This is a genomic window from Psychrobacter pacificensis (assembly GCF_018336615.1).
Taxonomy (GTDB): Bacteria; Pseudomonadota; Gammaproteobacteria; order Pseudomonadales; family Moraxellaceae; genus Psychrobacter; species Psychrobacter pacificensis.
In genome coordinates this window covers 1,557,129-1,614,799 of the sequence record NZ_CP048752.1, presented here as the reverse complement: position 1 = coordinate 1,614,799, position 57,671 = coordinate 1,557,129, and the positions used below count along the sequence as shown (strand labels likewise).

The window sequence follows — 57,671 nt, the reverse complement described above, 5'->3', positions numbered from 1 at the left end:
ATTAATGACTCGCTACCAGCGCCAACGCTAAAGATGCAAGAGGGCGAGACTGTCACCATCCGTGTCCATAATCAGATGAATGAGTCGACCTCTATTCACTGGCATGGTCTGCTCGTACCTTTTGAGATGGATGGCGTACCAGGCATCAGCTTCGATGGTATTCCCGCGAACAGTACCTTTACTTATAAATTCAAACTTAAACAATCAGGCACCTATTGGTATCACTCACACAGTGGCTTTCAAGAACAAACTGGTATGCGTGGTGCTATTGTCATTGAGCCAAAAGGCCGTGAGCGTCACCCAGTCGCAGAAGACCATGTTATCTTATTAAGTGATTGGACACACCGTGACCCACATAATTTACTCAAGCTATTAAAACAACGTGCAGATTTTGACAATTATCATTTACCAGATTTTAAGAAGCTATTGTCTGATATTGCAGCTACAGACCTAGAAGCGGCTTATGATAAGCGCAAAATGTGGAATCAGATGCGCATGATGCCCACAGATTTTACCGATCTATCTGGTGAAAAGACCTTTACGTACCTGATGAATGGTAAGACGACAGCCGCCAATTGGACGCAGTTAGTGAAAGCAGGACAGCCTGTTAAACTGCGCTTTATCAATGCCTCAGCACAAACCATCTTTGATGTGCGCATACCTGGTCTCAAAATGACTGTAGTGGCAACCGATGGTATTGATGTCGCACCCGTTGCAATTGATGATTTCCGCATTGGCGTGGCTGAGACCTATGATGTCATCGTCACGCCTACTCAAGATGCACATACGATATTTGCCCAAAATATCGATCGTTCAGGCTATGTCGCGACCACGCTTGCGACCAAGAAAGGCGCTCGTCCTGCGATACCTGCGATGGACAAGGTTGAATGGCTGACCATGGCTGATATGATGGGTGCGATGGGTGACAAAGGCTACAAAGCAAAGCATGCCAAGACCGAATATGACTTTAAATCTGATATGCGTGTCGACAGTCCACGTATGAACCTTGATGACCCAGGTATCAACCTGCGTAATATTGACAGAGAGGTTTTGAATTACAGTCAGCTGCGCTCTGTCGATGAGGCAATATTTGCGGAGCAGCGCAAGCCTACCCGAGAGATCGAGCTACATTTAACGGGTAACATGGAGCGTTATATCTGGGCATTAGATGGGGTTATGTTTAAAGATGCAACGCCTGTAAATATTAAGCCTAATGAGCGTGTACGCATTACTTTAGTGAATGATACGATGATGAATCATCCTATGCATTTGCATGGAATGTGGAGTGACTTACGAACGCCATCCGGAGACTTTCAGGTACGTAAACACACGATTGTGGTTCAACCAGCGCAAAAGATTAGCTTTGATGTGACGGGTGAAGTTGGACGATGGGCTTGGCATTGCCATCTGCTTTATCACATGGAAGCCGGCATGTTCAGAGAAGTTGCCGTTGTTTAATAAACCTTCGAATATGAGCCTTATTATGAGAATATATAAAGTAGGTCTACCGTTTATTGGCATGTCGTCTTTGATGTTATTAATGTCACCGTTAGCAAATGCTGCTGAGATGCCGAGCATGGATCACAGCGGTATGGACATGTCTGATATGGATCACAGCGGTATGGACATGTCTGATATGGATCACAGCGGTATGGACATGTCTGATATGGATCACAGCGGTATGGATATGTCTGGTATGGATCACAGCGGTATGGACATGTCTGGCATGGATCACAGCAGTATGGATATGTCTGGCATGGATCATAGCAGTATGAACATGTCTGGCATGCAGGGTGGTGAACCACCAGCCGATGCTCGTAGTCCAGACTATTCAAATGGGGTTCCCTACGGGCAGTATGGTAAGCCAATGATGATGGGCAGCATGCCGTTATGGGGAGTGTCAGTAGACGACTTGGGCTATCAGTTTGATGACGATCAAATCAACTTCGAAGCGACGGGTTAGTACGGTACGGATAGTAATCGTATAAGGCTACGTACCGAAGGTAGTGCTCAGACCAAAGATGATAAAGAAATCGATAGCTTGAGCTCGCTCGCTTATTGGAAACCACTGAGTATCTTTTGGAACGGTGAGGCCGGTGTCGCTTACGATACTGAAAACGACAAATCTGCAGTGATGGCAGGTATTGTCGGTACCGCGCCATATTTTATCGAAACGGACGCTAGGGCGTACTTATATACCGATGGTCAGATTCGTCTTGATTTGGGCGCAGAATACGAGTGGCGTTTGGATCAGCATTGGGTAGTTATACCGGAGGTGGGGTTGACTGCCTTTAGTAAAGATGACCATGATAATGACATTACCAAGGGCTTTAATGAGATGGAAACTGAGGTCAGGCTTACTTATGAGACATTCAGTCGCCAACTCGCGCCTTACATCGGTATGAGTTATGAGACAGCGCTTGGCAAGGCTCGTGGTCAACGACGTCAACATAATGAACCGGTTGATAGCAGTAGTTTGACAACGGGGGTTAAATTCTGGTTTTAATATTATTAAAATAATAGGAGATATACTATGAATGCTTCAGATCAAAACAACATGAATCATCAACAGGGCATGAACCCTTATGTAAAGTTCACTCTGATGATTGTGACGTCTACGATTGTGATGTATATCATGATGTACTTCAATACCTACCAGTGGGATCACATTTACTTTAGTGAAACCAGGGCTTATATGGCGCTCTACATGGGTGCCGGTATGGCAGTCGTCATGTTGGCATTTATGACTAATATGTATAAGAAGACCAAGATTAACTTGATGATTTACGGTCTGAGCGTATTGATGTTTGCTGTCGGCATTTGGGGCGTGAGATCGCAAGCAACGGTTAATCAAGTCGATTGGATGCAGGCCATGATACCGCATCACTCGATTGCTATTCTCACCAGTAGTCGTGCTGATATTGAAGATCCGCGTGTGCAGCAGCTTGCTGACGATATTATAAAAGCACAAAAGCGTGAAATTGATGAAATGAAGCAGTTGATTGATGAGCTGGAATAAAGGGTATTGATATCGCTGTTTGAACCTTTACACATTGTCCTTAAGGAGTCGTTTTTATGAAACATGTGGCCAAGCAAGCGCATATCACAAGTAGTAAATACGACAAAGTGCCAGAAGGTAACAACGGCCTCGTTACCTAAGTTTAATCAGGTCCCAACGATCACCTCACCAGGTGGTGTGACAGTAGCTGTGCCAGTTGAAGTTACTGTTGATGCTAATAATAAAGCCAAAACGAATATACAAAAAAGCCAAGAAGAACTAGGAAAGATTGCTCTTAATCTTTCTAAACAACCGGGTTATGAGTACCTTGCGACACTGGACAAAGATAACGATATCAATTGGGTACAAGTCGATCTGATTCAGAAGAACTGGGACTATACACAAGAGGGTTTGACGTCAGGTGCTGCGGCTTTAATCGCTATTGCTATCACTGTCGCTGCAGGTCCAGCAGGTAGCGGCCTTACCGCATCCATGGTGGCTACTAATGCTGCTGGTATAGCTTTGCAAACGCAAGCCGTTATTATGCTTATTAATAACAAGGGTAATATTAGTAAAACGTTAAAAGATATGGCGAGTAGCGATACCATACGTAATATGGCGACAGCAGCGTTAACAGCAGGCGTAGGCGCTAAATTGGGTCTTGCAGGTAGCCCTGACTATGATTTCTCAAAGAATTTAGCAAACGGTATTGGTAGAGGTCTTACAAATGCCGTTGCTGATGCCGCTTTCAATGGTGTAAGCTTTGAAGAGGCTTTAAAAAATAGTTTGAGTAGTTCACTGGTGGATATATTATCAGCTGAGGCATTTGCTCACGGAACTAAAGATATAGATTCTGACAGGGCTGGTGACTTAGCTCGTAATTTAGCACATAAGTTGGCAGCTGGAGGTGTAGGTTGTTTATCCGCTAAAGCTAAGAATCAAAACTGTGATGCTGGAGCCTTAGGTGCCATCGTTGGTGAAATGGTTGGTGATTATATGGTTGAATTGGGCGCAGAAGGCAACTTGTCTCCTGAACAAATATCAAAAATTACTAACGCTGCTAAATTATCCGCGGGTACTATAGCCATGTTAGCAGGTGTTGATGTAGATATAGCAGCCAATAGTGCCGGAACTGCAGTTGAGAACAATAGTCTTCAAGAACTCGAGATGTGGTTCCCTAATGAAGATATTAGAGACCCTAATTTTTCTAAAAAAGAGCTTGAAGCTATAAAAAGGCTTCCTGACAACATTGCAGCGGTACATGAATATTATAACGATATGACGATCGTTAGCTTTAATGCCGGTATGGTAGGCTATACAGTAGTCATCAACAACAAAAATGGTAACATGTGGGTTACTGGTGTTGAGAAAATAAATAAGAATGGGCAAACTTACTATTCAGTTGTACCAGAAGTCGGTATTAATTTGAATATAAGTGAATTAGCAAAGGCAGTCTCAACATCTAATGGTAAGGTAACTCGACCTGTAGGTGTGTCAGCATCTGTGAACTTTGGCAGTATTTTAGGGGGTGGAATGGAGGCATCTGATATTGACGAAGTGATTAAAGGTAGTTCTGTAGGCGGGATTATATGTCATGGTGCTTGTTTGGGTGGTATATATACCAAATCAAAGGATAAGGTATTTACTTACGGCATAGGTTCCAGTCAAGTTGGGGTGAATGGTGGTAACATGGTCCAAGTATCTGCACAAAAACGGCAGCAAGTGCTAACCTTGTTAGGCATTAAGAAATGAAAAATGTGATCTCTATTGTAAGAACCGTTTTTATTACAGGGGTGATATCGCTTTTTTTACTGATTTGGTGGACGTTTTATATAGACGGGTCTATCGGGTTTGGTGGTGAAACGCCGTCAAGAGAAGACAGGCCATCAATGCAAGAAGTCACCTCATTACTAGATGATGTGACTAAAGGGCTTCCTACTCCAGATCGGAATACTGAGAGATCAAAAGATGTGGTTAGGTCTGCAGTCAAAGTTTATGAAAATCCAACTCAAATAACTGTTCATCAATTAATGCAAAATATCACTGATCAAAAAATTTGGAAAAAAATACTTACAAAAGATTCTAACAAGCAGGAATATTGCTATGATCAATATAACCTTATTATTAATCAAGAAAATAAGGATTATACTGTATTAGGTAAAGGTATAATTAACTATCTATTTGTACGTGTATCTTGGACAGATTCTAGTCAATGTCGTAAAGCCTATCTTAAGCGTTTAAATTCTAGAGCGTCTTAAACCACCCTTAAGTAAGGTTGAAATGGTGACATCTAACCTATAGCTTGTATACCATTACTTACTTAACAGTGCAAAAACATCGTAAGTAACTCTGATCAAATACCAGAGTTACTTCTAACAATTCTCTAAATCAATTATTGATAATAATCGGATAAGAAATAACCTTTGGCTCAGGTGGTGGCGCAGTTCGTACCACCTCTGTCACGGGCTTCTCTATTGCTTTGTCTTTGATCCAAAAGTCAACATAGCTATCTTTACTAAACCAAGCAGTACCAATATCAGTAGCGAAATCTAGCTGATAGTTAGTGTTTGCTTCAGCATCAAAGGTAATTTTAGTCGGTAGAGTATAGTGTCCTGCCATACGATAAGTGACGGTTAATGTATGCTCACCCGTAGTAATCGGGTAGACATTATCCCAAGTATCGCTGTAAGTCTCTTTTTTATCTTTAGGGACGCGTTTACCATCAATCTCCATAATAAAGGCGATACGATCACCAACGAGTCTGGTATGTCGTGGTTCCATTTTACCCATGATAGTTGCAGTTGCGTCTGATACTGGCGGCTGATAAATTAGCTCAGCTGGTAGCTCTTTTACGTTTTTCATACTTATACAAGCAGTCAAAAACGGTAACGCACACACCAACACAGTCCACTTCATCACTTATCCTCAATAGAATTAATTCAATTAATAGCAATTGTCTTTTATCACTGTTTAAAAACATTCATTGGTAAAAATTGACGTTTATAGTTTACCTTTTTATCTTTCAATCAGTAATATTTTTGTTAAAAATTATCGTAATAGTTAGGACATAATAAACTTTTATGCGCATCTTTACCGCTGTCTCAATATATCCTTACGCCTCAGCTGATCTGCAAACTTCTAATACATCCATGGGCTTGATATCAGTTATAGGCATGATGCCAAGGTATGCATTTAGCCGTTTCAGCTGCCTATAGTTATTTTTGATATAGTCGGTTCACTATAAAATCGATACAATAAGATTAAACGCTATTTTTCGCAGCCTCTGGAGACGTAGTCACAGCAAGCAAGAAAAATAGCGTTTAATCAAATGAATTTATTATCCTGTATCGTTTTTATTTAGACTTAACTATAGTATAGGGGGCTATATGAGTCTTGCGGCTCATATACTCTTCAGCAACCATAGCGAATGTATTTTTAGACTTAAGCAATTGCTTGAACTCTTCATCTCTTTTGATATCGCGTGGATCATCACCGTTAGCAAGATGATACTTAATATCGGTCCGCATCTGTCTGGCAGCTGCTAAAGTGATCTCTGGGTATTGACCTAGTGTTACTGTGACACGTTTTCTTGTGATAGGTGTCGTATAGTCAATGCGCCATGCTTTTGTGCCGGCCTTACTGATATGTAAATAAAGACCACCGCCATCGGTTAAGGTATAGGGTTTATCCAAAGGCTTGGCCTTATCGACTTGAGTATTGGTAAGGGGGTTGACAGTTTTTTACCGTTTTTACAGTAAGCAAGGGGTAATTATGGGTATATAAGGTAAGTTTTGGACAATAAAAAACCCCTAAAAGCCTTGATGGAGGGGCGTTAAGGGGTATTTCAGTATATTCATGTGGTGCGCCCACAGGGACTCGAACCCCGATCGATCGCTTAGGAGGCAACTGCTCTATCCTGTTGAGCTATAGGCGCATTATGGGGTGACATTGTAGGAAAAAGCAGTCATAAAAGCAATCAACAAAAGACAAATAGAGGCAATTTGTCATTTATCTCCATTGCTAAGAGCATCAGCGACATCTACTGGATTATCGCCTGATTCTTTTTTTGCCCGTGATGTTGGTTGAAACAAGTCGTTTACGCTATTCTTATAACCATTAATATTATAATAATCGTATTTCTCTAAAATACCTTGGCCCGTACTTGAGAGTAAGAAGTTGCGAAAACTAACGGCAACCGTACGGTCTGTCAAAATAACGCCTTCGAGTTCTTGCTTGTCTTTCAAGGCATAATTAAAGGAGGTTAGTGTACGTGCCTCTTTATTATCGTTCTCGGTAGCTGCCTGTTCACTATTAGCATTTTCACTATCAGTATTTTCGCTATCGGTTTCATCCTCTGTAATAACTGTATTGGCGTTTGCCTTACTCTGGTTATCTTGGTGTTGAGACGCTGTCAGCTTTGCTTGTAGTTGCGCGAGACGTTCTGCCGATAGCCTATCATTTGCGATAATGATGTCTGTATTAAAAGCGGCGTCGCTGTCGTTGTTAGCATTGATATCATTATCTAATAAGGTTAAAAGTGTGTTTGGTGCCACATAGCTTGCTAACACTTGAATATGAGGATAACGAGATTCAAAACTGACAATGATATCGTCCAATGGCACTTGCAGGCTTTTTGCTGCACGGACATACAGGATGCTATCAGGCACAGTTTTGGCAGTCTTATCGCCTTTGGCAGCTTTAGGTTCATTCTCACTTGCCATGATAGGTAGCGGATCTATACTTTTACGATTGTGGGTCCACAACCACGCAATCAGAGCGATAAAAATTGCTAGCAGCAATAAAATTAGCCCAGCCAGTAGCAGCTTGTAGTCTTTCATATATTACCGCTCTTTTATTAATGGATTCAGTTCAAAATTTACATAAGACACTATAGGTGATATATGGCTTGCGTCAAAGCTTTTGATCGAATACTTCATTGGTTAACTCAGTCAGCATCTCTGCAAACACATCTGTATTCACAAAAGAAGACATAGACGCTGGGGTTTTATTCTCAGTACGGTTATGACCGGGCGAGGCAGGCTGGCTATCAATCGCTTTTGCATAGGCTGTCGCTTGATGTGCAGCCAATGGCGACTGACCGATCATAAGCTTGTCTTTTAGCCATTTAAACCCATGCGCCTCCCACCACGCTTCAAAACGTGATAAGGTGCTACCACGCACTGCAATAGGCAAATCTAATGTACGTAATTTTTGTGCCAATACAGGATCGCTGATGGCTTGGTGAATGCTCAGATAAAGGGAGCTACTATCGTCAGTATAAGGACGTCTGTTTTGCCATGATTTATCATCGATTTTCATACGCGGTAATTGCCATAGCTCACCACGATAGTAAACAACGTATAGACGTTGTTTCGGATGAACAAAGACGGCATCAATAGGACGCAAAGGCATAATGTTAAATCATCTCGTGATAATGGATATTAGGTCTAGATAAGGTATAGAAAATAACTTAAAAGAGCGGCAATGTATATTTTATTATCATAATTATAAGCAGTGCCACAAAGCGACATTAGATGTCGCAAGATAGTATAATACTGATATCTATACTGGTAAACATCGAATATCAGTGGCACACTGACAGAGCATATACGTGGCTTATAAAAGCGTATTGTACATCATATAATGCTAGCAGAAATGCACTACAGTGACGACTGCCAAAGATGTATTGATGAGTATCAATTCGGGCTTCACTGCTACTTTCTGTGGCACTTTTATTACAAGCGTAGTGATTGACAGGTTAGCTGTAACCAACAGTAGCTCTCAGCGCTTACGCTTATTCTAATCAGATTATTGTCTATGTTTACTATCATTCAGTCACATCGTACCGAAAATCTCGTTGACCAACTACTGGTGCAATATCAGTCAAAGAGTCAGAACATTTTTGAACCTTTTATTGTTATTGTACCGTCAATGGTATTGGGCGACTGGTTGGATAAAACCATTGCTAGCCGTGCTGGCATCAGTACATTGGTGCGTACCAAATTTTGGGGTCAGTATCAGTGGACACTTATGCAGGATGTGTTGACTCGCCATAATGCCTATTTGTTAGAGGTTAATCCTGAAGCAGCAACCTTGAATGTACCTGAAGTTGCTGTGCTGTCGCCAACGGTGATGCAGTGGCGCCTGTTCGGCTACCTAACTTACTATCAAGCGTTGATTGTCAACGATGACACGCATCCTGTGAACCCATTGTTGGCATCTTTGATTGACGAGCCGCAAGAAGGGGTCAAGCAAGATAAGGCGCAACAAGACGCGCGCATTTGGCAACTGGCAAGTGACTTGGCAAGGGTGTTTAACCGTTACTTGACTCACCGTGAGGATTGGCTGGCGCTATGGTCGGACAATAAGCCACTTGATGTAGATAAGCTGATCGCAGATAAAGATGCGTTGTCCCTACGTTTTGATCAGTATGCACGCGGTACGCCTGAGTGGCTAGTGGCACACTATGTAGAGCTTGAGATTGCACAGCGTTTTTTGTGGTCGCATTTGTTTGCGGATGTACATCAGCACCGCATGGCCATTGAGAATACCTTTTGGTCAGCCTTAGAAGATGATAAAGCAAATGAACGTGAGCAGTTGCCCAAAGTATTGCGTATTTTTACTATTCAGCAATTGCCACAGACTGAGCTTGATTTTTTGCAGCGCTTGTCGAAATATATGGACATCACGTTACTACACTACAATCCCTCAAAGTTATTTTGGGCAGATATTGTTGATAAAGCGTGGCTACAGCGTCAGCAGATTATTAATCCCCAAAGCGTGTTTTTACGTGATTACGGGCACAGTTTACTGTCGCGTTTAGGCAAACAGTCTCGTGATACTTTTGCTATGTTGGCCAATTTGTCAGGTAATGAGCAATACCAAGAGGCGCTGGTGGAGTGGCAAGATAACTTTAGTGATAGGTTTGATGATGAAACTGGTAGCGTCATCGATGGCAGTGCCAGTAATAGTGATAACGACGATAGGTTGCAAGCAGCAGAAAACGGCCCAAGTTTATTGCGCCGTTTGCAAAACGATGTGTTGATGCTTGACGAGCAATCAACCCAACAAGCGACAGCCGCAAAAGTCTCAGAGGCCGTCAGCAACCAAATAGCATTGGATTTTGAGCAAGAAACGTCATGGTACGACGATGAGGTACTAGAGAATAAGCGCTTTGAAAAAGACCGTTTTTGGGCTATCTCTTCTCAAGATAATAGCCTAAGCATTCATTCTTGTCATAATTTACAGCGCCAACTTGAAGTACTGCGCATTATGATTGGACGCTGGCTCAATGAGCCCATCAAAGCTGGTGAGAAAAAGCGCCATATATCAGACATTGTGGTGTTGCTACCTGATGTTGAGCGTCATCATGCGCTAATTAGCTCTATTTTCGTCAATGGCAGGGGACAAGATGGCCTGACCTTGCCTGCGAAGGTGACTGGTGTTGTCGATGCTGATATTCGCCAGTTATGGGAAGCGATTATTGGGTTTTATAAGCTGCTTGGCAGTCATAGCGCTCGTTTTGAAGCGGCTGAGGTTTTAGATTGGCTGATGCTGCCACCCTTATTTGAGAGTTTTGGGTTGACCCATGAGCAAATGAGCCGTGGTTGTGATTTGTTGGTGGAAGCTGGTTTTATCCGCGGGTTTGATGAGCTGCATCTAAAGCAGACCCTAGACGTCAATGACTATGATTATCGCTTTAGCTTCGCACAAGCGTTAGACAGACTGACTTTGGGTTTAATTATGCCAGAGGCGGGTCTGAGTGATTGTTTATACCCTTTGCATGAAGATGAATGGCCAAGTACAGCTGTACCTGAGATGAGCTTACCACTCGCGCAAGTGAGTCTAAATGATGCCATGATTGTAGAAGCGCTTTGTCGTATCTATGCTGGTTTGGTGGCAAGGCGTGATGACCATACACAAAAAATGAAAGCGGAAGATTGGCTCGATCAGATTGAGACCCAAGTGATTCATCGATACTTTGGCGATGTTGATCAAACACGTACGATGCGCGCTATCTATAATGCGATGAATGGCTTTAAATCGAGCTTACGTGCCAATCGTCATTATAGACAATACTCTAGTGGTGATAGCAATAGAGTAGAGGTGGAGCAAAGGCTGGCAGGGGTCGAGCAATTACCGCTCAAGCTGAGCTTTATGCTAGACAGTATCGAAGCTGAGCTTGAGAGCCAGCAAGTCAGTGCTGAGCCAACTGGCGTGATCACTTTTGGTCGATTTGGTGCACTACGCAACGTACCATTTGAGTTGGTAGTGATGCTCAACATGGATCTCTCTGAGTTTCCTGGGCGTGACCGTGACAACCGATATGACTTGATGAAAGCGACCAATTCACGGCGCGGCGATCGAGTCAGTGAGGATGATGATAACGGGGCATTTTTGGATGCGCTACTATGTGCGCGTAGTGCGTGTTGGATATTCTACAATGGACAAAGCTTGACCGACACTCATGAGCATCTACCAGCGAACCCAGTAAGTGAATTATTACAGTTCTTACAAGGTGAGGTACAGTGGCAGGTCAACTCGCTTGATACTTTGCCTGAAAGTATTGATCCAACGACAGAGAGTCTTAAGCGTTATTTACCAAAGCTCATCAAAGAGTGGCTGGTCACTGAGCATCCAGCACTACCTTTTCACAAAAGCTTGTTTGAAGCGGATATTGAAGGGATTTCTGAGAAAAAAACTGATACGTCTAATGATGTTAGCGATAGCAACCCTGATACTGCAGCAGCCGATGAGCTAGATAGGTTGCTAAATAAAGCCATGCGCAAAACCAAACTGGCTCAGAAAAAACAATTCCCTCCGGCGCCGCTGTGGCAAGCGGTGTTTGAGACACTACAGAAAAGAAGATCTAGCGAGCATCCACAACTGATTGGCTTGCCCACAAAAACACAGTACGAAGCCATTGCTCAAATGCTGGGTCATCGCTTGGGTGGACTGGGGAACATAAATCATCAAATCGTGTCTACATTAGCCAATATGCTGGGACTCGATACTTCTACTGCTGCTAATGATATGAGCGATAGGACTCAGGCGCTCACCCGAATGGTGCGTGATACCGTATTTAATATTGGCGAGATAGATATTGAGGGTATGCTGGTGTATCAAGTGCGCCATCCTGCCAAAGCGTTTTTACGGTCTCAAAAAGTGCATGTGGTACAAGGTGAGGAAGCGATGGCGCATCAGGAACCGTTGTTTTTGGATCACCTGACAACTTATCAGATTAAAGATCATTTGATTAAAAGGCTGGCCGCCGATAAGCGTACTGACAATAAGGTCCAGCAAGATAGCTCAACGTTGATGTATCAAAAAATTATACCAGCAGGGGTAGCACGCCAAACCACGTTGCCCAATCAACAACAACAATTACAGCAGCAGTGCCTAGAGTTTGAAGAGCAGTTGATCGCTAATGGTTTTGGTGAGCGTGTCGTACCTAATATAAGTAGAACAGATATAAGTAGAACAGAGGATATGACAGCTTTGCATTTACTGACACCCACCGCAGAGCACCCCTTTCAGATAGAGCTGGCAGCTATACTTAATCGTGTAAATAGCGACGCAAACAGTCAAATAGACACAGACGCATGGCTTACATTACTGCCAAAATCTATCAAAATAAAAGGCCTAGTGCCGCTGTTAACGCCAAGGCTATCAGTATCATCAGATAACGATGATAAAAACGCTCATATTCAGGCAGGCATGACCTATGCCGAGCAATCACCTAAGCAATGGTTAAATATACTGCCTAATTCTGCCAGTCCAAAACATCTCCTTAAGTTTTGGTTGTCCCATCTATACTGGCAAGTAGCCAGATGCACCACGGCTGAGCAAGTGGCAGCAAATGATGGCGTGAGTATTTGGCGTTTTAATAAATCGAGCTCAAAAGTAGATGCCTACAAAAATGTCATCGCATTTAAACTAAGCCCAATCGTCTATGAGGATGCGGTACTGGAGCTAATAAAGTGGGCGATTTTTGGCAATCTATCGGGTCAAACACCCATCACATTACTGCCTGAATATGCGCTTAATTATTTGGCTAAGTGCTCAAAATCGCAAGCAGATGATAATGAAAATAGCAATTATTGGCCAAAACGAGCAGATTTTAAAGATTGGTTAAGGTCTGATGATCATTTAGATACGGTATACGACACTTGCTCGCAGCATGCTATTTGGCAATATGTACTGCGTGATCAAGATGCCTTTAGAGCCTTATCAGCAGCGTTGACCACCTTGGCGCAACCACTGTATAGGCCGATGTTTACCGCATTAGATGGGTTAGACAATTAGCTATAGCAGTTGTTTTTAGTTTTCTTTTTATCCTCTAGATTTTATAGATAATAATTAAAAGTATGCGCTTATATGACAGATTTTACTGACACAACCGACATTATTGAACCTACTGTACAACCAAATTTATCTGACGATCATCCAGATGTTTCGGGTGACTTAGGGGCTATAGTTGAGGAAAAAGAAGAAATAGCACCGGCGGTTGCGGTTGCATTAACGGGTCGACACCTTATCGAAGCCTCAGCGGGTACAGGTAAAACGTGGACGCTGACTGGTATTGTGCTGCGCCTACTGATTGAGGCACGGCGTGCGCCAGAGCAAATCATTGCCACCACCTTTACTCGAGCCGCCGCTGCCGAGATGCGTCAGCGTATCCATGATCGTTTGGTAGAGTTTTATCAGCTATTACAATGGGTCAATAACCTGAGTGCAGATACCAAGAACAAAGATAACTTATATCCCAATATATTGCAGGTACTGCCTGATAGGGGCGATAACAAGAATAACAAGGATAAGCCAACAAGCAACGACTCAAGTATCGAATCAAATGCTAAAACAGAGGCTGATGAGTTTAATCAAGATATTGACCATGACCATAAACATGCTCAGCAGGTGGCTCGAGAAAAGCGCGCGCAAGTCAAAAAAGCGCGTGAAGATTGGTTAAAAGAGCAAGCCAAACATGCACGCTTAAACGCTATTATGGACGATCCCATTAACCTACATTTAGTCGGTTATCTATTAGATCATGTGTATAGCTATCCGATGGCGGAGGCGATCCGGCGTACTGCATTAGTGTTAACCACGTTGGATAAGCTGTTTGTCGGGACGCTCGATAGCTTGGCGCAAAAGTGGCTGACCGAGTACAGTAGTGAAACCGGTCATCAGCAAGGCATGGCGATTATAGAAGACAGTAGTATCGAGCAGGTTACCGATAGTATTATCCATGATGAGCTGCGTCAGTTTCAAAGCCGTTTGTATCATGAGCAGCCCAAACTGTATGCGCTTATGGATCAGCAAGGTAAGCTGACTGCAGTAGGGGATCATAAAAAATTCGTTTCTCGCTCGCTGAACTTTATTTCTGCGCCGATTGATGAGATGAGGGCTATTGAGTTTGATATCCAAAATTATGAAGAATTTTTGAATCAGTTCTGTAATTTTGACTTTAATGACATTCAAACCTATCTTGATAAAGATTTTAGAAAAAAAGAAGGGTTCGATAATCGTAAAAGTGTTGCTAAAAATTTAGGTTTTTATCAAGATTTCAAAGATCTTATTCAAAATAAGCAACTATCCTTTTCTCAAAGCTTATCTAAACCACAATTAAATTTTTTAAAACAACTCAAAGCTACTTACGATGACTCAGAGGAATCTGGATTCTTAGCAGACAAAGAACAAGGAAGAGTGAGGTTTATTAGTACTAAATCCGTTCAGATGATGCTTAAGCTATATAAATATATTCAACAGTTTAATAGTTACATCATTACTATTTTAGCCAACCTTAACCGTCATATCGTGCTTGCGGTACGCAATAGACTGCCAGTGATTTTAGAGGAGCGAGGGGAGACCACCTTTAGTCTGCAGATGGTGCGCTTAAACCAAGCACTAACAGGTCGGCAAGGCGATAAGCTAGCACGTTATATACGTCACCATTACCCCATTGCATTAATTGATGAGTCGCAAGATATCAATGGCGAGCAAGCCATTATGATCGAAAGTATCTATTTGCCAAAGCGTAAACGTAAACAGTCGGATAATGACAAGCAATCCACTACTAAAAAATCCAGCCATGAGTTTTTGCTACTGGTTGGTGACCCAAAGCAGGCGATCTATGGGTTCCGTGGCGGTGACGTGACCAACTATAATTATATGAAAGGGCAGTTTGACAAAAGTACCATTTGGACGCTCAACACCAACCGTCGCTCAAATGCAGGGGTGATTCATGCACTAAACTGCTGGTTTGGTATGCCGACAGCAACGACTGCTGACAACAAGCTGGCACAGTTGGGCAGTGATATTTATTACCAGCATACGAAAGCTAGGAAAGAAAAAGAAGGTGAGGAAGCCAAGAGTAAACTATCTTGGTTTAGGGATTCAGACGCAAAAGATAGTAGCTTGGTGACGGAGGTGCTTTCTGCTCAGCCGGTGAGCCTCTTGCACCTGCCTAATGGTAAAGATGGTGAGCTTGATTATGATGAGTATGAAATCACCGCTCGTCATATTGCTAGCTTGCTCAGCAGTGGTCAGACATTAAAAGATAGGCCGATTCAGCCTAGTGATATCGGTGTGTTGGCACGTACCAAAAAAGATTTAAAGCAGGTTGAAGACGAGCTGGTAAAACTGGGCGTCCCAACCCTGACTACCAGTGATGTCAGTATATTCGAGACGATTATGGCAGAGGATATCGCAGCGCTACTGAGCGCCATGCTATACCCGTATCGTCATGACATGATTAATCGGGTTTTGACCAGCCATCTATATGGCCTAAGTATCAACGATATCAAAGCTATGATGACGGATCATGAGTCAGGCGTGGCTGAGAGTGACGACAGACTTAATGGTATCAACTCAAATAGTAGCGATGTTCAAAATAGAGAACATAAAAAGAGCTATCAAGATTTTATTACGTATCTAAAAGAAGGCGCACAGCGCTGGCAGCATTTTGGTGTTTTGTCGGCGCTACATTACTTACTAGATAAAAGTCCCATACAGTCACAAGGCGTTTGGCAAGCACTGGCCGCTCATCCAGAAGGTGATCGACATATTATGGATTTGCGTCATATCATGGACGTATTGGCACAGTATGGCCTAGGTATGGGTGAGCATGAGCTTTTGGCTTGGTTTAGACAACACATAGAGGCTGCACCCAACAGCGATTGGGCCAAGCAGTATCCGCTACCCACAGAGTCTGGCGTGCAGCTCATGACCATTCATAAATCAAAAGGGCTTGAGTTTCCGATAGTCTATGTACTGGGTATGGGAGATGCCAGTAGGAAATCAGGTAATAATGAGAAGTATGGTCTATATTTATATAACGTCCAGCAAGCGCCTTCAGCGTTAGTGCAGCAATCAGCAGAGGATCAATTTATAGGTAATCAGCGCCGCTTCTCACCATTGCAAGGCTCTGCTACGGTAGAGGACTATTATACTGATATCGAAACAAAAGAAGGCTTTGATGAGCTGCGCCGACTTGGTTATGTGGCATTTACGCGGGCTAGCGAACAACTTTATGTGGTGTTGCGAGATCCTAGTAATAAGACAGGATTTGAGTTGAAGCCAGTATTTTACTGGTTTGACTCTGTAGACGCAAAGTTTGAATTACCTGATAGGCTAAAAGGCACGATAGGTATGCTTAGAGGCCATAATATTAATGAGTTCTATAATAGTCACTATACTAAGACAGTAACGTCAACAGATACCAAACTTACCATAGAGCCCACGGCAGAAGCGATTGAGTATGTTCCTTTTTCTGATGTCATGAAAACGAGTTATTTTTATGGTTGGGCTAAGACCAGCTTTACGGCTTTGGCTCGTCAGCTAGACGAATCAACGCAAGCAATGGCTGTTGTTGATGAGCGTATTGATGATGCGATAGACATTGATATGGCAGACGCTGCAATGTCGTTAGAACCTTATCCTAATAGTAGCCTTGATAGTAATACGTCTCTCGAAAAAATTGATGAGATAAGTCTCAAGTCAGAAGAGGATATTCGCTTTACCTTTGTAAAAGGTGCTAATGCAGGTACGTTTTTACATGAGATATTTGAAAAAATCGATTTCACTAATAAATCCCAGTGGTCTGGGGTGATCGATAGAGCGGTAAGTAGTTATCAATTACCGCTGGTGTATAGCAGTGCTGAACATCAAAGCCGTAGGTCACAGGTAAAGGGGGAAGGAGATCGTGACTCATTTGACTCTGAGTCGATAGATACGACAAAGCATGAGGCCTTGATTGCTTGGATTGAAGAGGTGTTGCGTACTCCGCTGCTAGCGTCCAATCAGCCACTTTATTCTCTCAACGAAGAGCAACGCTTTGCTGAATTAGAGTTCAATATGGGGCTGTCAGAGCGCTTTAAAGCAGAGGATATCAGTCAGTTATTTCAACAGTATCTACCGGATGAGACAGACAAGCATGTCAATCTTGTACCGCAAAATAGAACGCACTTGTATCGTTACTTGCGTGGTGAGATTGATTTGGTTTATGAGTATGCTGGCAAGTACTATGTGGTCGATTATAAGAGTAATTTTTTAGGAAATAGCCTAAGCGATTATAATGAAACTACACTTAAAAAAGCCATGTCCAAAGCAGGGTATTGGCTACAAGCAGCAATTTACCAAGTAGCATTGCATCGATTCCTTTCGATGAGAATTGCTGATTATGTAGGCAATGAGTCTAGGTATTTAGGGGCGGTAGAATATGTCTTTCTAAGAGGGGTATATAGCCCCGACGCTCAAGCAGTCGATACCGTATCACAAGAGGCTATTAAAACGAGCGAATCACCATACAACGGCCGTTATGGACTCGTGACGTGGGATATACCAATCGAATTTATCAAAGGTTTAGATGCGCTATTTGGTGTACCTGATTAGTAGATCATACCTAACGACTATCATTAATCAAAGATTCTAAAAAGATCAAACAGGTCAAAACAGAGACAAATATATCATGAGCAATAATAATAAAAACAGTGCAGCAATGGGCTTACAAGAAAGCTGGGCCAGTAATATCAGTGATTATATTTTGCTACGCCGTGAGCAAACGCGTATAGCGTACGACGCAACGTATGCAAAAGCGAATAATGAGAGCAAACAAGCCGATAAGAAAGAAGACGATTATTTATTTAACGCATTGTTCATGATTTTAGCCACGCATTTAGAAGAGGGCCATACCGTACTGACCATTGAGTCCTCTGAGCATGAAGAGGTATTGCAAGGTGAAATCAATAATGAGTCAGTCACATTATACACTTGGCAGCAACAGTTATTAGAGATGCTAGCAATGCCAATCTTGGCGCTCATAGATACCAAATCAAATACTCAACCAGAAGATCAATCTACCGCCGAAACGTCGATATTTACATTGCTAAGCACATTATTTGATAAGCGGGATCAGCTATGGATACAGTTGGCGCTGAGTAATCATGAAAAGGAGATGCTAACCAAGCGTTTTGATACAATTGCCAAGGTATTTCAGCTACTAAAAAATACAGACTTTACTTTTTTCATGAATCTAGTTAATAAGCATGCTTTGTTTGCTGAGGTTAAGGCGAACACTAATAGTAACAATGAAGAAAATAGCCTAAGCAATAATAACCAACCTATCATTTACGACATAACTAATAGCCAAAATTCAACAAACTCTATTACTTTTTGGCTACATCGCGCATGGCAAGCCGAATTTAATTTGGCAAAAAATATTAACAATATCTTGAATCAAAAAGTAAAGCCTTTACCAATAACAATACCTGAAAGTCTTCACGAAAATCAAATAAAAGCAATTAATGTCGCTAATAACAACGCGTTTAGTATCATTACCGGTGGTCCAGGGACAGGTAAAACATACACCGTTGCTCAGTTAGTTATTGCACTGCAACAAGCGACAGAGAGTGGAGGGGAGGGTTCTGAAAATATTAGATTTAGTACGGATAGTGCGAGTCTCGCACTAGCAGCGCCTACTGGTAAGGCTGCACAGCGTATGCAAGAGTCTTTACAGGCTGCTTTGGATACAGCGGGCATTGATTTGCAGCTGCAAGAAGCCAAAACCATTCACCGTTTGCTAGGTATTGGGCGGACGGGCAGACCTCGTTACAATGCCGATAATCCACTCGGCGAAGATATTATCATTGTTGATGAGGCGTCGATGCTAGGGGTTGAGTTGGCTAATTACTTGGTGAGTGCAGTGAAACCAGGCGCAAGGCTCATACTGTTAGGAGACGCTAATCAGTTGGCAGCAGTCGATGCAGGGGCAGTATTGGCGGATTTATGCCGCATATCATTGCTACAATCCATTCATGCAGAGCTGACTGAGAGTCGCCGATTTGGCGCGGACTCAGGTATTGGCAAGCTGGCTACCCAAATCAATAGAGCAGAGACAAATCTTCAAACTATTTGGCAAATATTAAGGCAAGACGATGCCTTGAGTTTCCAATACGTTAATACGTTGCAAGTAGACTCTATACCAAGCAATCAGATAAAAAATAGCCTAAGCAATAAAAAAAATAACTTAAAGATCTCCCAAAATTATCGAACGTATATAAGAAAAATTAAAAATTTGCTAAGAAATCCAGTAGAAAAATCTATGCCAGAATCAACAAAAAGCACTATTGCATCATTGATGGAAATATTTAGTGAGTTCAGAGTATTAACTGCTGGTCATAATGGTGAGTGGGGCGATCATTACATTAATAATTATCTCACCCAATGGCATCTCACTGAACTAAAGCTCCCACTGGGTCAAAACGCATGGTTCCACGGTCGCCCTATTATGATTTTGCAGAATAACTATGAATTGGGGTTATTTAATGGTGATATTGGTTTTTGCTTACAGTCATCAGATGACAAAAGTCGATTGGAAGTATTTTTTGAAAATAAGACCCAAGGGATTGCGGTCGATCTACTCAACGAGGAGGTAGTTGCTACTGCGTACGCTATGACGATTCATAAGTCGCAGGGATCTGAATTTGATCATGTCGCAATTACGTTTGATGATAGTCATGCAAGATTATTAAGCAAGGAGCTTATTTACACAGCGGTGACTCGTGCCAAAAAACAAGTGACGATATACAGTACAAAACACGCTTTTGAGAAAGCTGTCCAAACACCGACCGAAAGACATACCGGTTTGTCCCTACAGTTTGAGTACTTATGATTATCATTCTGAGCACAAAAAAAGCATCCTATTTGGATGCTTTTTTTGAACTTAGATATTGTTAGTCACTTAGAGGTAAGACTTAAACCTTATCTTCTTTGATAGCATAGATACCTGGCAGGTGACGCAAGTAACCATGGAAGTCCATACCACAGCCATAGACATAACGATCTGCGACATTAATACCGACGAAATCAACATCAAAATCGGCAACTTTGCGGTCATGCTGCTTGTTTAGCAGCACACAAGACTCGAGAGATAATGGTTTTTCTTTATTTAGCTCTTCGACAACAGCCTTTAGAGTAATGCCTTCATCAAAAATATCATCAATCAACAAGACATGCTCGCCTTCGATACTCACATCAGGCTTGAATTTCCAATCAAGATCGTCAGTACCTTCGTTGTCACGATAGCGTGTCGCATGGATATAATGCATACGATGATAGAATGTCAGATGCGTCAATAATTGACCAGCTGGAATTAATCCACCGTTCATAACAACCATCACAATTGGGTTCAAACCAGCGTAGTGTAGGTTAAGCTGAGCGGCCAAGCGCTCATAAGCGGCAGCAACTTCAATGCTGCTGATCAGGCACTCTGAGTTACGTAATGTTTTTTCGATTTCTTGATTGCTGATTTGGGTCATCGGGCGCACCTTTGGTGAAAAATGCCAAGTATTTTAACAAGTTTTGGTAAATTTTCCCAATGTTATATGACCATTTGATCAAAATTTAGCAATTACTCTGGTTTTTCAATGATAAATGGACGGTAATAATTCGCCAAACGATTGAGAGAGTCATTTGGTAGATCAGGTAGTAGCTTGTTAAGCGCCATATTCATTCCTTTATCAATCGCAGATTTGGCAACTGGCACTGATTTGCGTTTGATCATACCTAATTTTAACGTTTCAGCGTAGCGACTGACGAAGTGGGTTAATGTCGCGTCATTCATGGTTTCGAGCGCTGTTTTAAACTTGGCTCTATCTACGTGCTCTGGTGTGATAGCAGCAAAGCCTTCAACGATAGTTCTAACATCTGTTTCTGACAATTTAAAGCCAATACGTTTTACGCCTTCATTATCAATAAAAGTTGCCTGATCTTTTAGAAAGTGAAAGCTTGGCAGCACATCTTCGTTATTTTCTTTACCCAACAATATATTGAGTAGGGTATCTGTGGCACGTTCAATGGTAGCAACAATCTTGCGCATGGCCGCTTGACGCTCAGGGTTTGGAATAATTTCGACCAAACCCACAAGCAAATTGTCCGTTAGATCACGAGCTGTCTGATGAGTGAGCGCGTCTCGGTAAGGGTAATATTCTACTTGCTCATTTGAAGCAACGACTTGTTCGGCCTCGCTGATTAATACTTTTAATTTATCTGAAGGTACGAAACCAAAATAATGTGCCATTATGCTTCCTTTATTTGTTGTTTTTCATGTCTTACTTGCGTTACATTCGTCGTGAAATCGGTTACCATTTAACCGGAATTTGAAACAAAGACTCACCACGCCATATGCTACTTAGTGACGCACCTTAATTGTACAATGTGAAAATTTATTGGCTAATATTTCTCACACATAATTTTTACAATTTATTCGGTGACGGATCGGTTTATATGAATGACTCGCTGCACACTAATTTAGCATATTTTTTATATTTTGATTTAAAAAGCTTGAACTTATAAGACTACCTACTACTTGTCTAGGGAGAGATAAGATGAATAGTACTATTGTACTGATATTCGGCGTTGCTGCTATGCTTTGTGGCTACGTGTTTTACTCAAAATTCATTGCTACTAAAGTTTTAGCATTGGACAACAGTCGCCCCACGCCAGCGCATACGATGAAAGATGGGGTCGATTATGTTCCTACCAATAAATATGTACTATGGGGGCACCATTTTACCTCGGTGGCAGGCGCTGCACCGATTATTGGTCCCGCAATTGCGGTTATTTGGGGCTGGGTACCTGCTATCATTTGGGTGGTGCTCGGTACGATTTTTATGGCTGGTGTACATGATATGTCGGCCATTTGGGCAAGTATGCGCAATAGGGGGCAGTCAATTGGCTCTATTGCGGGTACAGTCATGGGCACACGTGTCCGCAGTTTGATGATGGTTGTGATTTTCTTATTACTATTGATGGTCAACGCGGTGTTTGGTGTTGCTATCGCTAATATGATGATCAAAACGCCGTCTGCCGTACTGCCTGTTTGGGGCGCCTTAGTGGTTGCCTTTATCATCGGTCAGTGTATTTATCGCTACAAGATGAATTTGGTTTGGGTATCTATTCTCGGGGTAAGCGCTTTATATGGGCTGATCTATCTTGGCCCTATGTTCCCGATTGTGTTACCTGAGACCGTGATGGGCTTACCTGATAACGCGGTTTGGATTCTTATTTTATTTGCCTATGCGGCGATTGCTTCGTTGTTGCCCGTATGGATGCTGCTTCAACCTCGTGATTATATTAATGGTTTGCAGCTGTTCGTTGGTTTGATTTTATTGTACGCAGCTATCTTTATCGGCACGCCAAATATTGTCGCGCCAGCAATAAACACAGCACTGCCAGTTGACACGCCATCACTAATGCCGCTGTTGTTTGTGACGATTGCTTGTGGGGCGATATCAGGATTCCACGGATTGGTTGCGACAGGGACGACGTCTAAGCAGATTGATAAAGAAGAAGACGCACGTTTCGTTGGTTATTTTGGTGCGCTAGGTGAAGGTATGCTGGCACTCGGCGCAATTCTAGCAGCAACCGCAGGTTTTGCTACCCTTGGTGATTGGCAAGCGGTCTATCAAAAATTTGGCGACGGTTCTATCGGTGCCTTCATTGATGGTGGTGCGACCATATTAAATGCGGGTGTTGGCATTGACATGGTACTATCACAGACGATGCTTACGGTCATGGCTGCCTTGTTTGCAGGTACCACTATGGATACTGGTGTACGCCTGCAACGCTATATTTTCCAAGAGTTCGGTGAGTTTTATAACCTGCCAGTCCTCAATAAAAGCGTGGTCGCAACATTGCTTGCTGTCGGCAGCTGCTTGCTATTAGCATTCGGCGCGGGCGGTATTGATGGTGCTGGTGGTATGATTATCTGGCCACTATTTGGTACGACTAATCAGCTAATGGCGGCGTTAACACTAATGATCGTAACGGTTATCTTGTTACGTAAAGGCAGAACAGTTTGGTACACTTTAGCGCCATTGTCGTTCTTGCTAGTCATGACGGTATTTGCACTACTTATTCAGCTCAAAACTTTCTTCACTGATGGCAATTGGCTGCTTATCATTATGGATATCATTATCTTGATAGCAACCATCTTAGTAACGTTTGAGAGTCTGTCTGTATTACGCAAAGAATGGTCGATACACAAAGGCAAAAGCGGTGACATTTAAACGCTAAACCATACTAAATATTTATCAACTTAAAAACGCTAGCAGCAATTGCTGGCGTTTTTTGTATCACATAGGCATGATAGGTAATAAGAAATAAGTAGGGTATAAGCGAATTATGGAAAATAAAAACACATCAAATGATATAGAAAACGCCCAACCACCAGAGAGTACTCAACCATGGTGGCAACGATTTGTGGCAGGACTCAATGAGTTTTATCATGCACCTTATCGCCAAACGATGGCACGTGCTGCCCGTGATGAAGAAGATTTCTTTATGCTGCTGATGTTTGCTGAAAGCTTAGGCATTGATAATCCTGCCAGCTTTTATACCTTAGAGTTACAACCGTTATTTTTAGAAAACTTTCACGAGTGGCACACGCGCATGGGTATGGATAGATGCCCATTTGACCATGTTGGCTGCTGCTAATCGTTTATTTATGATTGAAAAATAAAAATAATATAAGAAATGAGATAAAAATATGGCATTACATCCTCTACATACATTAGTAGAACAACTAAAAGCACAACCGATTATATTTATCGGCGGTAAGGGCGGTGTGGGAAAAACCACTACTGCCGCCGCACTTGCCAGTTATTACGCAAGCCAGCAGCAAAAGACGCTGATTGTCTCAACCGATCCAGCACACAGCTTGGGCGACGTGTTGGATACACAGCTTGATAACGCAAAAACAGCAATATCACCTTATTTAGATGCCATTGAGTTAAATCCAGATGTAATCGTTGACGAGCATTTTTCTCAAGTTGAGCGTACGATTAAATCCTATGCCAATCCAGATATGATGCCCAAAATTCGTGAGCATCTGAGGCTATCAAAATCAGCACCCGGCGCCCAAGAAGCAGCGATGCTCGAATCCATGTGCCAGCATTTAGTCGAAGCGGCAGATGCAGGCTATGAGCATATTATCTTTGATACTGCACCGACAGGGCATACGCTACGGTTGCTAGTACTACCAGAAATGATGGGTGCATGGACAGATGGACTGCTTGCTCAGCAACGACGGCAAGCCAAGCTACGCTCAGTAGCGACGCATTTGGACAGTCACAATCAAAAAAGCAGTCAAACGGATAGCGCTCAAAAGAACCATGTGGCCAATCCGTTTGCCGCAAAAAAGCCTGATCGCTGGGAGCAAGCGGTATCCGTGCTAGAAAAGCGCAAGCAGTTGTTTCGCCAAGCAGGACTGCTGCTGCATGATCGTACACAAACGGCAATTGTGTTGGTTATGACGGCTGACGTGTTGCCGTTGGCTGAGACCAAACGGGCTATCGAACAGCTAGAGGACAGCAAGCTCACGCCCGCAGCAATCGTCATCAATCAGTTGATATCAACAACGCAGTCGGATGAGTTTTGGCGCCGGCGTGCTGAGCGTCAGCAGGATTTGCTGCAGGATATTGAAAACAATTTTTCTAAATATCCGCTATATCCAATTTATCTGCAGCAAACAGACGTACGTGGCACAGAGGCATTGAGTACATTGCTAGGCTAGATGCAGCAAACGATAGAACGGTAAATGACTACGACTCACGCTTGTACGATTGCAGCTTACCCGATAGCGACCATGCCATATCTGCGCGCAGCAGCTGCGCCTGTTCAGAATTACCACTGCTAAGCGATGACCATTGCGGTTTGCCGCGAGCCTTTTTTAGCTCACTAGGTAATTTATTCGCAGGCCATACGGTAATCGGGTTGCTATCTTCATTAGTATTGCTGTTGCTATCATTGTGGTAACTACCATCATCTGACGATGTCTCAAGGCTGCTTTTCTCGCCTTTGTATAATAGCTGGGTGGCATCAGTCGCAGCATGACCGCGATGGCGTAGGGCAGTGAGTAAGTCGATCGCTCGCGTTGCTAGCAATGTCAACGTCGCAGGATCGATATATAAGCGTTTTACCCCAGTGATCCTATCGGCAATACTACTGGTGTTAGATAGTAACCCGCCTGCGATACCACCTATCGCTGCACCCAAGCCCAATGTCGTACCTAGCGCTGCTGCATCAATACCCAACCCTAACAGCGCGCCCGCTGCTGCGCCAGAAGTGGTACGGATACCATAGCTCTTGAGTAACTCAGGATCAAATGGGTCTTGCTGATAGGCTTGCAATTCAAGCGGGGTTGCTGCAACGGCATTGTCATAAAACTTATAGAGGTTAAGTAAATTGTGCTGCATTGCACGCTCACTTTGCCTCACCGCTTCTTGCATTTGTTCTAATACAGGCATCGGGTCGTCATCTTCATTGATCTCGCGTACAAAAGAAGCGACATTCAATAAAAAGTCAGCAATAATAATATTGGCCTCATCATACAACTGCGCCCAATCTTCAGTCCGGCGCTGCATCAATTGCTCAAGCATCTCAGAATGAGTGAGCATGGTGGCGAGGTTTTGCCAAAGATGCATCTCATCTTCAAATTCAAAAGCAACGGAATCAAAACGTGTGGAGATATGTAGATTGCGTCTTGCCAGCATGGTTTGCCAATCATCAATATTGGCATTCTGACTGTCGGTAAAGTTAAAGACAGGCATCACCGGAATGGCAGCCCACGATAAAATCGCTAGCTCATCTTTATACTTGCCCAATACTGGCTCACGAGCATCTACCACATAGATGGCCATATCACTTGCCAGCAGCTGACGAATCACTTTTGCTTCTTGGCTATAATCATAGCTGTCTAGAACACCGCTATCTGCACCTTGAGCGATATTTGATGCCAAAAACTGCTGCAAGCGCTCAATACCATCACGGCGACTGGCGGTGTTGTCCTCCAACCAGTCCATGAGTCCTGATGCGTCCTCTAGGCCTGGTGTGTCGTATAGTGCTACCAGCACCTCACCCGTTTGACTGTCTGTCAGACTTGCTTGCTCGACGTGACGCGTGGTCGCCGCTTCGTTTTTGACTTCACCAAAATAGACATCACGCAGTAACGTGCGCAATATGGAGGTCTTACCGGTATTGGTGTGTCCCACGACCGCCAATTTTAGCGCCTCACCACTGGCGGTGGTTTTTTTTGTCACATTTGTGGTGGCTGGCGGTACTGATTCAGTTGATATGGATGGATTATCATGAGTCACTTTCGAATGAGCGGCCGTTTTTGACACTGTCGAATGCGAGGTCTTGGCGTTATTATTTGAGTCGCTGGGGAACGCCTTGTCTGCAAAAAGACCTGTAGGCGTGTGATGCTCGTGATTTTGGTTTTTATTGTCATTATTCATAGTCGCGTCTTATTGTTATTGATGATCAAACTTTAGCCATTTATTGTAAAACAAATCTGGTGGCAGGTTGGTTCTGGATGCGTAGTGTCCATATCGTAAACTGTATTTTATGTATTCATGATACGCTATGAGATTGCTGTAGGTGGTCGCAGCAGTACCTTGATTTTTTTCTTAATGCCCTTGGCACGAAAAAACCGCTGCCACATTCGGTAAAACACCCCAAATATCAGACCAATAATATTATCGTGACTGGTCTCACCAACAGCCCCATATTTGACGGGATTATTGACGGTATCTTCTTCTACATAAGTGCCAAACCAGCGATCAAAAATAATAAGAACGCCGCCATAATTTTGGTCAATATATTCGTCATTAGTACCATGATGGGCGCGGTGGTTGGATGGGGTGTCAAAGATATACTCAACCCATTTTGGAAATTTTCCCACCGTCTCGGTATGGATAAAGAACTGATAAATCAAATCTAACGCATAAAAGAAAAACACCCAGACAGGATGCACACCCAGCAGCATTAATGGGACGAAAAATAACCACCAACCTGTCACCGAGTACAGCAGGCTTTGGCGCATGGCAGTGGATAGGTTCATCTTATCATCTGAATGGTGCACGACATGCGCTGACCAAAACCAATTCATGCGGTGTGAGGCACGGTGAAACCAGTAATAGCTGAACTCAACCGCGACAAATATGGGTATGGCTGTCAGCCATGTCACCTCAATAGTGAACAGTCGGTATTGATATAGCCACAGGCAAATAGGCAGCACAATAATTGCTTGGACAATCAATTCAAACCCGAGATAAGAGCCGCCCAAGCTAAAATTGGTCATCGCACGGCGCCAGCTAAAGCTTTCACTTTTCCCACGCTTAGACTGATAAAACCACTCTGCCAAAAACAATAAGAGAAATGGGCCACCAGCCAGCGGTAACAGCCATTCTTGCCAGTGAGCAGGTAAGATACTTGCCAGCATTGGCTGCCATGACTCTGGTGCAGCGGTTAAGATACTTTGGTTTAACGCCTCTTTGTAATTATCCAATATCTGACCATACTCACCTGATGTTAAGAGGGTGTTGTCTGTTGACATATTTGGCTCCTAGCCACTATAAAACATCCTTGTTACCCAAGAGATAACTATTTTCTATATTACTGATTTATTTTGTCCTTTTTATAAAAATAATTTTTATTAAGTATCGCATTCAAAAACTTTAAGAATCAATATCTACCAAGCCAATTTTTCGCGCAGAGAGCGCTGTTTGCCACTGCTGATAGCGTACAGCTTGCTTATCCACTGGTTCATCCTCATGTGTCAAATCAGCATCACTAAGCAGCTGTACAATAAGACCATCTTTTGCATGAGCGGCGATTTGATCAAGTTTGCGTAGCGTACCGCGGTCAGGCAGCGCTTTGCTATGGATACCTAATAGGACTTGCACAGGGTGCTCGTCTAAGTAGTTTTTTAGCCGTGCCATATCCTCACGATCATCAACGATACCAAAATTCTCAATCTCACTTGATTCTGAAAAATCATGACGGTCATTAGTCAACCCTGACTGCCACCATTTATCCTGATTTGAAGGATATTCAAGCAAGGCGACCAGTTTCTTGCCTGCACTTACCGCCGCTTTGGGCGCGACAGGTGCGGGTGCTTCCGTAAAGTCATCTGCATCAACCACCTGACGCTGCCAAAAATTTATGATCTTTTGATAATACGGTTGCTTGATATCCAAGCGCATTTTTTTGCGGCGGAACATCAAAGCACAAAATACCCACGCTATCGCACGCGGGACAATACCGTACATCAGCAAGCTACCGACTAGCAATCCTGCCCACTGCCGCGCCACAGACAATGGCATCGCTTCTGTGACCAACCTGCTTTGCGCAATCGCTGTACTATCTGGCACATCAAAACCAACCATGCCTGGTAGCCAGCCGAGTATTTGCGTTAAGCTCACCAGCGCCTGATCAGAGAGTAGGGTCGACTCCCAGCTAAAGCTATACTGACGTACGATCAATAAAAATATAATCGCAAGCAGCATGCCAGTCAACGTCGCAAGCCATAACTGATGGCTAAACCGTCCCAAATACCAGCGCATACCGCTATGCTGTAATTGGCGCTCATACAGATCGACGGCCGCCTTGGTCACATCGTCTTTACCGCGTATGAGGTAACTTGGACTAACAAAACTGGCAAACCAACTGGGCGCTTGCTGGTCTCGATTGATGAGTGTCATCACCAGCCAGCCACCAAGCATAATAGTATGAAAACCAAGCAAGCAAACCAAGACATAAAAGAAGTTCACCACATTGGACTGCAATAGCGTGAACAGACCCAAAAATCCCGAGATGCACCACACCACGCTCATAACGATCATGATGCCTTTTATGCGACCATCAATCTTACCTAGTACCCGCGCAAGCGCCCCATTGCTATCGATGCGTGAGGCCCGTCGATGCAGCTTTTGGATAGGTGTGCCATCCTCGCTCTGTAGCTTTTCCGTGATCAGTAACGGGTCAGTGGCAAAGACGTGCTGATCGGTCTCTAAGGCACGTACCAGCTCGGTCAGTTGGTCTTGGGGTGATAGCATAAGGCGCTGATATCCGTATAAGAACGTCAATATAAGTAATGGAAAGCAAAAAATGCGGGTTTAATCGCTAAAAAGTATTGTAGCGTATATAGACTGAGAATAATGTCTATTATTTTTATCATAGCAAACACTCGTAAAATCAGCCAAAATGAAACTATCAAGGTTTGTAAAACAGGACGCTTCTAGATGAATAATAAAACCTATCTTATCATCGGTGGCACAGGCGGTATCGGTCAGGCCATGGTCAAGCAGCTGGTACAAGAGTCAGCTGCCGATCAAACTGACGGCGCATCTGCTAAAAGACATAGTACACAAGTATTCGCCACTTATCATCGCAGTGAGCCGAACTTTGAAGCAGACAATCTACACTGGATACCGATGAATATCAGTGATGAAGACAGTATCCAAAAAGCGGCCGACACCATCAAGCAGACCGTGGGTCATGTCGATTGGGTAATCAACTGCGTGGGATTACTCCATACCAAGACGGCGCAGCCAGAAAAGGCCTTGAGGCAGATTGAAACGGAGTTCTTTTTACAGAACATGCAAATCAATGCACTAGCAAGCTTGCTGATAGCCAAGCATATCAAACCGTTGCTCGCCAAAGCTGAACGCAGCGCTGAGCATCCAGCTATTTTTGCGACCATATCAGCTCGTGTCGGTAGTATCACGGACAATCAGCTAGGCGGCTGGTATAGTTATAGAATGAGCAAGGCGGCGCTCAATATGGGGATGAAAAACTTGAGTATCGAATGGGGCCGATCACTCAAAGAGGTGTGCGTAGTCGTTATGCAACCGGGAACCGTGAATACCCAACTGTCTGCGCCGTTTCAAGGCAATGTCGCTGAAGGACATCTATTCTCGCCAGCGTATAGCGCCGAGTGTTTATTGGAAGTGCTATCAGGGATGAAGGCTGCCCAATCAGGCAGTTTTGTCGATTGGGCAGGAGAGTCGATACCTTGGTAGTCAATACGTCAACAGAATGAGATATTAGTCACTGAGTCATTAGTAAGCCATAAATAAGTCCATAAACTCATTCACTGGCGTTTGCTCCAATTTTTCTTGATCGTTACACAGCTCAATGATTTGCTGACAACGACTGTCGATAAAGCGGGTGGCCAGACTGGCTCGGAACTTTGCCTCAAGTATAGGAATGCCCTCGGCACGGCGGCGTTTATGACCGATAGGATACTCGATGGCGACTTTTTCTGTGCTACTACCATCTTTGAAGAATATTTGAATGGCATTGGCAATAGAGCGCTTACTGGGGTCATGGTAATCTTTTGAATACTGTGCGTCTTCTTCTACCACCATTTTTTCGCGTAGCTCATCGATTGATAAATGCTCTTCATGATAGTCATCCTCGTAGTTCTCCGCCATCAGATCGCCTGTCAATAAGGGAACAGCCACCATATATTGTAAGCAGTGATCCCGATCAGCTGGGTTAGCAAGCGCGCCCTCTTTTGAGATGATGCGAATTGCTGAATCATGCGTGGTTAGAACAATTTTTTCGATCTCATCAATTCGACCTCTCACATGTGGGTGCAAAATAACCGCCGCTTCACAAGCAGTCTGCGCATGAAATTCAGCGGGAAAGCTGATTTTAAATAAGATATTCTCCATCACATAACTGCCAAAGTCACGCTGAAAGGTAAATCGACGCTCGTCTTCGGGCTTTGTGGCGAGATCCTTATTGGTATGGCTAAACAGCACATCATAAAACCCCCATTGCGGTGCGGTTAGTGCGCCAGGGACACCCATCTCGCCGCGCGCGGTAATATCTACCAGACGTACCGCACGGCTGGTTGCATCACCTGCCGCCCATGATTTTCGGCTGCCCGCGTTGGGTGCATGACGATAGGTACGTAGTGCTTGACCATCGACAATGGCTTGTGAGATGGCGGCCATGATGCGCTCGCGTGGCAGCTGATAGAGTTTGGCGACGACCGCAGTTGAGGCTAATTTGACCAAAAACACATGATCAAGACCCACGCGGTTGAATGAGTTTTCGAGTGCCATGACGCCTTGAATTTCATGCGCCATGATCATCGCCTCGAGCACGGCCCTCATGGTCATAGGTGCTTGTCCTTGGCTGATGTTTTTTTGACTGATATAGTCGGCGACCGCCAAGATGCCGCCCAAGTTATCAGACGGATGACCCCATTCAGCAGCGAGCCACGTATCATTATAGTCAAGCCAGCGTACCATACAGCCGATGTCAAAAGCGGCTTTGATGGGATCTAGTCTATAGGAGGTGCCAGGGACGCGAGCGCCATGCGGCGTTATTTGATCAGGGCAATCAGGCCCCAAGTGCTTGGTACACTCAGGGAAGCGCAGTGCCAATAGCCCGCAGCCGATGGTATCCATGAGACAGTGGCGAGCAGTACGCCATGCATCAGTGGGATTTGGTGACTCGTTATCTATGGAATAATTGAGCACATAATCGGCGATTTTTTGGATTTCATCGTCATATTCTGGACGGATATTGCTCTCTACGGTTGCCTCATTTGTATTTGAATGGGCTGTATCTGAATTGGTATTTGACATGGTTGTTTCCTCTTCCTTGAGTGTGCTAACTTGTCGCTTTGTTGACCCATGCTCGTAGTCATCCTTTTAAAGCGGTTATCATTCAAAAGTAGCATACTCAATATGGAACAACCAGACTGAATCGTGTTCAGAAGTAAAACTTTGTAGGCCGTTTAAATCATCAAATAGAGCAGACCTAAAATAAACAGCGCTGCTATAATAAACAGCAGGAAGCTTAAAACTTTGGTCGTGGTTGACGCAGTATCCACACTGTCTTTTCTTACTTTGTTTTTCTTAGCAACGTATAGCACCATCTTCACGTGCTCAATATTATCTTCAAGATAATGCTCACCTTCAGGTACAAAACCCAAAGACTCATAAAAACTAAGCAGGTAGGCCTGTGCCGAGATAATAATCGGACGCTTTTTACCGTATTTTTTGCGGCAATGAGCAATAGCTTGCGTCATTATTTGCCGCGCTAGGCCGTCACCTCTGTGCTCTGATAACACAAGCACTCTACCGATGGCAGGCATGGCAGTGTGGTTGGTCTTGATCGTAGGGTCGGCGACCGATAGATTGGATTTTAGTTTATTAAATTCAGGCGGAACAATGCGGCAATAGCCCACTAATGCTGCGTTTTGATGAGCAATCAAGTGTAAGCAATCAAAATCGACTTCATCCATATCTTGATAAGCACAGTTTTGTTCGACGACGAACACTTGTGAGCGTGCTTTTAGGATATGGTAAAGGTCAACTGAGGTCAGCTCATCAAAGGTTTTGATAGAAAATTCACAATTCATAATGGGCAAGCTTCTGGCAATAGGCGGTAAAATAGGGGCATTATAACGATTTAGGCAGTCATTAACCATTCCTAACCCTTTAGGGTCTGACTGATTTTTTCTAAATTTAAGCTATCAGACATGGCACTAAATATCTCAAAGTATTTGCCGCGTTGGGCATAAAGTACCTCATGGGTACCTGTCTCAACCACTTCGCCATTCTCTATGACTACCAGATCATCGGCGTCGATAATCTGAGCAATATTGTGCGAAACCATGATGACGGTACGATCTTTTTTGATCAGATCAAGGCTTTTTTTGACTTGCTGACTGGCGATAGCATCGAGACTGGCGGTCGGCTCGTCCAAAAACACAATCGGCGGATCTTTTAAAAACATCCGTGCTAGCGCGATACGCTGCTGCTGACCGCCCGATAGCGATTTGGCCGTACTCTCGTAACCGTCTGTCAAGGCGACGATTTGCTCATGTATCGAAGCTTTTTTTGCTGCGTCTATGATGTCATCAGCGCTGGCATTCATATTGCCATAGCGGATATTTTCACTGATCGTGCCCGAAAATATATGATTGCTTTGTAGCACCAGACCAATGTTTTGACGCAGCTCATGAGTATCACAGTCAGCCAAATCATGCCCGTCTAGGCAGATCGAGCCTGCGTCTGGGGCGTAGAATTTGACCAATAGATTGATAATCGTGCTCTTGCCAGCGCCAGAGAGGCCAACCAGCGCCGTGATACGGTTGGGCTTAATAGTGAAGCTGACGTCTTTGAGCGCTTGCGTCCCATTTGGATAAGTAAAGTCGACATGTTTAAGCTCGATATGACCTTTTAGGTTGTCGCTACTGATACCAGCGATGCTCTCGACTTGGCTGTCATCTTCTAAAATATCAAAAAACCCTTCGGCATAGGTCAATGCATTATTTATCTGGTCGTAGATGCGGTGTAATTGACGGATAGGGGCGGCGACATTTTGAAACAGTATGACATGAAACAAAATCATACCAATGGTCATCTCACCTTGTAGGACAAAATAAGCGGTGAGCAAGATAATAACCACCACACCAATCTGCTCGATAAAGGTTTTGATGGCATCATACACAAAACCAATACTGCGAATACGCAGCTGATTATCGGTCATTTCCTTTTGAATGGCTAAGTGCTTTTCTGCTTCTATCGACTCACGGACAAAGGATTTCACCACACTAATTGAGTTGATAAGCGAGATAACCAGTCCGCTTTTGGCTTCGCGAAACCCGCGCATCTGCCGACGAAACCCTTGTAGGCGCTTGGCTTGTTTTTGGCTGATAAAAAAGTAAATGGGAATGATAATAAGACCGACCAAGCCTATCCAAAAATTGGTCGAAAACATAATGATAAGCGCCACGATCGCATTGGCAAACAGCGGTAGCATATCGATAAAGAAGTTTTGTACGAGGCTAGTAAGACTGCTGACGCCATAATCGATACGCGTTTGCAACTTGCCGCTGTCGTTTTCGCTACTGGTATAAAATGCCATCCGATAGGTCAAGATGCGCTCAATGATTTTTTGCGATAAATCACGTGATAGATTGATACGAATCTTTTCGCCGAAGAAGCGTTGCCCAAACGAGATGAATATCGATAATATCTCTTTGGTTAAGAGTACCGCACTGATAATCATCAGCATGCGCACGCCAGCTTCCCAAGGCTCAGCGAGGGTAGCGATTTCGGTCAAGGTATCAACGGCATAACGTAGTACAAAGGCATTAACTTGCGCGGTAAAGGAGCCTAGAGCAGTCAGCGCTAAGGTGGCGGTAATAAGCAAGCGATAAGGCTTAGCAAATACCGCCAGTTTTTTGAGGATATTCCACAGCAGCGCCCGCCGTTCTTTTTTCTCGACTGGCGGTTTTTTGTCTAACTGTGCGCGGCGAGGTTGGGGAGATATTGGCATAAAACCTTATTGCAAATTGAAATAAGCCATGGCTACGCTTAAAACGCATCCGCAGGCACAAAAACTTCACCAACCATGATACGCCTTGCTGAACGACTCATCGACACTTTTTTGGCTTGCCAGCGGCCTTCGACTTGTTCGGTTTTACCGCCGACCAGTAGCGTCCCTGATGGATGACCAAAACGTACCTCTGTCAGCTCGCCACCACCAGCAGCTTTGTTAACAAGCGTGCCTTGCGTGGTTGCGGCAGCGGCAATAGCGACTGCTGCTGTCCCCATCATGGCGTGATGCAATTGCCCCATACTCATGGCACGTACGACCAAATCAATCTCTTCTGCATCGACCGATTTACCACTAGAGGCGGTATAGCTCTGTGCGTTACCAACCCAAGCGAGTTTGGGAATATGCTGGCTGGTTTGCGCCTCGCTCACATCTTTAAATAATCCCATCGCCACGCCGCCTGTGGCACGGATTTTTTCAAGCTTGGTAAGTAGCTCACTATCACTATTAATGTCGCCTTGTAGCTCAGTACCCGTAAAGCCCAAATCTTCTGCGTTTATAAAGATGGCTGGGATACCTGCACTAATGAAGGTGGCTTTGATGCTATCAGCATTTAGACCGCAGCCTGATACATCGAAATCATCGACCAAATTGCCCGTCGGGAACATGTCGCTGGTGGCATCAACCGGATCGATAAACTCAATTTTGACTTCAGCTGCTGGGAAGGTGACACCGTCTAATTCAAAATCACCTGTCTCTTGAACCTGTACTTTGTCATTTGCATCTTTATAGACTGGCACATGGGCAATGATGGTTTTACCAATATTTTCTTGCCAGATACGCACTTCACAAATCCCGCTTTTAGCATTGTCATCGATACTATTAGCAATTTTGTCGGCATCAACTAGACCCATATTAATGGCACAGGCACCGACGGCTGCAGTTAAGTTACCACAGTTACCCGCCCAATCAATCATGGGCTTTGCGATATTAACTTGTCCAAACAGATAGTTCACGTCGTGATCTGGTCTGTCAGAGGCCGATAAAATAACGGCTTTTGATGTGCTAGAGCTGCCATTGCCTAAGCCATCGATCTGCTTACCGTAAGGATCAGGGCTACCGACGACGCGCAGCAAAAACTTATCACGTGACTCGCCAGCAACTTGGCAACGCTCAGGTAAATCAGATAATTTAAAAAACGTACCCTTTGAGGTACCGCCACGCATATAGGTGGCAGGGACGGAGATTTGCGGAGCGAAAGAAGCTTTTGATTGAGAGTTGGTTTGGGTCACTGTATTGAGTCCTTTTTATATTGTTATAAGATTGGGTATGGCGTCATCAGCAAGTAAACACGAACGACTAAGAACGCTCATTAATAATGATAACGACAAGAGATAATCGTCAGATAATTATCATCGACGGCATATACCAATCGATTGGCGTCATCGATGCGTCTTGACCAAAATCCAGATAGGTTTTCTTTTAAAGGTTCAGGTTTACCAATTCCTTCAAACGGATTACGCTTACATTCAGTGATAAGTTTATTAATACGCTTGAGTGTTTTTTTGTCTTGCGTTTGCCAGTACAGGTAGTCTTTCCACGCAGCGTCTGTCCATGCTAATTGCTCACTCATTGTTAGACCCTTTGGATTGATTAAAGCCTTTGAGTTCAAGCACTCTCAATATCGCTATCCGTGTGCTCATTGTTATCGCTGCGACCGTCACTTCTATCACTATTTTCTGCCGTATCAATTAACTCACGCGTGACAGTCTTGCCAGCTTTATATTGGGCAATAGAGTCCGCTAAGTGCGCCGCATTGGCAGGGGATTTTAGCAGATAGACGGTTTCCATCAGGCTATTGTAGTAATCAAGTGACATCACAACGGCATCATCAGCGTCACGGCGGGTTACGATAGTGGCATTGGCATCATCGTTTACCGTATCTAGGACAGATTTTAGATGCTTTCTGGCTTCTGAAAAACTAACGACTCTCATGGTTTACTCCTTTCATAATACGCTTCATTACTTGTACAATATATGGTACATATTACGCCATTGGTTAAGTAAACTCAATATTTAGCTGCTATCTAGTACTTAGGAGTAAGTAACAAACTCAGTGTATAGAACGCAAAAGCAAATAAAAGCCGACGTCATATAAGGTTATACAACATCGGCAACTTTTATTCTTTATTGCTTATCACACTAAAACCTACAGTATAGCCCTAGACGATATCAAGCGTACCTTCGATAAACTCTTTAGCAAAGCGTTGTAGCATACCGCCAGCGTTGTACATTTTTACTTCATCAGCCGTATCTAAGCGGCAGATAATAGGCGTCTCAGTGGTACTACCATCGGTACGATGGATTACTAGAGTCATCAACCCGCCAGCCGAGACTTCACCTGTGACATCAAAGGTTTCCGTGCCATCGATATTTAGCGTATGACGAGTCACGCCTTCCTCGAACTGTAGCGGCAGCGCGCCCATGCCCACTAAGTTTTGACGATGAATACGCTCAAAGTCTTCAGCGACAACGGCTTCCACACCAGCGAGACGGACGCCTTTGGCCGCCCAGTCACGGCTTGAGCCTTGACCATAGCCATCACCTGCGATGATGATCAGCGGCTGCTCACGGTTCATGTAGGTTTCAATCGCCTCCCACATACGCATGACTTGACCTTCTGGCTCAACACGCGCCAGTGAGCCTTGGATAACTTCACCATCTTCATCGCGTACCATCTCGTTCAATAGTTTAGGGTTGGCAAAGGTGGCACGTTGCGCGGTTAAATGGTCGCCGCGATGGGTCGCATATGAGTTATAGTCTTCGGCAGGCAAGCCCATAGTGTCCAAATACTCGCCAGCTGCTGACGTACCAAGAATAGCATTTGATGGTGACATATGATCGGTGGTGATGTTATCACCTAATACGGCAAGCGGACGCATACCTTTTAGTTTGTTCATCGCTGCCATTTGACCTTCCCAATACGGCGGACGGCGAATATACGTGGTCATTTCACGCCAGTCGTACAATGGGCTTAACGCTTTGCCTGTGTCTTTTTTGGCCTCATCAAACATGGGGATATATACGGCATTAAACTGCTCAGGCTTAACAGCAGAAGCAACAATGGCATCCACTTCTTCGTCATCAAACCAGATGTCTTTTAGATAGACATCATTGCCGTCTTGGTCTTTACCCAACGAGTCTTTTTCAATATCAAAACGGATGTTACCAGCGATGGCATAAGCGATAACCAGTGGCGGCGATGCTAAAAATGCTTGCTTGGCATACGGATGGATACGACCGTCAAAGTTACGGTTACCAGATAGCACTGCCGTGGTGAACAAATCATTGTCGATGATTTCTTGCTCGATGTCAGGGTCAAGTGCACCGCTCATACCGTTACACGTCGTACAGGCAAAGCCTACTACATCAAAACCGATTTCCTGTAGCTCTGGCATTAGACCTGCTTCTTCTAAATACATTTTGACCGTTTTTGAGCCGGGTGCGAGTGAGGACTTAACCCACGGTTTACGCAATAGTCCTTTGGCATTCGCGTTACGGGCGACAAGACCTGCAGCTACCATGTTGCGAGGGTTTGAGGTATTGGTACAGCTGGTAATCGCCGCGATAATCACTGCGCCATCTGGCATGAGACCATCTTTTGGTTCAGGGAGTTTTTGATCAGGCGCGTGGGCGATGCCTTTGGCCACCAAATCATCAGTAGATACACGCGCATGGGGACGCGACGGGCCTGCCATGTTACGACCGACTGATGACAAATCAAACTCAAGGACGCGTGCATATTCGGCTTTTTCCATGCCATCAGCCCATAGACCCGTTTGCTTAGCATACTGCTCAACCAGTTTAATCTGTTCCTCAGAACGACCCGTCAGACGCAGATAGTCAATGGTTTGCTCATCGATATAGAACATCGCAGCAGTGGCGCCATATTCAGGCGTCATATTGGAGATAGAGGCGCGGTCACCAACACTTAGCTGGCGTGCACCGTCACCAAAGAATTCAATATAGGTAGAGACCACACCTGCGTCGCGTAAGAACTCCGTCATCGCCAGTACGAGATCCGTACCAGTAATGCCTTTTTGCAGTTTGCCTGTTAATTTGACCCCAACGTAATCAGGCAGGCGCATATAAGAGGGGTTGCCTAGCATGACGCTTTCGGCTTCTAGACCGCCCACACCGATTGAGATCACACCTAGGGCATCGACCATCGGCGTGTGACTATCCGTACCAACCAACGTATCAGCGAATGCGACTTCTTCACCCGCTTTATTGTGTACGACCTGTACGACAGGTGACATTTTCTCTAGGTTGATCTGGTGCATGATGCCGTTACCAGGCGGTACGACGTTGACATTGTCAAAGGCATACTGGCACCAGTTGATGAAGTGAAAGCGGTCATCGTTACGGCGCTCTTCAATCGCACGGTTTTTCTCAAAGGCGTCTTCTTCAAAGCCTGCGTGCTCAACGGCCAATGAATGGTCAACGATCAGCTGAGTGGGCACGATAGGGTTTACCTTAGACGGATCACCGCCTTGCTCAGCGATGGCATCACGCAAGCCTGCTAAATCAACAAAGGCCGTCTGACCCAAGATATCATGACAAACGACGCGGGCAGGGTACCAAGGAAAATCTAAATCTTGCTTACCCTCGATATGCTGCTTTAACGCTGCCGTTAAATCCTCTGGTGGGCAACGGCGCACTAGGTTCTCACACAATACTTTTGAGCAGAACGGTAGCTTGTCATAAGCACCTGCTTCGATGCGCTCGACCGCTTCGCGAGTGTCAAAGTAGTAAAGGTCAGTATCAGGAAGTGGTTTTTTGAACTCATCGTTCATGGGTTGTACGAGGGCGTTGTCCATAAGTCACCTTTGGCTGTTGGCTAATTTTGATAAGTAGTTAAACGTCGATATTAGATAAAAATTCATTCCTTTAGCAAAATCATCGTTCGTTATTGCAGGCTTTGCTAAAGAATCGATATTGAAAGTTAAGATGGCATGATCTATAAAAAAATAGCGTATGACGATCAAACCTAAAAATATCATAGCTAGGCTCAATCGACATACCTGTATCAGCTAGCACTGCCGCTAGCTGATAATAAGTACGTAACAATAGCTACTTAAAAGAAATCAACTTAACGCGCACTCATATCTGGTACAGGACGCAGCTCTTCACCCGTATATTCGGCACTTGGGCGAATGATACGGTTGTTGGCACGTTGCTCAAACACATGAGCGGCCCAGCCAGTCAAGCGTGAACAGACAAATATTGGCGTGAAGAGTTTGGTTGGGATACCCATAAAGTGATAGGCTGATGCATGGAAAAAGTCAGCATTGGCAAACAATTTTTTCTCGCGCCACATCACGTCTTCAACACGCACAGACACAGGGTAGAGCACCTCGTCACCAACATCAGCGGCCAGTTTTTCAGACCATTGTTTGATGACGACGTTACGTGGATCTGATTCGCTATAGATGGCATGACCAAAGCCCATGATTTTGTCTTTACGTGCTAGCATGGCCATCATCTCTGTCTCGGCTTCATCAGCTGAGCTAAAGCCCTCAATCATATCCATCGCCGCTTCATTCGCGCCGCCATGCAATGGACCACGTAGTGAACCGATTGCGCCAGTGATACAAGAATGGATATCAGATAAAGTAGACGCACAGACACGCGCAGTAAAGGTCGAGGCGTTGAACTCGTGCTCTGCATACAAGATAAGCGACACGTTCATGACCTTTTCGTGCAGCTCGTTTGGTTTTTCACCTTTGAGCAGATGCAAAAAATGACCGCCGATGGTCGCATCATCCGTCTCAGTCTCGATACGCACGTTATCATGGCTAAAGCGGTACCAGTAGTTGATGATTGAGGGGAATGCGGCAAGCATACGATCAGTTTTATCGTTTTGCTGAGCGAAATCCGTTTCGCTCTCAAGGTTGCCCAGCATTGAGCAACCAGTACGTAGCACATCCATTGGATGCGCATCGCTTGGAATACGTTCAAGCACGTCTTTTAATGCTTGTGGTAGGCCGCGCAGGCTTTTGAGCTTAGCTTGATAATTCTCAAGCTCGCTTTGCGTAGGTAAATTACCATAGAGCAGTAAATACGCGACTTCTTCAAAAATACATTTATCCGCCAGCTCTGATACGTCATAGCCGCGATAGGTCAGACCAGAGCCCGATTTGCCAACGGTTGATAATGCTGTCTTGCCAGCGACTTGTCCGCGAAGTCCTGCGCCTGAAAGTTCTTTCTGTGCTGCCATGTCTACATTCCTTTTGTGGGTAGCTTTTTATATTGTTAAGTGAAAATACTGCTTATTATGATTATTTATTGTCCGCAAACAGCTTATCTAAGGTTTGCTCAAACTCGTGATAGTTTAAGAAATCATAAAGCTCCATACGTGTCTGCATGGTATCGACGACTTTTTCTTGCGTACCGTCATCGAGCAAGTGCTGATAGACATTCAATGCCGCTTTATTCATGGCGCGGAAAGCGGATAGTGGGTACAGCACCATATCGACGCCCACACCGTACAGCTGGTCAGTGGTATACAGATCGGTTTGACCAAACTCGGTCATATTGGCGAGGACGGGAATGTCGAGTACATCGGTAAATTTACGATACATCTCGATATCGGTCAGCGCTTCTGCAAAGATCATGTCTGCACCTGCTTCGGCAAAGGCAACGGCACGTTCAACAGCAGCGTCTAAGCCCTCGACTGATAACGCATCAGTACGAGCCATCACCACAAAATCAGAATCCGTTTTCGCATCCAATGCCGCCTTTAGGCGATCAACCATTTCTGAGATGCTAACGATTTCTTTGTTAGGACGGTGACCACAGCGCTTTTGCGCGACTTGGTCTTCGATATGGACGGCTGCCACGCCTGCCTTTTCCATTTTTTTGATGGTTTGAGCAATGTTGAACGCACCGCCAAAGCCGGTATCAATATCGACAAGTAGCGGGGTATCGACTGCATCCGTAATACGGCGAGCGTCTTCTAGCACGTTATCAAGGCTGGTCATGCCCAAGTCAGGTAAACCAAATGACGCGTTTGCCACACCGCCACCAGAGAGATACAGCGCTTGGTGACCGACTTGGGTCGCCATCATCGCGGTGTAGGCATTGATCGCGCCTGCAATTTGTAGTGGCTGGTTATTATCATTTTTTTGTTTAAGCGCACTGCGAAAGCGTGCACCTGCTGAGAGTGAGGTCATGTGAGTATCCTTTCATGAGCTTGTATGGATATAAAATAATCTTGTTGTTGTCACTGATTATACCCAATTATCCACGTCTGCAAAGGTTAGCTTGTAGATTATTGTTTATTATGTTTAATTGTTAATTGTAGTTAATTTAATATTATTCATAAAACAAATAGCATTATGTATTTTTCAATACTTCGCTATGATAAGTATTCATATTACCCAAATATTCAAATATTAAGAGGCTTTATAATTTACATTTAGTTACAATTATAATAGGCATATTGCTCTACGAATTGTCCTGTTCCTACCAAAAAGCCCTAACAGCTGAGCTATTAGGGCTTCATTTATCATGAGCTTAAAAAAGACTAAGTTTAAGCAAATAAACCTGCCAAATTGGCTAAGAACAATAAGGCAAATCCTGCCAAGAATATCAAGCCTGCGATAGACAGAGCGTTCATACCTGCGGACAGTTTTTTATGTTTCTTAACCAATGAGTAGTTGAGCCAACCAAAGATAGGCGCAGAGACAAACGCGGATATCATGGCAAACTTAAGCATTGCGCCCAATTGTCCCGTGAAGAACGTAATAATCACCAGCCCGCCACCGATAGCGTATGTCGTCCAAAAAGCGATTTGCTTTTTATTGATTTCGCTTTCGCCTTTTAGCAAACGCCAGCACTCAGCATTGGCACGGCCATAGCCGTCGGCACAAGTAATCGTGGTGCCAAACATACACATGAAGGCGACGAACGCTACCAGCAATCGTGACCATTCACCGATAGTTGCCGTATACATATTGATTAACTGGTTGATATAAGCACCGCCGACCAACTCAATCTCTTGTCCTGAACCATACTGGACAAACACACCAAGTGACAAGAAAAACAAGGCTAGAATCGCTGAAACGGTATAACCGACATTAAAGTCGAGCAAGCCTTGCTTGTGCGTGGTGTGATCGGTTTTGACTTTGGCAGAGGTCCACATAGAAGTAATCGCGGCAAACTCAAGCGGCGCTGGCATCCAGCCCATGAGTGCGACGATGAAACCGAGTGTCGCTAGGTTCCAAGGAGACACAGCAATAAAATCTGCTGCCATAACCGTGGGCTTGCCAGCGGCAATCATGACTGCGGCAACGGTAGCTGCCGTCAAAGCAATCATAATCCATTTAGTCACGCCATCGAGCAATTTATAATGACCGGCTATCAAAAAGAACCAAGAGACGGCTACGATGATCATAGACAGCACCATCGTCGATAACTCAAGAGAGGCGGGTAGCATAAAGCCTAAAATCACCGCTGCAATTAGCGAGACCGCACCCGTACTGATGACCGCTGATAAGATAGAGAGGATAAAGTACACCCAAAGATACACCTTTGAGCGCTTGGCATAACCTGCAATCAAGCTCTCGCCCGTATCGTAAACATAATCGGTTGCAAAGCGAAAAAATGGATATTTAAACACGTTGGCTAAAACAATCATAATCGCCAACTGCCAGCCATATATAGCACCAGCCTGCGTCGATGAAATCAGATGCGAGCCACCGATTGCAGCGGTCGCCATCAAAATACCGGGGCCAAAGATACGCCAACTAAAGCCTTCTTGTTGCTCAGTAACGATATCGTCAGTGGTACTTGGGTTGTTGAGTGGTTGTGTGGACATGAATACCTCGAAATGGTTAAAACGGCAAAACATCACTTACCTGTGTCAGTTTGCCAGTGATCATTAGACAACCGCTTTAGACATGTTTGTACGTGCTTTTTTATAAAACGATTAATCTTGTATCGACTTTAGCACACCAATACGATTCAGGAGAATGATTATTCTAGTTATTAACAGTGATAGTTATTACTATTTGTTTGTATTGCCATTCTTTTTGGTTAACATATTAATCTGATAATATCAAGTATTAGGGCAGATTATTTTTGGCGTTTCTTTATAACACAATATCCACGCAATATCTGGTCATTTAAGAGCGTTACACAAATTTTTGACGCCGGTAGGTGATGCCTCGTTCTTCATAGACCTGATAGATAGCATTCAATAACTCAGAGATACTTGGATGCACAAAGTCTTTGAGAGTATGCAAATAAATAGGAGAGGTGACGTTTTCGTGTACCAAACGCTGATAGCTGATTTGTTCTGTACGTACTGTGGTTAAGCTGGCAGGTACAAGCGTGATACCTTCGCCCGCAGCGACTAAGCCTAGAGCTACTTGCAAGTCACTCACCGTGGTGGTCATAAAGGGTGAGATACCGTATTGTGCAAACAAATGTAACAACGGCTCCGTAATCGGCTCGCTAAGTGCAGATTTTTCATTGATGACACGTCTGGTTTTTGTATTGGCTTCCTGCTTTGCTTTGATGGACTCTGATGTTGGTAGTGTGGTGGCAATCGGCAAATGCGTTTGATGGTATAAAATCAAGCGATTATTTGCCAAATCTATCAAACGCTGCTCCTTTACATGGGCAAGAGGATGCGACTTTGGTAAGGCCACCACGTAGCGCTCATGACGCAGTAATATTTGTTGAATCCATGGATCTTGATGGGCAAAACGCCCAAAACCGATATCAATCTCACCAGATTTGAGTGCCTCCATTTGCTGATAAGAGCTGATATCTTTGAGGTTGACCTCTATATCAGAATTGGACTGCTTGAGCATGGCGATGATTTCAGGGAGTAACCCATATAATACTGACGGCACAAAGCCAATGTTTAGCGCACTACTTGGCGCTGATAAACGCTGGGTCATACTCGTGACGGTCTCGATTTCTGTCAGTATGGTGCTTATCTTATCGTAAAAAAATGCGCCCGCTTCAGTCAGATGTAATGGCCTGTGGTAACGATCGATAAGCACGACATCCATATCAGTCTCAAGCTGTTTCAGCAGGCGGCTCAAACTTGGCTGTGACAGTCCTGTCTTTTCTGCGGCTGCACTAAAGCTGCGCAAATTCGCGACAGCAATAAATGCATTGAGCTGTTTTAAATCCATGTTATTAAGCCTGTTATGGTATATGTTGTCTCTATACAAGCCGTTTTTAATAAGCTTCTACCTCATTACTTAACTTAAGACGAGCTGTGCAAATATTAGCGACCTAAAATAAATTGTGCTTGAAGATAGGGGAGTGAGCAACTATATTGGGGACTAGTGATGCTGTTACATTTGAGCAATAAAAATCACAACTTCATTTTATCAGTCATTTACTGTCAGTAGCATAAACTGGCTTGGTTTTATTTTATGAACGACGAAAAAAAAGACATCGGTACTGATTTTGACGAAGAGTTGTCTCAACTCGTTCATAAAAAATCGCCTAAGCGTGTCAAAAACAATATTTACGAACGTTTTATCAGTCGAGTCCAAAGCGCAGAAAATGATACCCAAAATGATAATGATGATTCAACATCCTTAAAAACGGCCAGTAAGTTACCTGCTTTTGAGCCTCTAAGCGTAGAAGAGTTGCAACTATTCGAAGATGAAAGTAACGATAAAGAGCCAAGATTAGAGTTTGCCGACATCGGCACAACAAACGCTACTTTTGATTTTTCAGGTCAAAATGCATCGACACAAAACAAGGTGTCAGATACACGAATGGATAATTATGCTGGTGTTGACCATAACTTAAATAGTGATTTAAGTAAGAATAATGAAGAAAAAAAGCCATCTTCTGTCGTTCTCGATCAAGCGACGCCTTTATCTAACACAACGATCGATGACCCTTTAGATACTAAATCCAACCCATTGGAACCAGATCATAGGGATGCTATAAAACCACAAAAAAAAGTGGTCAGTAGTAAAAAACCTCTCATTATTGGTATGATTTTTGGTTCACTACTTATTGCTATTGTCGTACTTACCCTTATTTTTACAGGATTTTTATCGATTTCTATTTCTGATACTACTGTTAGCAATGATAGTGGCTTAAATGGGACAGCGCCTGCGGCTACCACTAGCACGTCAGTGGTCGGCGCCGAACCTGTAGTGAATAGCGATGACGATCCATTACCTAATGACGCCAATACGGTCGAGGAGCCGTTAGTGTCAGCACAATCGATTAATGCAGACAATAGCGAACAAAACGTGCCCGCAGCTGAAGTTGAGCCTATAGAACCCTCTCCAGCTCCAGAGAGTGAGGCTGCCATTACCTATGAAGACTTTAGGCAAGAGTCACAAACCACGTTGTATCGTGAGACTAATGATTAGAATAGTTAGGTTTAGGCGCATTTTAATTAAAGCAGAGGCATATAGTACCTTGTACCGTGCCACGGAAAAATAATGGGCGACGGTACATTTTTTTATCACCATCGTGCTGGCAAGCACACTGAAATAACTATGACAGTAGCAATCTATCAGAATATTCTCGTTGGTTGGTCAGTCGTATCGTCTCTTACCCCGTATTACGTAAACCCGCTGCCAGTGCGTTAATACTACGGATTAATGGGTCTTCTACATTGAGATCGCCATCTTTATGGTTATCTGTCGTATCTTCATTTTGTTGTCTAGCACGCTTCAACAGCTCAATCTGTATATAGTTAATCGGGTCTAGATAAGCGTCTCGCCACTGCAGAGATGCCGCAAGGTTTCGCTGACCAGATAAAAGCGTTTCTTGATCTAGCAAAGAATTCAGACCGGAAGAAGTCAGCTCATGCTCATCGAGCACCTCACTCATGATCTGTTCGCGTAGCGCCTCGTCATCACACAACTGGCTATATGCTTGTGCAATATTCATCTCAGATTTGGTAAAAGCCATCTCAATATTACTGATAAAGACACTAAAAAATGGCCAGCGCGCATTCATCTCTTTCATCAAAATCTCGTTGTCTCTGACACTGTGCAGAGCACTACCAACGCCATACCAAGCAGGTAGGGTAAAGCGTGCTAAAGACCAGCCAAATACCCAAGGGATCGCTCGCAATGTGGTTTTACTTGGCAAGCCTTTTTTGCGATGGGCAGGGCGTGAGCCAATGTTCAGTAAAGAGATTTCTTGTACTGGGGTCACTTGTGAGTAGAATTTATAAAACCCTTCCGTATGATCGGTCAGCTCTCGATAACGCTGCTCGCCTGCTTCTGCTAACCGTGCAAACAAGGCTTCATACTCTGGCAACTCAGTCGGTTGTACGACAAATCTTGTCGAGCAGGCTTTGAGTGTACCCGTGATTGCCATGGTTAGCTCAAACACGGCAGTATCCGTATTGGCATATTTGGCATAAAGCACTTCGCCTTGTTCGGTCACTTTAATCTGACCATGTAACGTGCCAGCCGGCTGTGCCGCAATGGCTTTGTGCGTTGAGCCACCGCCGCGACTTACCGAACCGCCGCGTCCGTGGAATAATCGTGTTTTTATACCATATTGCTCAGCAATACTATTAATGGTTTGCTGCGCACTATACAGCTGCCAAGCCGAGGTGATAATACCGCCATCTTTTGATGAGTCCGAGTAACCTAGCATGATCTCTTGCGTATTATCTGTATTCTGTAGCAATCCGCGATATAGTGGATTGTCTAACACAGCAGGCAAGATTTTATCGATGTTTTTAAGATCTTCGATGGTTTCGAACAACGGTGCGACAGGTAGGTCAGCAGACAATTGACCCTCAGCATCAATCGTACATAAGCCGGCAAATCGCATTAACAGCAATACTTCTAGTAGCTGGCTGGCATTGTTCGTCATTGAGATAACATAGCTGCCAAAAGTCGCCTGTCCCACCAATTTGCGTAAGGTGGCGACCGAATTCATCAATGCCAATTGCTCACGCGTTTTGTCTGTTAAGTTATCGGTATAGATGAGCGGCGTACCCGGTTTTTCTAACAAGCGTGTGAGCCACTCTTGACGTTCGGTTTCGCTTAGCGTTTGATAATCAGGCAGGTTGGAGGCACTCGCAAAGATATCTGCAATCACTTCACCATGATAAGACGACTCTTGACGGATATCGAGCGCCGCCAAATGAAAGCCGCAAGTTTTTACCAGGCGAACCACATCGAGCAATAATCCATCTGCATGCGCCTTGTCGTGAGTAGCGACACTTTGGCGGATAATACGTAAGTCCTCTAGCAGCTCTTCTGGATTGGCATAGGCGTCTTTTTCAGCCTCAATATCAGTCCCTTTACTTTGAATGCGGCGATTAGTGGCATTGACCTTAGTGAGTATTAAAGAAAGCAGACGGCGGTATGGCTCGTTGCCGTAATCATCGAGGTTGTAATCAAATACACGCTGATCGAGCTCATCATAACTTTTGATCTTGGCATATACGTCGGGAGACACGGTGACAATAGTGTCACTATGAATGAGCTGTCGGCGCAGTTTTTTGAGTAGTACTTGATAGTGACGCAGTACGGTATCAGCATGCATCAACACGGCAAGCTCTGTGGTCTCAAACGTCACAAAAGGATTGCCATCTCTATCACCGCCAATCCACGAGCCAAAGCTCATAAAGGCAGGCAGTGGATAGTCGGTCAGCTCTGGATAGATATCAACAATGGCTTTTTTGATATTACGATATACTTTGGGAATGGCATTAAATAAGCTGGCATTAAAGTAATGCAGGCCGTTGTTAATCTCGTCATAGACCAATGGCTTGCGGGTGCGCACTTCATCTGATGACCATAATAAGTCAATCGTTTGAGCGGTTTGCTCTTTGGCTTGCTCGTAGGCGAAACTGTTTTCAGACACATTGTTTAAAGCATCGCTGTGCGTGAATAGACTTTGTAAGATATTCATTGTGGTACGACGGCGCGCTTCGGTGGGATGCGCCGTAAATACAGGTGTAAATTTTAGCTGATCAATCAGCTCCTGCATTTGAGCGGGCTCGATATTGCGTTCACGACATTCAAGTAAGGTACGACGAAATGACCCTTCCCAGCTTTGCTCCGATTGCATACGCAGCTTATGACGCTGCTCACGCAAGTAGTTTTCTTCGCTGAGATTGGCTAGGAAAAAATAGATAGAAAATCCACGTATGACGTCCTTTAAAGTTTGATTGTCCAGAGACGCAATAAAGTCGATAAGCTGCTGTTTATGTGCCTCATTTGGCTCACGACGCTGTTGAATGAAACCTTTACGCAGGGTCTCAATGGTCTCTATTGTCTGCTCTCCAGATTGGCGAGAAATGGCATCGCCTAGCAATGAACCCAATAAGCTGGTGCGTTTACGTAGTACGTTATTATCTAAAGTCATCCTTAACAACCTTCTTATTAAATGAGTGAGTACAGTGTTAACGAGTATAATATTAGGGCTATCATAGATTTTTTATCTCTACAGACATCCTTACCGTTTTTTACAATTTAACATGAATGGGTAGTTATGTCTGACGCTCAAAGCAATTTTTTATCAATTGATGTTCGTCATATTATAGTGTATTTAACGCCCCGTCTATTTTTCAAACAATTCTTAGCTCGAGTTCACTTGGCTTACGTCTTAGCGTAATCTCGCAGCTTATCTATATAATCCGCCCAATCTTGCATCATCTTTACCCTAGTATCGATTTCATCAAGTCTGTTGTAAGCCCCGCCGTGCGTGTCTTTTATCCTGTGACCCAGCTGTAATTCTGTGACGATGTCTGAGTAGCGTAACTCTGGCTGTTCCATAAGCAAGGTTTTGGCCGAGGCCCGAAAGCCATGCGCGCATTGCACGTCTTTGTATCCAAGCCGGTGAAATATCTGTACCAGTGTGGCTTTGCTGATATAAGCATTGCTTGAACCGCGCATTGAGGCAAAGACATACTCTTTATGTCCTGTGATAGATTGAATGTTTCGTAATCGCGCAATCACTTGCGTCGCTAATGGCACGACTAAGTGCGACACCATGTCGTCGCGACCTTCGCCTTTGGTCGGGAAGAATGCCCATGTATCATTATCCCAGTCGATATCCTGCCAGCGCATAGAGCGTAAATCAATACTACGGACAAACACATAAGGCAATAAATTCATGGCTTCTAATGTAAGCTTGCTTGCCCCTTTAAAATTGGACATTTCATATAAAAGCGTCGCAAACTGATCGGGCTTGGTAATAGCTGGCAAGTGATTGCCTGAATTGGCAGGTGCCAACTCGCCACGGGTGTCAATCGCTACATTTTTATCGCATAATCCTCGTGCGACAGCGAATGAAAATACTTTTTCCGTATACAGCCGCGTACTGGCGCCAACGAAGGTCGCTTGATTGTCGTTATGTTGGATTGCTTCACACACACTTAATATCATCTCACTGGTGATATCATTCATTCTCAGATCGCCAATATCACGGCACATGTATCCCAAGCACAAATCCCAAAATTTGAGTGTCGACTCACTAAACGCAGGTTTTTTTGATTTGCTTTGCTGACGACTGGATGTTTTGTGATCTCGCCATGCTTGCGCAATGTCAGCGAACGTGGCGTTCTTTAGGTGAGCATACTTATTCACTTGCTCTTTTTGCTGTATGGCTTTAGGGTCAGAGCCGTTTGCGACCGTATTAAGTATGGTCTCTGCTTTGTACTTGACCTCATATAGACTGATGTCCTCAACCTTGCCGAGCATCATTCTAGGTCGCTTACCATCGACATGTGGATGAGAGTAGCGCAGGTAGTATTCTTTTTTACCGTTTGGATAGACACGTAGACTTAGACCCGCGATACCTGAGACACTGACCGAGTAATCCTTATCTCGACATTCAAGTTTATTGATATCATTTATGTTGTCGACAGCCATGTTCTTATCCGTAATTTTTATGAGGTAAATGCGTGATAGTTTATGCAAATTCGATAACTTATGAAAATACCCTCCTGTAAAAAGCCAAAGAGTATTTGGACACTGATATGGACACCGATATTTATTATGATAATATTACAGGCCTTTTATACAAAAGGATTTATGTGCTAATTATCCCCAAGGCTCACTTGGGGATAATTGTAGCATATTGGGGAAATAAGGAGTAGATCATACGCTTATTGGGTTGAGCACCGTTTTTTTGCTCATCATTTCAGCACATACTTGGAGGGATTTATAAGGCGAATCGTCCATTTGGTAAACGATAGCGCGGATTTATTAAAAAAAACACGGTCGCGTACACGCACAGAATATAAAAATCAGGGTCATAGTACTATTCTGTGCAAATCTGGAAGGTACTGTTTTAAGGTCTAATATCAGTGCAGGCACGTAAAACGACTAAAAGCCAATTTTCTAAGTATTCATAAAAACAAAACTCAGCAAGTCTATTGGTAAATTTAAAATAGGGCAGATAAATGATGCATAATAAGATAAACTGCCTCGTTCTCGTTGTGCGCGCGGCGTTTGGATTTAGCATCTATAAACCAAGTAGCGATGACCGAAAAGATAACTGAAAATTTATAAAAGACGATGGATATAAGGCAGCCTATTATGGAGCAAAAAAAATCACCCTATGGCACACAGACAAAATGGGGTAGAGCATAAGCCTGTCTTTATGCCGAGAGTCAACAGCGACAATCTAGTAAAAACAGACATGGTCAGATTTGAACGCCATGTGGGATTTGCGACCAGACAAAAGAAAAAATCTACCAATGATATGCATCAAGTCATTCGTAAAAAATACGGTTTTAAGCATGTTTTGGAGTTATCCAGTAAATCTGGCAATAAGCTGAGCTTTCCGCTGAGTCCGTTTAGTTTAAAGATCACTAACTATCGTTTATCCATTTATCTAAGAGTGAACTATTAGACTCCGTACTTATGAGCAGGTTTTTTCCTTATCCCAAATTTCACATTTGCTAGTAATAACCCCGACAATATCAATATCATTGCCAGCATTTTCCACCACGTTACAACTTCGCCCGTAAGCACTACGGACGTTGTCATACCGAATACCGGCACTAATAGAGCAAATGGCATAACCTTGGAGGCAGTATTTTGACTGAGTAGATGTGCCCAGAGTCCGAAGCCGACTAGGGTTGAGATATACACGATAAACCCAAGCGACAGCCACGACTTCATCGACGCTTCGGTAAAGGTTGCCAGCTGCCATGCATCGGTCTCAAATATAAGCGAAGATAACGTCAAAAACACGCAAGCGATCAGAGCGCCCCATGCGACCAGTGCAAGAGCAGACAAAGCAGAGGTTTTGTTTTTAACGGTGGTAGGTGCTGTTGCTGTTTTTTGTTGTGCCGCTTTTAAGGTCGCTTGTGCTGAGGCTTGCTTGGATGCAATGTTGCCAAAGCTCCAGCCCACTGCGGCAATCAAAATGCAGACAAATCCAGCCACAGGCATATCTCCGCCGAGATTGAGCGCAATCACACCAAGGCCCAATACCCCAACCATCATACCGATGACTTGCATGCGACTGACTGCTTCACCCAAGATAAAGTACGCCAACAACACAGTGATAAAAATTTGCATTTGTAGCAACAACGCCGTCAAACCCGGTGACGCACCTAGATGCATGGCCGTAAATACAAAGGCATATTGCATGACAAAGGTACCGATAGCATAGATGAGTAAGGTACGGTTAAAGGTAGGCGGTTTAAGAAAAAACACCAAGGGCACTGCGGTAAAGAAAAAGCGTAGGGCAGTGAGCATTAGTGGCGGGAAGCTCTCTAATCCCCATGCAATAAAGGTGAAGTTCACACCCCAAATAAAGGTAACCAGTACAGCCAGTGCAGTGTATATCGGGTTCATAGTGTCATCCTAAATAATGACGATCCATATGGAATGTCTCAACTATAGTTTATATGACCACAACAAACCCGATACAGTTTCACTTATGATGAACAAAGTGTATAGTCGCTCTTAGCGTGACAATTTTTTAGATTTTTATTATCAACGATAAGTACTTTTATCATGGTCGAAAACTACAAGCTCAATCCTAACTTAACAAAGACTGCTGCCGTCGCTGAATGGCTAAAGCAGCGCATTGATTGGCAAATTTACTTGCCCAACCAGCGTGTGCCATCGGTGCGAAAACTATCCAAACTCATGGGTATATCGAGCTTCACCGTTGTGCAAGCTTATGAGCAACTGGTGGCAACCAATGTCTTGGTCGCCAAGCCAAGCTCAGGCTATTATGTGAATGAGCAGACAAGACTAGTACCGCCCAACCGTGACAAAAAAGTTGCCCCCAAGCAGCCAGTCATAGATACTCGCTGGCTGGTACAGCAAGTGTCGAGCGATATTCCGCATCACCGATCCCCAGGCGTGGGCACGCTACCTAGAGACTGGATACGTAATGACAAGATGGAGTGGGCGATACGGCAGGTCACCCAGCAAGCAGACGGCTTCATCTATGACTATAGCGCGGTGCAAGGCTATTTGCCGCTGCGTCAGCAACTGGTGCAGCAGCTGAATGTGCTAGGTATGCAGACCTATACAGACAATGTCATGACCACCGCAGGCATATCACACGCCATTACTATGATTGCCCAACTATTGACTGAGGTCGGTGATACGGTGATGGTCGATGGGCCGGGCTGGTTTTGGTTATCGAGCTGTCTACAACAGCAGGGACTCAATGTTGTCGCGGTCGAGCGCGATCACCAAGGCCCCGATATTGAGCAGATGCAACAGCTGTTTGAAACGTATCATCCAAAGCTGTATTTGACCAACAGCGTGCTACACAATCCCACCTCTTATAATCTGCATCCTGCGCGGGCGCATCAAGTGCTTAATCTTATTCATCAATACGACGCGTATATTTTTGAGGATGACTTATACGCCGCGTTTTTGCCGAGTGGTCAAGTCCTGCGTTATGCTAGTCTTGACCAGTTCGAGCGCGTGTTTTATGCGACAGGATTTTCAAAGTCGATGTCATCAGGCTGGCGCGTTGGCTTACTGGTCTGTCCCGATCATTTCATTGATGATGTGCTGCGTATCAAAACCTTGAGTAATATGAGTACGCCAGAGTTTGGTGAGCGCGTGATTCACCACTTATGGACGCATGGTGAATACCGCAGGCAAATCAAAAAAGTCCAGCAGCAGTTATATCGTGCGCATGAGCGGATGCGCATAGCATTGCCTAAGATCGGACTTGTCTATCCTGAGCATACGCAGGCAGGCCTCTTTGTGTGGGTGGATACGCATCAAGACACCAGCCAGCTGGCACTAGATGCCTATAGCGATGGCTGGCTAGTGGCACCGGGGCATTTATTTCATCCAGATGCCAGTGCCTCAACCTATCTGCGCCTGAACGTATCGACGAGCAGTGATGCATTTTTGGCTTGGCTGGGCGATTATTTGAATCATTGACAATACCAGCCTGCCTGCTATGTCTGTTCAGCCTACGATGTCTTTACTTACAGTGAATATTTACCACCAATAGGTTGGATACTGGCTATTCTTACCTAGGTTGTTATGGCAATGGCCGTACCGACCGCCATTGCCATACTCCACCATTGAATACCAAATAGTGTCATAAATACAAGCCCTGTAAAGGTTGCGATAACATGTCCACCGATGACATTTCTTGGCCATGCAAAGGGGCTGGCAGAATAGGCAAAGATAAGTAAATAGCTGGCACCGAATGATCCTAGAAACATCATCAGTGCTAAACTATTGCGTACCACTGCAAGGATGCAGTAGCAAGTGTGCCACCAAGCCACTATCATCACCAGATGTTTATGATGCAATTAAAAGGTTATTGTGAGAAATGGGATGTCAAACCAGCAGAAGACGTTGCTAGGAGCTGTTTGGGATTTTTGACCGACTGGAGCTCATCAGAGGGTTTTCACGGATGTATGTTTATCAATGCGTGCGCCGAATATTAAGCTGCTGAGTCTATGCCGCATCAAATCGCCAATCAACACAAAAGGGAGGTTAGACAATGGTTATTTGCTCAGTTTGAGCGAGTAGGCGCTCATCACCCTCAGCAGAAAGCCGATACTTTATTTGTATGGGGTGAAGGCCTTATTGTGACAGCGCAAACCGATCAAAAAACCACTGCCACTGAATAATGAGCTTTTTATAGAATTAATAAAATAGCTTGTCTTAGGTATTGGCTGGTAGTATCGGTATTAGAACAGATGCTGTCGCCATGGTAAAGGAGGCATAATTGGACATCACCAACACTGACAATCAGTTTGAAATATACACCACCGATGATGGGCAAACGCAGATTGAGATTCGCCTAGAGCAGGAGACGCTGTGGCTGTCGCAAGCGCAAATGGCAACCTTGTTTGACAAAGATTCAGATACCATAGGACTACATCTAAAAAACATTTACAAAGAAGGCGAATTAGATCAAACAGCAACTACCGAGGAATCCTCGGTAGTTCGCCAAGAAGGGTCGCGCCAAGTACGCCGTAAGATTCGTTTTTATAATCTAGATGCCATTATCTCGGTGGGTTATCGGGTCAATTCCAAAAAAGGCACGCAGTTTCGGATATGGGCGACTCAGCGTTTGCGTGAGTACTTACTACAAGGCTATGCCATCAATGAACAACGCTTTGACAAAAACGCCGCCGAGCTACAGCAAGCCCTAGCCCTCATCAAAAAAACTGCCCAAAGCCCCGAGCTACACACCGATGAAGGGCGCGGACTCATTGAGATTATCAGCCGCTACACACAGACGTTTTTGTGGTTACAGCGTTATGACGAAGGCTTGCTCAATGCGCCAGTAGGACAGGCAGGCGGTATTCTGCCCAGTACAGTTGAGGCCATGGCAGCGCTCACGCATCTAAAGGCGCAGCTGATAGCACGAGGTGAGGCGACAGTATTGTTTGCCAAACCGCGCGGCGATGGCTTGGACAGTATCTTGGCGACATTAGAGCAAACGGTGTTTGGTGAGCCAGCTTATCCGACAATTGAGAGCAAGGCGGCGCATTTACTCTATTTTATGGTCAAAAATCACGTCTTTACTGATGGTAATAAGCGTAGCGGCGCATTTTTATTTATCGACTTTTTGCATCGCAATCAGCGCCTACTTGACAGTAAAGGCGATACAGTGATTAATGATACTGGACTTGCCGCGTTAACCTTATTGGTTGCTGAGTCTGACCCCAGTCAAAAAGAAACTTTGATCAAGCTAATTATGAATATGCTGTCGTTAGAAAACTGATAACGATTATAACTATGATTGGCTTTATTTTGTGATTCGTATCATCGTATAGAAAGACAGATATTAAGGATAGTGTCTGTCTTTCTATACGGTGATTGTTTATGTGGAGCAAGAAAGTATTCTATTGAGCAGTGCTAGATAGAATATCTTTAAATTCTAATAGCTAACAACTTAATCAAATAAGAGTTTATTTATGCTGTGATAGTATCATGGGTTCCATAAATAAATTACTCGAGATGTCTTATTTAACATAATATACATTATGCGAAAACATACCGGCGGTTTCAGTATAAGAGTAAATATCAATCTGCGTCATATCGTTTCTATATTTAACTGCGTATTTTTAAATTTAAAATAGCTTGGCGCTGACATTTTTAATATCAATTCAGTTTTCTACTAACGACAAGTTTCAAGCAAATGCTTACTCAAAGTTCCACCATCTTCATTTAAGCTAACATCTGCGATTTGGCAATCTTTATCATTGCATGTCAAATCATAATAAATATTGCTACCTTGCGCCAAGCTGACTTTAACCAATCCTTTATCAGTCATCGAAAACTTCTTGTCTTGAGTATAATCAGGGTCTTGAGAATCCCACAGCACATCATAATCAACATTGCAGGACGTTTGATTTTTATCAAAGTAATCTTGTTCTAGCTGCATGGCTGCTTGTAAATCAGCATTGGCATATTGCTGTAGCACTATAGGATTACTCATACCTTGGTCATCGATATCTTGTTGGTACATTTTTGTGATGGTCGTGATTTTCATATCAGCCACAGCAGCTTGTTTCTGAAATGCTTTTGTCACATCTGCTGTGGCAGTACCGACAGTTGTCAGTGCTATGGTTGATAGTAATATCAGCGATTTGTATGTTGGCATGTCGTTCTCTACGAGCTTTTATCTTATAAGTGTTACGGTCTATTACATCATAGCCATATAACGACTCTGCTGTATTATCGTATCATTCAGGTTCACTCATCAAAATTCCGATTACATAGCGCTTTTATGCTCTTTTATCTATTGTGATGACAACTTTTAGTGGCTTATCGTGACGTTTATTTCACTAATAACTGTGGTAAGGATGCTTTTATGATAATACTACCTACCTTTTTCAAGGAGAAATCTGCGGCATTGGCCTCTAGTAGCCTTTTATTGCTTGCTTTGACCGCGACTGGCTGCCAGTCCGCTTCTGAGTCCAGCGAAGCGATTGTCGCTCAACCTACCAGCACCTCAGCAACGGCTATAAGTACTGATATCAGTCAACAAACCCTAAAGCAGCAAGCGTTGCGTATACAGCGGGCACTCGCCAATAAGGATTTTGCTAGAATTACTGATGATATTCATCCCACACGTGGCGTCCGTTTTTCGATGTATGCCTACGTGCGCCCTGAGTCAGACAAGGTTTTTAGCCGCGCGCAATATGCACAGTATTTGCAGCAGTCCAAAATCCGCTTTACTTGGGGTGAACGTGACGGCTCTGGTGAGCCATTAATCATACCGCTACCAGAGTACCTAGACACTTGGGTAAAGGCCAAAACCTTTAATGACGCTACCCTTAGCGTCAATGAGTTTCAAAAAAGTGGCAATAGCATCAATAACCTAAATAAAATATATCAAAACTCTGATGTCGTTGAGTTTTACTATAAAGGTAGTGATGAATACAGCGGTTTAGACTGGCGGGTGTTGCGCTTGGTGTTTGATGAGTATCAGGGTAAGCGTTATCTCGTCGCTGTCGTTAACGATCAGTGGACGGTTTAAATAACAGCGTAAGCATCTTTATGGTCAGATAAATTATATTAAACAAGGGCAATGCGTC

General features: G+C 44.0%; 41 protein-coding genes, 1 tRNA gene and 3 pseudogenes (1 of these 45 only partly in view). 19 read left to right on the top strand and 26 right to left on the bottom strand.

Features of this window, described 5'->3' with window-relative positions:
* The 6 genes and pseudogenes from GYK50_RS06850 to GYK50_RS06830 all read left to right on the top strand — a co-directional run.
* A protein-coding gene (locus GYK50_RS06850; RefSeq protein ID WP_071001534.1) for a copper resistance system multicopper oxidase crosses the window boundary here: on the top strand, positions 1 to 1,458 show its 3' portion. 243 nt of this gene lie to the left of the window's left edge; only the last 1,458 of its 1,701 coding nucleotides appear in the window; its start codon lies beyond the left edge, outside the window; it ends in the stop codon at positions 1,456 to 1,458.
* A 25-nt stretch (positions 1,459 to 1,483) separates the two neighbouring features.
* Entirely contained in the window at positions 1,484 to 1,963 is a 480-nt protein-coding gene (locus tag GYK50_RS12900; protein ID WP_420070442.1) for a hypothetical protein, read from the top strand.
* Positions 1,964 to 1,975: 12 nt separating this feature from the next.
* Positions 1,976 to 2,506: pseudogene (locus GYK50_RS12895) on the top strand (copper resistance protein B); the annotation flags it as partial.
* 27 nt (positions 2,507 to 2,533) lie between these two features.
* Positions 2,534 to 3,019 carry a DUF305 domain-containing protein gene (locus GYK50_RS06840; protein ID WP_058025818.1) on the top strand — a complete coding sequence of 162 codons (486 nt, stop codon included), beginning with the start codon at positions 2,534 to 2,536 and terminating at the stop codon, positions 3,017 to 3,019.
* Positions 3,020 to 3,208: 189 nt separating this feature from the next.
* Positions 3,209 to 4,750 (top strand): DUF637 domain-containing protein, encoded by a 1,542-nt coding sequence (locus GYK50_RS06835; RefSeq protein WP_212563560.1) that lies wholly within the window; start codon positions 3,209 to 3,211, stop codon positions 4,748 to 4,750.
* Complete coding sequence (locus GYK50_RS06830) at positions 4,747 to 5,256, top strand: hypothetical protein (RefSeq protein ID WP_186474518.1); 510 nt, start codon at positions 4,747 to 4,749, stop codon at positions 5,254 to 5,256. Before GYK50_RS06835 ends, GYK50_RS06830 begins: the two co-directional genes overlap by 4 nt.
* A 130-nt stretch (positions 5,257 to 5,386) precedes the next feature.
* Here the strand turns inward: GYK50_RS06830 and GYK50_RS06825 are convergent, their stop codons facing one another.
* From GYK50_RS06825 to GYK50_RS06805, 5 genes and pseudogenes are all read right to left on the bottom strand, one after another.
* A complete protein-coding gene (locus GYK50_RS06825; RefSeq protein ID WP_212563559.1) occupies positions 5,387 to 5,914 on the bottom strand; it encodes a hypothetical protein in 528 nt (175 codons plus the stop codon).
* A gap of 437 nt (positions 5,915 to 6,351) precedes the next feature.
* A pseudogene (locus tag GYK50_RS06820) lies at positions 6,352 to 6,711 on the bottom strand (integrase arm-type DNA-binding domain-containing protein); the annotation flags it as partial.
* Between the two features lie 145 nt (positions 6,712 to 6,856).
* A tRNA-Arg gene (locus tag GYK50_RS06815) sits at positions 6,857 to 6,932 on the bottom strand.
* A 70-nt stretch (positions 6,933 to 7,002) separates the two neighbouring features.
* Positions 7,003 to 7,836: a hypothetical protein gene (locus tag GYK50_RS06810; protein WP_212563558.1), complete on the bottom strand. Its 834-nt coding sequence runs from the start codon at positions 7,834 to 7,836 to the stop codon at positions 7,003 to 7,005.
* A gap of 73 nt (positions 7,837 to 7,909) precedes the next feature.
* A complete protein-coding gene (locus GYK50_RS06805; RefSeq protein ID WP_212563557.1) occupies positions 7,910 to 8,410 on the bottom strand; it encodes a hypothetical protein in 501 nt (166 codons plus the stop codon).
* A 405-nt stretch (positions 8,411 to 8,815) separates the two neighbouring features.
* Here GYK50_RS06805 and GYK50_RS06800 point away from each other — a divergent pair, with 405 nt between their 5' ends.
* The 3 genes from GYK50_RS06800 to recD all read left to right on the top strand — a co-directional run bounded on the left by GYK50_RS06800 (position 8,816) and on the right by recD (position 20,168).
* Complete coding sequence (locus tag GYK50_RS06800; RefSeq protein WP_212563556.1) at positions 8,816 to 13,303, top strand: exodeoxyribonuclease V subunit gamma; 4,488 nt, start codon at positions 8,816 to 8,818, stop codon at positions 13,301 to 13,303.
* 72 nt (positions 13,304 to 13,375) lie between these two features.
* Positions 13,376 to 17,890 (top strand): UvrD-helicase domain-containing protein, encoded by a 4,515-nt coding sequence (locus GYK50_RS06795; protein ID WP_212563555.1) that lies wholly within the window; start codon positions 13,376 to 13,378, stop codon positions 17,888 to 17,890.
* A gap of 73 nt (positions 17,891 to 17,963) precedes the next feature.
* Positions 17,964 to 20,168: an exodeoxyribonuclease V subunit alpha gene (gene recD, locus GYK50_RS06790; protein ID WP_212564516.1), complete on the top strand. Its 2,205-nt coding sequence runs from the start codon at positions 17,964 to 17,966 to the stop codon at positions 20,166 to 20,168.
* Positions 20,169 to 20,250: 82 nt separating this feature from the next.
* Here recD and GYK50_RS06785 read toward each other — a convergent pair whose 3' ends face one another.
* The gene (locus GYK50_RS06785; protein WP_071001542.1) at positions 20,251 to 20,814 is read right to left on the bottom strand and encodes a hypoxanthine-guanine phosphoribosyltransferase; all 564 of its coding nucleotides are present in this window, start codon (positions 20,812 to 20,814) and stop codon (positions 20,251 to 20,253) included.
* 92 nt (positions 20,815 to 20,906) lie between these two features.
* Positions 20,907 to 21,575, bottom strand: coding sequence for a hypothetical protein (locus GYK50_RS06780; RefSeq protein ID WP_212563554.1), 669 nt, complete (start codon positions 21,573 to 21,575; stop codon positions 20,907 to 20,909).
* Between the two features lie 307 nt (positions 21,576 to 21,882).
* Here GYK50_RS06780 and GYK50_RS06775 point away from each other — a divergent pair, with 307 nt between their 5' ends.
* The 3 genes from GYK50_RS06775 to GYK50_RS06765 all read left to right on the top strand — a co-directional run bounded on the left by GYK50_RS06775 (position 21,883) and on the right by GYK50_RS06765 (position 25,070).
* Positions 21,883 to 23,565: a carbon starvation CstA family protein gene (locus tag GYK50_RS06775; RefSeq protein WP_212563553.1), complete on the top strand. Its 1,683-nt coding sequence runs from the start codon at positions 21,883 to 21,885 to the stop codon at positions 23,563 to 23,565.
* Positions 23,566 to 23,680: 115 nt separating this feature from the next.
* Positions 23,681 to 23,992, top strand: a complete 312-nt coding sequence (locus GYK50_RS06770) for a cory-CC-star protein (RefSeq protein WP_093070887.1) — start codon at positions 23,681 to 23,683, stop codon at positions 23,990 to 23,992.
* Between the two features lie 52 nt (positions 23,993 to 24,044).
* Complete coding sequence (locus GYK50_RS06765; protein ID WP_212563552.1) at positions 24,045 to 25,070, top strand: ArsA family ATPase; 1,026 nt, start codon at positions 24,045 to 24,047, stop codon at positions 25,068 to 25,070.
* A gap of 28 nt (positions 25,071 to 25,098) precedes the next feature.
* Here the strand turns inward: GYK50_RS06765 and GYK50_RS06760 are convergent, their stop codons facing one another.
* The 3 genes from GYK50_RS06760 to GYK50_RS06750 form a co-directional block, all read right to left on the bottom strand.
* On the bottom strand, positions 25,099 to 26,793 hold the full coding sequence (locus tag GYK50_RS06760; RefSeq protein WP_093070892.1) for a DUF3482 domain-containing protein: 1,695 nt from the start codon (positions 26,791 to 26,793) through the stop codon (positions 25,099 to 25,101).
* Between the two features lie 125 nt (positions 26,794 to 26,918).
* Positions 26,919 to 27,893, bottom strand: coding sequence for a sterol desaturase family protein (locus GYK50_RS06755; RefSeq protein WP_186474509.1), 975 nt, complete (start codon positions 27,891 to 27,893; stop codon positions 26,919 to 26,921).
* Positions 27,894 to 28,014: 121 nt separating this feature from the next.
* Positions 28,015 to 29,394, bottom strand: coding sequence for a DUF2868 domain-containing protein (locus GYK50_RS06750; protein ID WP_186474508.1), 1,380 nt, complete (start codon positions 29,392 to 29,394; stop codon positions 28,015 to 28,017).
* A 186-nt stretch (positions 29,395 to 29,580) separates the two neighbouring features.
* Between GYK50_RS06750 and GYK50_RS06745 the strand changes: the two genes are divergently transcribed.
* Positions 29,581 to 30,360: an SDR family oxidoreductase gene (locus tag GYK50_RS06745; RefSeq protein ID WP_212563551.1), complete on the top strand. Its 780-nt coding sequence runs from the start codon at positions 29,581 to 29,583 to the stop codon at positions 30,358 to 30,360.
* 39 nt (positions 30,361 to 30,399) lie between these two features.
* On the opposite strand, the gene GYK50_RS06740 is transcribed toward GYK50_RS06745, so the two are convergent.
* The 11 genes and pseudogenes from GYK50_RS06740 to GYK50_RS06690 form a co-directional block, all read right to left on the bottom strand.
* Entirely contained in the window at positions 30,400 to 31,941 is a 1,542-nt protein-coding gene (locus GYK50_RS06740) for a bifunctional 2-methylcitrate dehydratase/aconitate hydratase (RefSeq protein WP_212563550.1), read from the bottom strand.
* 152 nt (positions 31,942 to 32,093) lie between these two features.
* A complete protein-coding gene (locus GYK50_RS06735; protein ID WP_212564515.1) occupies positions 32,094 to 32,720 on the bottom strand; it encodes a GNAT family N-acetyltransferase in 627 nt (208 codons plus the stop codon).
* Between the two features lie 71 nt (positions 32,721 to 32,791).
* The gene (locus tag GYK50_RS06730) at positions 32,792 to 34,645 is read right to left on the bottom strand and encodes an ABC transporter ATP-binding protein (protein ID WP_420070441.1); all 1,854 of its coding nucleotides are present in this window, start codon (positions 34,643 to 34,645) and stop codon (positions 32,792 to 32,794) included.
* Positions 34,646 to 34,683: 38 nt separating this feature from the next.
* Positions 34,684 to 35,937, bottom strand: coding sequence for a 2-methylaconitate cis-trans isomerase PrpF (gene prpF / locus GYK50_RS06725; RefSeq protein ID WP_212563549.1), 1,254 nt, complete (start codon positions 35,935 to 35,937; stop codon positions 34,684 to 34,686).
* A gap of 80 nt (positions 35,938 to 36,017) precedes the next feature.
* The gene (locus tag GYK50_RS06720; protein ID WP_037025847.1) at positions 36,018 to 36,278 is read right to left on the bottom strand and encodes a Txe/YoeB family addiction module toxin; all 261 of its coding nucleotides are present in this window, start codon (positions 36,276 to 36,278) and stop codon (positions 36,018 to 36,020) included.
* A gap of 101 nt (positions 36,279 to 36,379) precedes the next feature.
* Positions 36,380 to 36,640 (bottom strand): annotated as a pseudogene (locus GYK50_RS06715) (type II toxin-antitoxin system Phd/YefM family antitoxin); the annotation flags it as partial.
* A 227-nt stretch (positions 36,641 to 36,867) separates the two neighbouring features.
* Positions 36,868 to 39,501: a Fe/S-dependent 2-methylisocitrate dehydratase AcnD gene (gene acnD, locus GYK50_RS06710; protein ID WP_186475537.1), complete on the bottom strand. Its 2,634-nt coding sequence runs from the start codon at positions 39,499 to 39,501 to the stop codon at positions 36,868 to 36,870.
* Between the two features lie 296 nt (positions 39,502 to 39,797).
* Entirely contained in the window at positions 39,798 to 40,925 is a 1,128-nt protein-coding gene (prpC, locus tag GYK50_RS06705) for a bifunctional 2-methylcitrate synthase/citrate synthase (protein WP_071001556.1), read from the bottom strand.
* A gap of 61 nt (positions 40,926 to 40,986) precedes the next feature.
* On the bottom strand, positions 40,987 to 41,880 hold the full coding sequence (gene prpB, locus GYK50_RS06700; protein ID WP_071001557.1) for a methylisocitrate lyase: 894 nt from the start codon (positions 41,878 to 41,880) through the stop codon (positions 40,987 to 40,989).
* A gap of 359 nt (positions 41,881 to 42,239) precedes the next feature.
* A complete protein-coding gene (locus tag GYK50_RS06695; protein WP_414706379.1) occupies positions 42,240 to 43,526 on the bottom strand; it encodes an NRAMP family divalent metal transporter in 1,287 nt (428 codons plus the stop codon).
* 316 nt (positions 43,527 to 43,842) lie between these two features.
* Positions 43,843 to 44,856 (bottom strand): LysR family transcriptional regulator, encoded by a 1,014-nt coding sequence (locus GYK50_RS06690; RefSeq protein WP_212563548.1) that lies wholly within the window; start codon positions 44,854 to 44,856, stop codon positions 43,843 to 43,845.
* A 246-nt stretch (positions 44,857 to 45,102) separates the two neighbouring features.
* Here GYK50_RS06690 and GYK50_RS06685 point away from each other — a divergent pair, with 246 nt between their 5' ends.
* A complete protein-coding gene (locus GYK50_RS06685) occupies positions 45,103 to 46,065 on the top strand; it encodes a hypothetical protein (protein ID WP_212563547.1) in 963 nt (320 codons plus the stop codon).
* Between the two features lie 184 nt (positions 46,066 to 46,249).
* Here the strand turns inward: GYK50_RS06685 and ppc are convergent, their stop codons facing one another.
* Positions 46,250 to 49,036: a phosphoenolpyruvate carboxylase gene (ppc, locus tag GYK50_RS06680; protein ID WP_212563546.1), complete on the bottom strand. Its 2,787-nt coding sequence runs from the start codon at positions 49,034 to 49,036 to the stop codon at positions 46,250 to 46,252.
* Between the two features lie 233 nt (positions 49,037 to 49,269).
* Positions 49,270 to 50,544, bottom strand: a complete 1,275-nt coding sequence (locus GYK50_RS06675; RefSeq protein ID WP_093070922.1) for a tyrosine-type recombinase/integrase — start codon at positions 50,542 to 50,544, stop codon at positions 49,270 to 49,272.
* 691 nt (positions 50,545 to 51,235) lie between these two features.
* On the opposite strand from GYK50_RS06675, the gene GYK50_RS06670 reads away from it, so the two are divergent.
* Positions 51,236 to 51,529: a DarT1-associated NADAR antitoxin family protein gene (locus tag GYK50_RS06670; RefSeq protein ID WP_227517171.1), complete on the top strand. Its 294-nt coding sequence runs from the start codon at positions 51,236 to 51,238 to the stop codon at positions 51,527 to 51,529.
* Here GYK50_RS06670 and GYK50_RS06665 read toward each other — a convergent pair.
* On the bottom strand, positions 51,526 to 52,482 hold the full coding sequence (locus GYK50_RS06665; RefSeq protein ID WP_071001563.1) for an EamA family transporter: 957 nt from the start codon (positions 52,480 to 52,482) through the stop codon (positions 51,526 to 51,528). The genes GYK50_RS06670 and GYK50_RS06665 overlap by 4 nt on opposite strands.
* A 162-nt stretch (positions 52,483 to 52,644) precedes the next feature.
* On the opposite strand from GYK50_RS06665, the gene GYK50_RS06660 reads away from it, so the two are divergent.
* Entirely contained in the window at positions 52,645 to 54,045 is a 1,401-nt protein-coding gene (locus GYK50_RS06660; RefSeq protein ID WP_071001564.1) for an aminotransferase-like domain-containing protein, read from the top strand.
* Between the two features lie 95 nt (positions 54,046 to 54,140).
* Here the strand turns inward: GYK50_RS06660 and GYK50_RS06655 are convergent, their stop codons facing one another.
* Positions 54,141 to 54,338 carry an HPP family protein gene (locus GYK50_RS06655; RefSeq protein WP_227517172.1) on the bottom strand — a complete coding sequence of 66 codons (198 nt, stop codon included), beginning with the start codon at positions 54,336 to 54,338 and terminating at the stop codon, positions 54,141 to 54,143.
* Between the two features lie 237 nt (positions 54,339 to 54,575).
* Between GYK50_RS06655 and GYK50_RS06650 the strand changes: the two genes are divergently transcribed.
* Positions 54,576 to 54,749 (top strand): hypothetical protein, encoded by a 174-nt coding sequence (locus tag GYK50_RS06650; protein ID WP_156770951.1) that lies wholly within the window; start codon positions 54,576 to 54,578, stop codon positions 54,747 to 54,749.
* Positions 54,750 to 54,847: 98 nt separating this feature from the next.
* Positions 54,848 to 55,852, top strand: coding sequence for a virulence RhuM family protein/type II toxin-antitoxin system death-on-curing family toxin (locus tag GYK50_RS06645; protein WP_071001565.1), 1,005 nt, complete (start codon positions 54,848 to 54,850; stop codon positions 55,850 to 55,852).
* A gap of 396 nt (positions 55,853 to 56,248) precedes the next feature.
* On the opposite strand, the gene GYK50_RS06640 is transcribed toward GYK50_RS06645, so the two are convergent.
* On the bottom strand, positions 56,249 to 56,734 hold the full coding sequence (locus GYK50_RS06640) for a hypothetical protein (protein ID WP_071001566.1): 486 nt from the start codon (positions 56,732 to 56,734) through the stop codon (positions 56,249 to 56,251).
* Positions 56,735 to 56,944: 210 nt separating this feature from the next.
* Between GYK50_RS06640 and GYK50_RS06635 the strand changes: the two genes are divergently transcribed.
* Complete coding sequence (locus tag GYK50_RS06635) at positions 56,945 to 57,613, top strand: hypothetical protein (protein WP_071001567.1); 669 nt, start codon at positions 56,945 to 56,947, stop codon at positions 57,611 to 57,613.
* The last annotated feature ends 58 nt before the right edge of the window (positions 57,614 to 57,671 follow it).

Excerpts from the sequence above, each read along its gene's own strand:
- GYK50_RS12900 (WP_420070442.1), top strand. The coding sequence starts at position 1,484 with ATGAGAATATATAAAGTAGGTCTACCGTTTATTGGCATGTCGTCTTTG.
- GYK50_RS06840 (WP_058025818.1), top strand. The coding sequence starts at position 2,534 with ATGAATGCTTCAGATCAAAACAACATGAATCATCAACAGGGCATGAAC.
- GYK50_RS06830 (WP_186474518.1), top strand. The coding sequence starts at position 4,747 with ATGAAAAATGTGATCTCTATTGTAAGAACCGTTTTTATTACAGGGGTG.
- GYK50_RS06825 (WP_212563559.1), bottom strand. The coding sequence starts at position 5,914 with ATGAAGTGGACTGTGTTGGTGTGTGCGTTACCGTTTTTGACTGCTTGT.
- GYK50_RS06810 (WP_212563558.1), bottom strand. The coding sequence starts at position 7,836 with ATGAAAGACTACAAGCTGCTACTGGCTGGGCTAATTTTATTGCTGCTA.
- GYK50_RS06805 (WP_212563557.1), bottom strand. The coding sequence starts at position 8,410 with ATGCCTTTGCGTCCTATTGATGCCGTCTTTGTTCATCCGAAACAACGT.
- GYK50_RS06800 (WP_212563556.1), top strand. The coding sequence starts at position 8,816 with ATGTTTACTATCATTCAGTCACATCGTACCGAAAATCTCGTTGACCAA.
- GYK50_RS06795 (WP_212563555.1), top strand. The coding sequence starts at position 13,376 with ATGACAGATTTTACTGACACAACCGACATTATTGAACCTACTGTACAA.
- GYK50_RS06785 (WP_071001542.1), bottom strand. The coding sequence starts at position 20,814 with ATGACCCAAATCAGCAATCAAGAAATCGAAAAAACATTACGTAACTCA.
- GYK50_RS06780 (WP_212563554.1), bottom strand. The coding sequence starts at position 21,575 with ATGGCACATTATTTTGGTTTCGTACCTTCAGATAAATTAAAAGTATTA.
- GYK50_RS06775 (WP_212563553.1), top strand. The coding sequence starts at position 21,883 with ATGAATAGTACTATTGTACTGATATTCGGCGTTGCTGCTATGCTTTGT.
- GYK50_RS06770 (WP_093070887.1), top strand. The coding sequence starts at position 23,681 with ATGGAAAATAAAAACACATCAAATGATATAGAAAACGCCCAACCACCA.
- GYK50_RS06765 (WP_212563552.1), top strand. The coding sequence starts at position 24,045 with ATGGCATTACATCCTCTACATACATTAGTAGAACAACTAAAAGCACAA.
- GYK50_RS06760 (WP_093070892.1), bottom strand. The coding sequence starts at position 26,793 with ATGAATAATGACAATAAAAACCAAAATCACGAGCATCACACGCCTACA.
- GYK50_RS06755 (WP_186474509.1), bottom strand. The coding sequence starts at position 27,893 with ATGTCAACAGACAACACCCTCTTAACATCAGGTGAGTATGGTCAGATA.
- GYK50_RS06750 (WP_186474508.1), bottom strand. The coding sequence starts at position 29,394 with ATGCTATCACCCCAAGACCAACTGACCGAGCTGGTACGTGCCTTAGAG.
- GYK50_RS06745 (WP_212563551.1), top strand. The coding sequence starts at position 29,581 with ATGAATAATAAAACCTATCTTATCATCGGTGGCACAGGCGGTATCGGT.
- GYK50_RS06740 (WP_212563550.1), bottom strand. The coding sequence starts at position 31,941 with ATGTCAAATACCAATTCAGATACAGCCCATTCAAATACAAATGAGGCA.
- GYK50_RS06735 (WP_212564515.1), bottom strand. The coding sequence starts at position 32,720 with ATGAATTGTGAATTTTCTATCAAAACCTTTGATGAGCTGACCTCAGTT.
- GYK50_RS06730 (WP_420070441.1), bottom strand. The coding sequence starts at position 34,645 with ATGCCAATATCTCCCCAACCTCGCCGCGCACAGTTAGACAAAAAACCG.
- GYK50_RS06720 (WP_037025847.1), bottom strand. The coding sequence starts at position 36,278 with ATGAGTGAGCAATTAGCATGGACAGACGCTGCGTGGAAAGACTACCTG.
- acnD (WP_186475537.1), bottom strand. The coding sequence starts at position 39,501 with ATGAACGATGAGTTCAAAAAACCACTTCCTGATACTGACCTTTACTAC.
- prpC (WP_071001556.1), bottom strand. The coding sequence starts at position 40,925 with ATGGCAGCACAGAAAGAACTTTCAGGCGCAGGACTTCGCGGACAAGTC.
- prpB (WP_071001557.1), bottom strand. The coding sequence starts at position 41,880 with ATGACCTCACTCTCAGCAGGTGCACGCTTTCGCAGTGCGCTTAAACAA.
- GYK50_RS06695 (WP_414706379.1), bottom strand. The coding sequence starts at position 43,526 with ATGTCCACACAACCACTCAACAACCCAAGTACCACTGACGATATCGTT.
- GYK50_RS06690 (WP_212563548.1), bottom strand. The coding sequence starts at position 44,856 with ATGGATTTAAAACAGCTCAATGCATTTATTGCTGTCGCGAATTTGCGC.
- GYK50_RS06685 (WP_212563547.1), top strand. The coding sequence starts at position 45,103 with ATGAACGACGAAAAAAAAGACATCGGTACTGATTTTGACGAAGAGTTG.
- ppc (WP_212563546.1), bottom strand. The coding sequence starts at position 49,036 with ATGACTTTAGATAATAACGTACTACGTAAACGCACCAGCTTATTGGGT.
- GYK50_RS06675 (WP_093070922.1), bottom strand. The coding sequence starts at position 50,544 with ATGGCTGTCGACAACATAAATGATATCAATAAACTTGAATGTCGAGAT.
- GYK50_RS06670 (WP_227517171.1), top strand. The coding sequence starts at position 51,236 with ATGGCACACAGACAAAATGGGGTAGAGCATAAGCCTGTCTTTATGCCG.
- GYK50_RS06665 (WP_071001563.1), bottom strand. The coding sequence starts at position 52,482 with ATGAACCCGATATACACTGCACTGGCTGTACTGGTTACCTTTATTTGG.
- GYK50_RS06660 (WP_071001564.1), top strand. The coding sequence starts at position 52,645 with ATGGTCGAAAACTACAAGCTCAATCCTAACTTAACAAAGACTGCTGCC.
- GYK50_RS06655 (WP_227517172.1), bottom strand. The coding sequence starts at position 54,338 with ATGATGTTTCTAGGATCATTCGGTGCCAGCTATTTACTTATCTTTGCC.
- GYK50_RS06650 (WP_156770951.1), top strand. The coding sequence starts at position 54,576 with ATGCCGCATCAAATCGCCAATCAACACAAAAGGGAGGTTAGACAATGG.
- GYK50_RS06640 (WP_071001566.1), bottom strand. The coding sequence starts at position 56,734 with ATGCCAACATACAAATCGCTGATATTACTATCAACCATAGCACTGACA.
- GYK50_RS06635 (WP_071001567.1), top strand. The coding sequence starts at position 56,945 with ATGATAATACTACCTACCTTTTTCAAGGAGAAATCTGCGGCATTGGCC.